The sequence below is a fragment of the Streptomyces sp. NPDC050806 genome, from assembly GCF_055586425.1.
Map to the genome: position 1 here is coordinate 1 of NZ_JBVJIF010000019.1, position 57,323 is coordinate 57,323.

The 57,323-nt window shown below is 72.3% G+C and carries 45 protein-coding genes (1 of these 45 running past the window's edge); 18 read left to right on the forward strand and 27 right to left on the reverse strand.

Features of this window, described 5'->3' with window-relative positions:
• Window positions 1-507: 507 nt before the first annotated feature.
• Window positions 508-1,515 (reverse strand): stage II sporulation protein M, encoded by a 1,008-nt coding sequence (locus ACZ6WH_RS37945; RefSeq protein ID WP_469734609.1) that lies wholly within the window; start codon window positions 1,513-1,515, stop codon window positions 508-510.
• 138 nt (window positions 1,516-1,653) lie between these two features.
• On the opposite strand from ACZ6WH_RS37945, the gene ACZ6WH_RS37950 reads away from it, so the two are divergent.
• The gene (locus ACZ6WH_RS37950; protein WP_469734611.1) at window positions 1,654-2,679 is read left to right on the forward strand and encodes an RDD family protein; all 1,026 of its coding nucleotides are present in this window, start codon (window positions 1,654-1,656) and stop codon (window positions 2,677-2,679) included.
• A gap of 81 nt (window positions 2,680-2,760) precedes the next feature.
• Here the strand turns inward: ACZ6WH_RS37950 and ACZ6WH_RS37955 are convergent, their stop codons facing one another.
• Both ACZ6WH_RS37955 and ahcY read right to left on the reverse strand, forming a co-directional pair.
• The gene (locus tag ACZ6WH_RS37955) at window positions 2,761-3,405 is read right to left on the reverse strand and encodes a hypothetical protein (RefSeq protein ID WP_469734613.1); all 645 of its coding nucleotides are present in this window, start codon (window positions 3,403-3,405) and stop codon (window positions 2,761-2,763) included.
• 172 nt (window positions 3,406-3,577) lie between these two features.
• The gene (ahcY, locus tag ACZ6WH_RS37960; protein ID WP_469734615.1) at window positions 3,578-5,035 is read right to left on the reverse strand and encodes an adenosylhomocysteinase; all 1,458 of its coding nucleotides are present in this window, start codon (window positions 5,033-5,035) and stop codon (window positions 3,578-3,580) included.
• A gap of 733 nt (window positions 5,036-5,768) precedes the next feature.
• On the opposite strand from ahcY, the gene ACZ6WH_RS37965 reads away from it, so the two are divergent.
• Window positions 5,769-7,877, forward strand: a complete 2,109-nt coding sequence (locus ACZ6WH_RS37965) for a fructose-specific PTS transporter subunit EIIC (RefSeq protein WP_469734676.1) — start codon at window positions 5,769-5,771, stop codon at window positions 7,875-7,877.
• 123 nt (window positions 7,878-8,000) lie between these two features.
• Here the strand turns inward: ACZ6WH_RS37965 and ACZ6WH_RS37970 are convergent, their stop codons facing one another.
• The 7 genes from ACZ6WH_RS37970 to ACZ6WH_RS38000 all read right to left on the reverse strand — a co-directional run bounded on the left by ACZ6WH_RS37970 (window position 8,001) and on the right by ACZ6WH_RS38000 (window position 15,821).
• Entirely contained in the window at window positions 8,001-8,948 is a 948-nt protein-coding gene (locus ACZ6WH_RS37970) for a cation diffusion facilitator family transporter (RefSeq protein WP_469734617.1), read from the reverse strand.
• Between the two features lie 90 nt (window positions 8,949-9,038).
• Complete coding sequence (gene manA / locus ACZ6WH_RS37975) at window positions 9,039-10,253, reverse strand: mannose-6-phosphate isomerase, class I (protein ID WP_432855169.1); 1,215 nt, start codon at window positions 10,251-10,253, stop codon at window positions 9,039-9,041.
• A 97-nt stretch (window positions 10,254-10,350) separates the two neighbouring features.
• Window positions 10,351-11,496, reverse strand: a complete 1,146-nt coding sequence (locus ACZ6WH_RS37980) for an SIS domain-containing protein (RefSeq protein ID WP_432855172.1) — start codon at window positions 11,494-11,496, stop codon at window positions 10,351-10,353.
• A 58-nt stretch (window positions 11,497-11,554) separates the two neighbouring features.
• Complete coding sequence (locus ACZ6WH_RS37985; RefSeq protein ID WP_432855175.1) at window positions 11,555-11,737, reverse strand: Trm112 family protein; 183 nt, start codon at window positions 11,735-11,737, stop codon at window positions 11,555-11,557.
• Window positions 11,738-11,919: 182 nt separating this feature from the next.
• Window positions 11,920-13,278: a phosphomannomutase/phosphoglucomutase gene (locus ACZ6WH_RS37990; RefSeq protein WP_469734620.1), complete on the reverse strand. Its 1,359-nt coding sequence runs from the start codon at window positions 13,276-13,278 to the stop codon at window positions 11,920-11,922.
• A gap of 160 nt (window positions 13,279-13,438) precedes the next feature.
• Window positions 13,439-15,055, reverse strand: coding sequence for an L-lactate permease (locus tag ACZ6WH_RS37995; protein ID WP_469734678.1), 1,617 nt, complete (start codon window positions 15,053-15,055; stop codon window positions 13,439-13,441).
• 337 nt (window positions 15,056-15,392) lie between these two features.
• On the reverse strand, window positions 15,393-15,821 hold the full coding sequence (locus ACZ6WH_RS38000) for a DUF3499 domain-containing protein (protein ID WP_052869226.1): 429 nt from the start codon (window positions 15,819-15,821) through the stop codon (window positions 15,393-15,395).
• Window positions 15,822-16,103: 282 nt separating this feature from the next.
• Here ACZ6WH_RS38000 and ACZ6WH_RS38005 point away from each other — a divergent pair, with 282 nt between their 5' ends.
• Entirely contained in the window at window positions 16,104-16,586 is a 483-nt protein-coding gene (locus ACZ6WH_RS38005; protein WP_432855182.1) for a metallopeptidase family protein, read from the forward strand.
• Window positions 16,587-16,864: 278 nt separating this feature from the next.
• Here ACZ6WH_RS38005 and ACZ6WH_RS38010 read toward each other — a convergent pair whose 3' ends face one another.
• The 3 genes from ACZ6WH_RS38010 to ACZ6WH_RS38020 all read right to left on the reverse strand — a co-directional run bounded on the left by ACZ6WH_RS38010 (window position 16,865) and on the right by ACZ6WH_RS38020 (window position 22,819).
• Window positions 16,865-18,391 carry a DUF5719 family protein gene (locus ACZ6WH_RS38010; RefSeq protein ID WP_469734622.1) on the reverse strand — a complete coding sequence of 509 codons (1,527 nt, stop codon included), beginning with the start codon at window positions 18,389-18,391 and terminating at the stop codon, window positions 16,865-16,867.
• The gene (locus ACZ6WH_RS38015) at window positions 18,388-22,203 is read right to left on the reverse strand and encodes a glycosyltransferase family 2 protein (RefSeq protein ID WP_469734624.1); all 3,816 of its coding nucleotides are present in this window, start codon (window positions 22,201-22,203) and stop codon (window positions 18,388-18,390) included. Before ACZ6WH_RS38015 ends, ACZ6WH_RS38010 begins: the two co-directional genes overlap by 4 nt.
• 352 nt (window positions 22,204-22,555) lie before the next feature.
• Window positions 22,556-22,819, reverse strand: a complete 264-nt coding sequence (locus ACZ6WH_RS38020; RefSeq protein ID WP_030266018.1) for a WhiB family transcriptional regulator — start codon at window positions 22,817-22,819, stop codon at window positions 22,556-22,558.
• Window positions 22,820-23,501: 682 nt separating this feature from the next.
• Here ACZ6WH_RS38020 and ACZ6WH_RS38025 point away from each other — a divergent pair.
• The 3 genes from ACZ6WH_RS38025 to ACZ6WH_RS38035 are packed head-to-tail and all read left to right on the forward strand — an operon-like array spanning window position 23,502 to window position 26,432.
• Complete coding sequence (locus ACZ6WH_RS38025; RefSeq protein WP_469734627.1) at window positions 23,502-24,008, forward strand: cysteine dioxygenase; 507 nt, start codon at window positions 23,502-23,504, stop codon at window positions 24,006-24,008.
• Between the two features lie 55 nt (window positions 24,009-24,063).
• Window positions 24,064-25,023: a 2-phospho-L-lactate transferase gene (gene cofD, locus ACZ6WH_RS38030; RefSeq protein ID WP_469734629.1), complete on the forward strand. Its 960-nt coding sequence runs from the start codon at window positions 24,064-24,066 to the stop codon at window positions 25,021-25,023.
• The gene (locus ACZ6WH_RS38035) at window positions 25,020-26,432 is read left to right on the forward strand and encodes a coenzyme F420-0:L-glutamate ligase (protein ID WP_469734631.1); all 1,413 of its coding nucleotides are present in this window, start codon (window positions 25,020-25,022) and stop codon (window positions 26,430-26,432) included. Before cofD ends, ACZ6WH_RS38035 begins: the two co-directional genes overlap by 4 nt.
• 97 nt (window positions 26,433-26,529) lie before the next feature.
• On the opposite strand, the gene ACZ6WH_RS38040 is transcribed toward ACZ6WH_RS38035, so the two are convergent.
• The 3 genes from ACZ6WH_RS38040 to ACZ6WH_RS38050 all read right to left on the reverse strand — a co-directional run bounded on the left by ACZ6WH_RS38040 (window position 26,530) and on the right by ACZ6WH_RS38050 (window position 30,150).
• A complete protein-coding gene (locus ACZ6WH_RS38040; RefSeq protein ID WP_469734633.1) occupies window positions 26,530-27,438 on the reverse strand; it encodes a DNA-3-methyladenine glycosylase family protein in 909 nt (302 codons plus the stop codon).
• Window positions 27,439-27,556: 118 nt separating this feature from the next.
• Window positions 27,557-28,639, reverse strand: coding sequence for a mannose-1-phosphate guanylyltransferase (manB, locus tag ACZ6WH_RS38045; protein ID WP_469734635.1), 1,083 nt, complete (start codon window positions 28,637-28,639; stop codon window positions 27,557-27,559).
• Between the two features lie 161 nt (window positions 28,640-28,800).
• Complete coding sequence (locus tag ACZ6WH_RS38050) at window positions 28,801-30,150, reverse strand: peptidoglycan recognition protein family protein (protein ID WP_469734637.1); 1,350 nt, start codon at window positions 30,148-30,150, stop codon at window positions 28,801-28,803.
• A gap of 129 nt (window positions 30,151-30,279) precedes the next feature.
• Here ACZ6WH_RS38050 and ACZ6WH_RS38055 point away from each other — a divergent pair, with 129 nt between their 5' ends.
• The 4 genes from ACZ6WH_RS38055 to ACZ6WH_RS38070 all read left to right on the forward strand — a co-directional run bounded on the left by ACZ6WH_RS38055 (window position 30,280) and on the right by ACZ6WH_RS38070 (window position 36,243).
• Window positions 30,280-31,032 carry a TIGR03089 family protein gene (locus ACZ6WH_RS38055; RefSeq protein WP_432855207.1) on the forward strand — a complete coding sequence of 251 codons (753 nt, stop codon included), beginning with the start codon at window positions 30,280-30,282 and terminating at the stop codon, window positions 31,030-31,032.
• Window positions 31,033-31,254: 222 nt separating this feature from the next.
• A complete protein-coding gene (locus ACZ6WH_RS38060; protein ID WP_432855210.1) occupies window positions 31,255-32,517 on the forward strand; it encodes an LCP family protein in 1,263 nt (420 codons plus the stop codon).
• A gap of 218 nt (window positions 32,518-32,735) precedes the next feature.
• Window positions 32,736-34,493, forward strand: coding sequence for an LCP family protein (locus ACZ6WH_RS38065; protein ID WP_432855213.1), 1,758 nt, complete (start codon window positions 32,736-32,738; stop codon window positions 34,491-34,493).
• Window positions 34,494-34,590: 97 nt separating this feature from the next.
• Window positions 34,591-36,243, forward strand: coding sequence for an LCP family protein (locus ACZ6WH_RS38070; protein WP_469734640.1), 1,653 nt, complete (start codon window positions 34,591-34,593; stop codon window positions 36,241-36,243).
• 73 nt (window positions 36,244-36,316) lie between these two features.
• Here ACZ6WH_RS38070 and ACZ6WH_RS38075 read toward each other — a convergent pair whose 3' ends face one another.
• On the reverse strand, window positions 36,317-37,363 hold the full coding sequence (locus tag ACZ6WH_RS38075; RefSeq protein WP_469734642.1) for a glycosyltransferase family 2 protein: 1,047 nt from the start codon (window positions 37,361-37,363) through the stop codon (window positions 36,317-36,319).
• Between the two features lie 146 nt (window positions 37,364-37,509).
• Between ACZ6WH_RS38075 and ACZ6WH_RS38080 the strand changes: the two genes are divergently transcribed.
• Entirely contained in the window at window positions 37,510-38,952 is a 1,443-nt protein-coding gene (locus ACZ6WH_RS38080) for an LCP family protein (protein ID WP_469734644.1), read from the forward strand.
• A 36-nt stretch (window positions 38,953-38,988) separates the two neighbouring features.
• Here the strand turns inward: ACZ6WH_RS38080 and ACZ6WH_RS38085 are convergent, their stop codons facing one another.
• Window positions 38,989-39,543 carry an acyl-CoA thioesterase gene (locus ACZ6WH_RS38085; protein ID WP_432855225.1) on the reverse strand — a complete coding sequence of 185 codons (555 nt, stop codon included), beginning with the start codon at window positions 39,541-39,543 and terminating at the stop codon, window positions 38,989-38,991.
• Window positions 39,544-39,820: 277 nt separating this feature from the next.
• Between ACZ6WH_RS38085 and ACZ6WH_RS38090 the strand changes: the two genes are divergently transcribed.
• Entirely contained in the window at window positions 39,821-41,110 is a 1,290-nt protein-coding gene (locus tag ACZ6WH_RS38090) for an LCP family protein (protein ID WP_469734647.1), read from the forward strand.
• A 74-nt stretch (window positions 41,111-41,184) separates the two neighbouring features.
• Here ACZ6WH_RS38090 and ACZ6WH_RS38095 read toward each other — a convergent pair whose 3' ends face one another.
• Complete coding sequence (locus ACZ6WH_RS38095; RefSeq protein ID WP_432855231.1) at window positions 41,185-42,357, reverse strand: acyl-CoA dehydrogenase family protein; 1,173 nt, start codon at window positions 42,355-42,357, stop codon at window positions 41,185-41,187.
• A gap of 179 nt (window positions 42,358-42,536) precedes the next feature.
• Between ACZ6WH_RS38095 and ACZ6WH_RS38100 the strand changes: the two genes are divergently transcribed.
• A complete protein-coding gene (locus ACZ6WH_RS38100; RefSeq protein WP_432855234.1) occupies window positions 42,537-43,877 on the forward strand; it encodes a UDP-glucose dehydrogenase family protein in 1,341 nt (446 codons plus the stop codon).
• A 28-nt stretch (window positions 43,878-43,905) separates the two neighbouring features.
• On the opposite strand, the gene ACZ6WH_RS38105 is transcribed toward ACZ6WH_RS38100, so the two are convergent.
• A complete protein-coding gene (locus ACZ6WH_RS38105) occupies window positions 43,906-44,460 on the reverse strand; it encodes a CGNR zinc finger domain-containing protein (protein WP_469734650.1) in 555 nt (184 codons plus the stop codon).
• 74 nt (window positions 44,461-44,534) lie between these two features.
• Between ACZ6WH_RS38105 and ACZ6WH_RS38110 the strand changes: the two genes are divergently transcribed.
• Window positions 44,535-44,909, forward strand: a complete 375-nt coding sequence (locus ACZ6WH_RS38110; RefSeq protein ID WP_432855239.1) for a VOC family protein — start codon at window positions 44,535-44,537, stop codon at window positions 44,907-44,909.
• 46 nt (window positions 44,910-44,955) lie between these two features.
• On the opposite strand, the gene ACZ6WH_RS38115 is transcribed toward ACZ6WH_RS38110, so the two are convergent.
• From ACZ6WH_RS38115 to ACZ6WH_RS38130, 4 genes are all read right to left on the reverse strand, one after another.
• Window positions 44,956-46,209 carry a dipeptidase gene (locus tag ACZ6WH_RS38115; protein WP_432855242.1) on the reverse strand — a complete coding sequence of 418 codons (1,254 nt, stop codon included), beginning with the start codon at window positions 46,207-46,209 and terminating at the stop codon, window positions 44,956-44,958.
• Window positions 46,210-46,400: 191 nt separating this feature from the next.
• Window positions 46,401-47,579, reverse strand: a complete 1,179-nt coding sequence (locus ACZ6WH_RS38120) for a dipeptidase (RefSeq protein WP_469734653.1) — start codon at window positions 47,577-47,579, stop codon at window positions 46,401-46,403.
• Window positions 47,576-48,121: a 5-(carboxyamino)imidazole ribonucleotide mutase gene (purE, locus tag ACZ6WH_RS38125; protein WP_469734655.1), complete on the reverse strand. Its 546-nt coding sequence runs from the start codon at window positions 48,119-48,121 to the stop codon at window positions 47,576-47,578. Before purE ends, ACZ6WH_RS38120 begins: the two co-directional genes overlap by 4 nt.
• Window positions 48,118-49,257, reverse strand: coding sequence for a 5-(carboxyamino)imidazole ribonucleotide synthase (locus ACZ6WH_RS38130; protein ID WP_469734657.1), 1,140 nt, complete (start codon window positions 49,255-49,257; stop codon window positions 48,118-48,120). The genes purE and ACZ6WH_RS38130 overlap by 4 nt, the downstream gene beginning before the upstream one ends.
• A gap of 137 nt (window positions 49,258-49,394) precedes the next feature.
• Between ACZ6WH_RS38130 and ACZ6WH_RS38135 the strand changes: the two genes are divergently transcribed.
• Both ACZ6WH_RS38135 and ACZ6WH_RS38140 read left to right on the forward strand, forming a co-directional pair.
• A complete protein-coding gene (locus ACZ6WH_RS38135; protein WP_469734659.1) occupies window positions 49,395-49,838 on the forward strand; it encodes a protease inhibitor I42 family protein in 444 nt (147 codons plus the stop codon).
• Window positions 49,839-50,006: 168 nt separating this feature from the next.
• Entirely contained in the window at window positions 50,007-50,534 is a 528-nt protein-coding gene (locus ACZ6WH_RS38140; RefSeq protein WP_469734661.1) for a GtrA family protein, read from the forward strand.
• A 61-nt stretch (window positions 50,535-50,595) separates the two neighbouring features.
• Here the strand turns inward: ACZ6WH_RS38140 and ACZ6WH_RS38145 are convergent, their stop codons facing one another.
• Together ACZ6WH_RS38145 and ACZ6WH_RS38150 are read right to left on the reverse strand one after the other, a co-directional pair.
• Window positions 50,596-51,882, reverse strand: a complete 1,287-nt coding sequence (locus tag ACZ6WH_RS38145) for an ATP-binding protein (RefSeq protein ID WP_432855260.1) — start codon at window positions 51,880-51,882, stop codon at window positions 50,596-50,598.
• A gap of 37 nt (window positions 51,883-51,919) precedes the next feature.
• Entirely contained in the window at window positions 51,920-52,600 is a 681-nt protein-coding gene (locus ACZ6WH_RS38150) for a response regulator transcription factor (protein ID WP_361568312.1), read from the reverse strand.
• A 439-nt stretch (window positions 52,601-53,039) separates the two neighbouring features.
• Between ACZ6WH_RS38150 and ACZ6WH_RS38155 the strand changes: the two genes are divergently transcribed.
• Together ACZ6WH_RS38155 and ACZ6WH_RS38160 are read left to right on the forward strand one after the other, a co-directional pair.
• Window positions 53,040-54,563: a peptide MFS transporter gene (locus tag ACZ6WH_RS38155; RefSeq protein ID WP_469734663.1), complete on the forward strand. Its 1,524-nt coding sequence runs from the start codon at window positions 53,040-53,042 to the stop codon at window positions 54,561-54,563.
• 132 nt (window positions 54,564-54,695) lie between these two features.
• On the forward strand, window positions 54,696-55,697 hold the full coding sequence (locus tag ACZ6WH_RS38160) for an alpha/beta fold hydrolase (RefSeq protein ID WP_469734665.1): 1,002 nt from the start codon (window positions 54,696-54,698) through the stop codon (window positions 55,695-55,697).
• A gap of 214 nt (window positions 55,698-55,911) precedes the next feature.
• Here ACZ6WH_RS38160 and ACZ6WH_RS38165 read toward each other — a convergent pair whose 3' ends face one another.
• A protein-coding gene (locus ACZ6WH_RS38165) for a hypothetical protein (RefSeq protein ID WP_469734667.1) crosses the window boundary here: on the reverse strand, window positions 55,912-57,323 show its 3' portion. The gene runs 25 nt beyond the window's last position; only the last 1,412 of its 1,437 coding nucleotides appear in the window; its start codon lies off the right edge, out of view; the stop codon is at window positions 55,912-55,914.

Genomic DNA, 57,323 nt, shown 5'->3' on the forward strand with positions numbered 1-57,323 from the left:
TTTGTACTCACCCTCTCGGGCTTTCCTCCGGGCGCTTCCCTTCGGTGTTTCCAACCTTACCAGATCCTTTTCGGTGATCCGGCCCCCTGCTGGAGTGGGGTCGCTTTCCGGTCCGGCCCTTGCGGGCTTTCCCTTTCGGCGGTTCCGACTTTACCAGATCCTCGTTCGTTCCCTGCTTCTCGAAAGTCGCAGCCGGTCCGAATTTGTTTCCAGTGGCCTTTGGATTGGCCTTCGTCTTTCGACTTTCCCGACTTTATCAGAAGCGTTTTCGCCGATTGAATCGACTGGCGTTCCCGATAAGGATTCGGAAGGGCCCTGCGGAATTGAATTCCGGCCGGGGCGCTGTAGATGTTAACTGTCGCGGAGGAGCTTGTCCAACTCCTGGCAACCGTTCGAATCTACCTCCCCCACTCGCCCGTGTCAACGGGTTTCCTGGGGTGAACAGGAGATTAGCAGCTCACGGGTGTCGGATGCACATCCGGTGCGCTGCGGTGTCTCGATCGCAGGTCAGGCGGCGGTCGGCACCGCGGCGTCGCGGTCGGAGCTGTCGATGTCGCCGGACTCTCCCGCCCGGACGGCTCGGCGACCGGGCCCGTAGACGTACGCCAGGAAGGCCAGTTCGGCGAGGACGCCGATGGCGATGCGGAGCCACGTGGGCAGACCGGACGGCGTGACGAAGCCTTCGATGGCCCCGGAGACGAGAAGTACGGCGGCCAGGCCCACGGCCACGCCGAGCGCGGCGCGTCCTTCCTGGGCCAGGGCGTCCCGGCGGGTGCGCGGCCCCGGGTCGATGACCGTCCAGCCCAGCTTGATGCCCACTCCTCCGGCGACGAAGACGGCCGTCAGCTCCAGGAGGCCGTGCGGCAGGATCAGGCCGAGGAACGTGTCGAGCCGGCCGGCCGAGGCCATCAGGCCGATGCCGACGCCCACGTTGAGCATGTTCTGGAAGAGGACCCAGAGGGCCGGTACGCACAGGAAGGCGCCGAGGACCAGGCACAGGGCGGCGGCCTGCGCGTTGTTCGTCCACACCTGGGCCGCGAAGGACGCGGCGGGGTGGCTGGAGTAGTAGGTCTCGTACTGGCCGCCGGGCTTCGTCATCTCCCGCAGGGCGTCGGGGGCGCCGATCGAGGACTGGACCTCGGGGTGAGCGGCGATCCACCAGCCTATGAGGGCCGCGACGACCGTGGAGAGGATCGCGGTGGGTATCCACCAGTGGCGGAGCCGGTAGAGCGCGGCGGGGAACGAGGTCGTGAAGAAGCGGGCGGCGTCCCGCCAGGACGCCTTGCGCGCTCCGGTCACGGCGCTGCGCGCGCGGGCGACGAGGGAGGTCAGCCGGCCGGTCACGGCAGGGTCCGGTGCGGTGGACTGGAGCAGCGAGAGGTGGGTGGTGGCGCGCTGGTACAGGGTGATCAGTTCGTCGGCCTCGGTACCCGAGAGGCGGCGCTTGCGGCGTACCAGGGTGTCGAGGCGGTCCCACTCGGCGCGGTGCGCGGTGACGAAGACATCGAGGTCCATGCAGTAGCGCTCCTCGCCCCACAGTGACGGTCTTGGTGCTCATGATGAACGTACTGGGCCCATTGTCGTATCGGCTTGGCAGACTGGCGGATGCCGGCAGCGGGGCGGGCGAGGCACAGGCGAGGGAGGACGGCGGGGATGAACGAGCTGGTGACGGGCGAGGCGGTCGTACTCGGGCTGCGGCCGGCCAGGCTGCCGAGCCGGGCGCTGGCGGTCTTCCTCGATCTCGCCGTGACGTGGACCGCGTACATCGCCCTCTCCATGGCGCTGTTCGCCGCTACCGCCTCACTGGATCCGGCGGCGGTGGCGGCGATCTCGGTGGCGACCTTCGTGCTCGTGCTCATCGGGATCCCGATCGTCGTCGAGACGCTGAGCCACGGGCGCTCGCTGGGGAAGCTCGCGTGCGGGCTTCGGGTGGTGCGGGAGGACGGCGGTCCGATCCGTTTCCGGCACGCGCTGGTGCGCGGGGCGATGGGGGCCGTCGAGATCGTGCTGACCATGGGGGTGGTGGCGTGCGTCGCCTCGTTGGTGTCGGCACGCGGGCGGCGGCTCGGGGACGTGTTCGCCGGCACGGTCGTCGTACGGGAGCGGATACCGGTTCAGCGGGGCGGATCCGCGCTGCCGCCTCCGCCGCCGTGGCTCCAGGGGCAGCTCGGTGCGCTGGATCTGTCGCGGGTGCCGGACAGCTGGTGGCTGACCGTACGGCAGTTCCTGACGCGCAGCGGGCAGCTGGATCCGCAGGTCGGGTGGCGGATGGCGGGGCAGCTGGCCGAGGACTTCGTGGGGTGGACCGGGGCGGGGGTGCCGCAGGGTCTGCATCCGGCCGCCTATCTGTCGGCGGTGCTCTTCGAGCGGCAGTGGCGGGAAGCGCGGCGTACGTTCGGCGCGGCAGCGGCGGGCGCGGCGACCCCCGCGCCGCCGGACGGACCGACGGCGGCGCCCCACGTGGACGCTCTCGGTTCCACGGCGCCCCACATGGAACCTTTCGGTTCGACGGCGCCGCGCACGGGCCCCGTCGGTTCGACGGCGCCGCGCACGGACCCGGTCGTGCCGGGAGCCCCCGGCACGGAGCCGAAGGGACCGGAGGCGCCGGGCGGCGCATCGGGCCACGGGCCGGCCGAGGCCGGCGCGCGGCGTACGACGGGGTTCGCGCCGCCCGCGTGAGCCGCCTGCGCGGACCAGCGCGCGTGCGGCCCGGCGGTCACCCGGCGGATCGGCCGGTCGGCCGGCCCGTCGGCCGGCCCGTCAGTCGGCGAATCCGTCGGACCCCTCGGGCTCGGTGAATACCGACGGCGGTGTTTCGAGGTCTTCGAGTTCGATGCCGGGGGCCGAGAGGACGACGTCGCCGGCGAGGTGGATCGCGTGCTGTTCGCCGGTCTCCAGGTCGTTGACCTGGTACTCGTCCACCGTCAGCGGTCCGTTGTCAGTGCTGTGTGCTGTCCTGTTCACCAGGGCCCAGGACTGGTCGAGGGTGCGGGGTGCGAGGACGGGGGGTGCGAAGGCCACCAGGCGGGTGCGGACGGCTCCGGCGCCGAGGGCGGGGCGCAGCAGCCGGGCGGTGGCGATGAGGAACGCGGGGGACGCGCCGGTGAAGGCGTGGGCGCGGACGTTGCCCTCGGTGGCGTGCGTGCCGGAGGGATCGGTACGGACCCAGGTGACGCCGTCGAGTGCGGCGCCGCGTACCTGCCACGAGGAGGCGTTGAGTTCGAGCCGGATGGGGCGGCCGAGGTCGTCGAGGGTGAGGTCGACGGAGCCCGCGTGATCGCCGGAGGGGGTGGTGATCTGCGAGACGTAACGCCAGCCGGAGGGGCCGGTGGCGCAGTGGAAGTGCTCTTCGCCGAGGGGGGTGTGATCGTGCGGGTCGTGCAGCGAATAGCGGCCGCGGGGCATGGGGGTCCTTCGGTGGTTCCGTCAGTCGTTCCCGCGTGCGGGGGCTGCCGTCGAGGCTACGCAAGGCCGAGCGCGGGCCAGGCCCCCGCCCTGGTGGACGGGGGCCTGGCTGTCCGGCTGAGGGTGCGGCGCGTCGGTCACCGAGGCACCGTGCGCGCCTTCCTGCCGCGGCTCAGTAGCGGTAGTGGTCGGGCTTGTACGGGCCCTCGACCTCCACGCCGATGTACGCGGCCTGCTCCGGGCGGAGCGTGGTGAGCTTGACGCCCAGGGAGTCCAGGTGGAGACGGGCGACCTTCTCGTCCAGGTGCTTGGGCAGCACGTAGACATCGGTCGGGTACTCACTCGGCTTGGTGAACAGCTCGATCTGCGCCAGCGTCTGGTCCGCGAAGGAGTTGGACATCACGAACGAGGGATGACCGGTGGCGTTGCCCAGGTTCAGCAGCCGGCCCTCGGACAGCACGATCAGGACCTTGCCGTCGGGGAAGGTCCAGGTGTGCACCTGCGGCTTGACCTCGTCCTTGACGATGCCCTCGATCTGCGCCAGGCCGGCCATGTCGATCTCGTTGTCGAAGTGACCGATGTTCCCGACGATCGCCTGGTGCTTCATCCGGGCCATGTCCGAGGCCATGATGATGTCCTTGTTGCCGGTGGTGGTGACGAAGATGTCCGCCGTCTCCACCACCTCCTCCAGCGTGGTGACCTGGTAGCCGTCCATCGCCGCCTGCAGCGCGCAGATCGGGTCCACCTCGGTGACGATGACGCGGGCGCCCTGGCCGCGCAGCGACTCCGCGCAGCCCTTGCCCACATCGCCATAGCCGCAGATGACGGCGGTCTTGCCGCCGATCAGGACATCGGTGGCGCGGTTGATGCCGTCCACCAGCGAGTGCCGGCAGCCGTACTTGTTGTCGAACTTCGACTTCGTCACGGCGTCGTTCACGTTGATCGCCGGGAAGAGGAGAGTGCCGTCCCGGTGCATCTCGTACAGCCGGTGCACACCGGTGGTGGTCTCCTCGGTCACGCCGCGGATCTCCGAAGCGAGCTCGGTCCACTTCTTCGGCGTCTCGGCGAGGGTGCGGTTGAGGAGCTCCAGGATGGCGCGGTGCTCGTCGCTCTCGGCGGTGTCGACCGAGGGGGCCTTGCCGGCCTTCTCGTACTCCACGCCCTTGTGGACCAGGAGGGTGGCGTCGCCACCGTCGTCCAGGATCATGTTCGGACCGCCGGTGGGCGAGTTCGGCCAGGTCAGGGCCTGCTCGGTGCACCACCAGTACTCCTCCAGCGTCTCGCCCTTCCAGGCGAACACCGGAACGCCCTGGGGGGCGTCGGGGGTGCCGTTCGGGCCGACGGCGATGGCCGCGGCGGCGTGGTCCTGGGTGGAGAAGATGTTGCAGGAGGCCCAGCGGACCTCGGCGCCCAGCGCGACCAGGGTCTCGATCAGCACGGCCGTCTGCACGGTCATGTGCAAGGACCCCGTGATCCGGGCGCCGGCCAGCGGCTGCGCCGCGGCGTACTCCCTTCGGATCGCCATCAGGCCGGGCATCTCGTGCTCGGCGAGGGTGATCTCCTTGCGGCCGAAGGCGGCCAGGGAAAGGTCGGCGACCTTGAAGTCCTGACCGGTGGCTGCTGTCGTCATGTCGGGCTGCTCCCCGGTGGTCGGAGGGTGGTTGCGGTCGGCAGTCTGCGGCGCGGGCAGGCGGAGTGCGGTGAGCGGGTGGTCGGCCACGCGTGTCGCACGTGGACTCGTACGCGTACTCGGACGCGATACGGACACCCCCGGACCGGACATGGCTGGTCCGGCCGGATCACCTGGACACGGCTGTCACCCGGGGCGCGTTCCTCGCCGGGCATGCTCGCACCGGCAGGGCACTCGCCCTGGGACACACCTGTCCCCTGGCCGCAGCACGCAGTCCGTCGGAGGCCCTCTCTCCCTCGGGGTCCCGCGCTGCGGGCCGCCCGACCGCCATCAGCAGCGACGTCTGGCACTGGTCACGAATCTACACCGATCGGCCCAGTGAACCCCAGCCCCTGCGGGAGGGTGCGGCGAGTCACACCCGCGCGGCAGGCACCGCGGGTGGCGCCTGTCGCGGGGCGCCGGGAGGGAGGCGGTGGGCGCAGCGCGGGGACGGAGCACGGGTGACTGTTACGGGTGGGGTGTGTGGTGGCGGGTTGGAGGGGTGCGGTTCGTGATGCAGGATGCGGAGTGCGCGGGAACACTTGCACGATCTTGCGCGGGAACTTGTGAGGAGACTGACGTGACCAGCAGTTCAGCGGAGCCCCCGGAGGACGCGGGGGCCGCCGGGCAGGACGGGCGAGGGCTGCGGCTGCTCGCGGTGACCGCCTGCCCGACGGGCATCGCCCACACGTACATGGCCGCCGAGAAGCTGACGCAGGCCGCCGAGGCGCTCGGGCACGAGATGAAGGTGGAGACGCAAGGGTCGATCGGCGCGGAGAACGTTCTGTCTGACAACGATGTCAGAGACGCCGACGGGATCATCATCGCGGCGGACAAGGACGTCGACCGGAGCAGGTTCGCCGGCAAGCGGCTGGTCGTGGTCGGGGTGGCCGAGGGCATCCACCACCCCGAGGAGCTGATCGAGCGCGTACGTACCGCACCGGTGCACGGCGCGGAGGGCGGCGCGGCAGGGGCCGGTGGCGGCGCGGCCGGTACGGGCTCCGCGGGCGGAGGCGGCGGCAAGGAGCGCAGCCTCGCGTACAAGGCGCTGATGAACGGCGTCAGCTACATGATCCCGTTCGTGGTGGTGGGCGGTCTCCTCATCGCCGTCTCGCTGGCGCTGGGCGGCCACCCGCAGGCCGACGGCGGCCTCGTGATCCCCGACGGCTCGTTCTGGAAGCACGTCAACGACATCGGGACGATCGGCTTCACGCTGATGGTGCCGATCCTGTCCGGGTACATCGCGTACGCGATCGGGGACCGGCCGGCGCTGGTACCGGGCATGATCGGCGGGTGGATCGCCAACACGGGCGCGCTGTACGACTCCAAGTCGGGCGCGGGCTTCATCGGGGCGATCGTCACCGGCTTCCTGGCCGGGTATCTGGTCCTGTGGATCAAGAAGGTCCGGGTACCGAAGTTCGTCCAGCCGATCATGCCGATCATCGTGATCCCGATCGTGGCGACGTCGGCGCTGGGCCTGTTCTTCATCTACGTCATCGGACGGCCGATCTCCTGGGTGTTCGAGCACCTGACGACCTGGCTGGGCGGCCTGACGGGGTCCAGCGCGGCGCTGCTCGGCGTGATCCTCGGGCTGATGATCGCGTTCGACATGGGCGGGCCGGTCAACAAGACGGCGTTCCTCTTCGGCGCGGGTCTGGTGTCCAAGAACCCCGAGATCATGGGCATGTGCGCGGCCGCGATCCCGGTGCCGCCGCTCGGGCAGGGCGTGGCGACGCTGATCCGCCGGCGGCTCTACAACGACCAGGAGCGGGAGACGGGGCTCGCGGCGCTGTTCATGGGGTGCTTCGGCATCACGGAGGGCGCGATCCCGTTCGCGGCGGGGCGGCCCGCCCGGGTCATCCCGTCCAACATGCTCGGCGGCGCGGTGGCCGGTGCGCTGGCCGGCCTGGCCGGGGTGACGGACAACGTGCCGCACGGCGGGCCGATCGTCGCGGTGCTCGGCGCGGTGGGCGGCGTCGCGATGTTCTTCGTGGCCATCGCGGCCGGCACGGTCGTCACCGCGCTGTGCACGGTGACGCTGATGTCGATGGCGGAGCGGCGCGGGGGTGCCGGGGGCACCGGGGAGGCCGCGGTCGCCGCAGCCGGGGCCGGAGCCGGAGCCGGAGCCGGAGCCGTTGGAGCGTCCGCTCCGGAGCCCGCGCCGGCGGGCGCGACGGCAGGCACGGCAGCCCCGCCCTCGCAGGGCGCGAGCGCGAAAGAAACCCGTACGGAAACCGCCACGGCAGCCGGTACGGAGACCCGTACAGCGGCCGACGCGGAACGCCGTACGGAAACCGCCACGGCAGCCGACGCGGAAGCCGGTACGGAATCCGGGCCCGGCGAGGACACCGTACTTTCCGGTTATCTCACCCCCGCCACCGTGAAGGTGCGGCTGGACGCTTCGGAGAAGGAGGCGGCGATCCGGGAGATGGCGGAGCTGGCGGCCGGGACCGGGAAGGTCGCGGACGTGGACGAACTGGTGCGGGTGGCGCTCGCGCGGGAGGCACAGGGCACCACCGGGCTCGGCGAGGAGATCGCGATCCCGCACGCCAAGACGGACGCGGTGACGGCGCCGGTGGTCGGGTTCGCGCGGTCCCCCGAGGGCATCGACTGGGGTTCGCTGGACGGCACGCTCGCGAAGCTGGTCTTCATGATCTCCGTACCGGAGGCCGCAGCGGGCGACGAACACCTGCGGATCCTCGCGCTGCTGTCGCGGAAGCTGATGGACACGGACTTCCGGGCGCGGCTCCAGGCGGCGCCGGACAGCGACGCGATCATGGCCGTACTCGCCGAGATCCAGTAGCCGGGAGCCGGGCCACCGGCGCACCGTTCCGCGAAGGACCTCGCAAGGCGAAGGGCCCCGTACGGCGAAGGGCCCCGCCGCTCACCCTCGGGTGAGCGGCGGGGCCCTTCTGTGGTCCTGCGGTCAGGCGCCCGGCATCGGGGTGCCCGAGGCCGCGGCCTCCGCGCTGTAGATGTCCGGCTCCAGGTAGATGACCCGGGCGATCGGTACGGCGGCGCGGATGCGGTCCTCGGCGGCGTTGATCGCGTCGGCGACCTCCGTGGCCGTGTCGTCGTGCTGGACCGCGACCTTGGCGGCGACGAGCAGCTCGTCGGGGCCGAGGTGGAGGGTGCGCATGTGAATGACGCGGGTGACGGTGTCGCCGTCGACGATGGCCTCGCGGATCTTGACGACCTGGTCGGCGCCCGCTGCCTCGCCCAGCAGCAGCGACTTGGTCTCGGCAGCCAGTACCAGGGCGATCAGGACGAGCAGGACGCCGATGCACATCGTGCCGATGCCGTCCCAGATGGCGTCACCGGTGATGAGGGTGAGGCAGACGCCGAGCAGCGCGAGGATCAGGCCGACGAGCGCGCCGAGGTCCTCCAGGAGGACGACGGGCAGCTCGGGGGCCTTGGCGCGGCGGACGAACTGGGGCCAGGTCTGCTGACCGCGCAGCGAGTTCGACTCCTTGATGGCCGTGGAGAAGGAGAAGCCCTCGGCGACGATCGCGAAGACGAGGACGCCCACCGGCCAGTACCAGTGCTCCAGCTCGTGCGGGTGCTGGATCTTCTCCCAGCCCTCGTACAGCGCGAAGACGCCGCCGATGGTGAAGAGCACGATGGAGACGAGGAAGCCGTAGATGTACCGCTCGCGGCCGTAGCCGAAGGGGTGCTCCTCGGTGGCGGCGCGCTTGGCCTTCTTGCCGCCGAGCAGCAGCAGTCCCTGATTGCCGGAGTCGGCGATGGAGTGCACGCCCTCGGCGAGCATGGAGGACGAACCGCTGAAGGCGAACGCCACGAACTTCGCTACGGCGATGGCCAGATTGGCGCCCAGCGCCGCGACGATGGCCTTGGTGCCGCCTGATGCACTCATGAGTGCTGCATGTCCCTTCCGTCGACCGGGCTTTACCGCCCCTTTAACCACATGGGGAGGTCATTGTTGCACCCGTGACTGGGGCCTGCATCAGACGACCACGGTGGCGCGGAAGAGCGTACCCTCGCCGCTCGCCGCAATGTCCTCACCTGCCGGGACAAAGGCGGACTCACCGGGCGCGAGCGCCAGTTGCCGGCCCGGATCCGCCGCGTCCCCGGTGCCCCGCAGGACGACCGAGCCCGCCGTGCAGAGCAGGACCTGCGGCGTACGGTTCGCCAGCGGCACCGGGGCGGCGCCGGGGGCCAGGACGTACCGCGAGAGCCGGAACTCGTCGATGGGCGTCTCGTAGACCTCCTCCCCCGACGGGCCGGCCTCCGGGCGCAGCACGCCCGCGTCGCCCGCCTCGAAGCGGACGATACGCAGCAGTTCGGGGACGTCCACGTGCTTCGGGGTGAGGCCGCAGCGGAGCACGTTGTCGGAGTTGGCCATCAGCTCGACGCCGAGGCCGTTCAGGTAGGCGTGCGGGATGCCGGCACCCAGGAAGAGGGCCTCGCCGGGCTGGAGCGTCACGTGGTTGAGCAGCATCGCGGCGATCACGCCGGGGTCGCCCGGGTAGTGATGGGCGATCCCGGCGTACGCGGCGTAGGCCTCGGCGTGCGGGCCGCCGGCCTTGCCGAGGCGCTCGGCGGCCGCGGTGGCCTCGCCGACCGTCTCGGCCATGGCGTGCCGGTCGGCGGTGAGGACCGCGGTGAGGACCTCGCGCAGCGCGTCCTCCTCGGGGCCCGCGTGCAGGATGTCGACGTACGGCTTGAGGCTGTCGACGCCCAGGCCCGCGAGCAGGTCGGCGGCCTCGGCCGGCTGCCGGAAGCCGCACAGGCCGTCGAAGGGGGTGAGCGCGCAGATCAGCTCGGGCTTGTGGTTGGCGTCCTTGTAGTTGCGGTGCGGCGCGTCGATCGGGACGCCGCGCCGCTCCTCGTCGGCGAAGCCCTCCTTGGCCTGCGCGAGGTCGGGGTGGACCTGGAGGGAGAGCGGGGAGCCGGCCGCGAGCAGCTTCAGCAGGAAGGGCAGGCGGGGGCCGAAGGCGCGGACGGCGTCGGGGCCCAGCTCGTCCTCGGGGTCCTCGTCGATGACCTCGGCCAGGGACTGCGGACCGATGCCCCGGTCGACGCGGGACGGCGCGCCGGGATGGGCGCCCATCCACATCTCCGCCTGCGGCTCACCGGTCGGCTCGACGCCGAGGAGGTAAGGGATCGCGGTGGTGGAACCCCAGGCGTAGGGGCGCACGGTGTTGGTGAGGCGGTCCATTGCGGGCGGGCTCCTGCAGTGGTCGGTAAGGGGCGGGGTGAGAGTCGGGAGAGCGGAACGGCGGCGGTCGGCAGGGCCACCCGCGCACCGCCCCGCCTCATGATCCCTCGGCTCCGGCGAGCGCCAGGTAAACGGCGGCGAAATCCGTGGTGGCCAGGAGTTGTGCGGCGTTCTCCAGGGGGCTGCCCTCGCTCTCCGCCTCGAGCTCGCTGACCGGGGTGTCCCGTTCCAGGGCGAGGTCGCGGGCCGCGGGCGCTGCGGACAGCGGGCCCGGCGGGCCCTCGCGGAGCAGCAGGGCGCGGGCGTGCAGCGCTCCGGGCTGCTCGACCCGGTCGCGGAAGAAGTCGTCCGGGTCGGCGCCGGCCGCGAGCGCTCCGGCCAGCAGCGTGCCGTGCGCGGTGAGCGCCTCGGGCAGCTCGGCGGCGAGCGCGGGGCGGCCCGCGAGACCGGTCAGCACGGTCGCGAAGTGCCGGCCGACGGCGCCCGCGACGGCGCCCTCGGTCCAGATCAGCGGGAGGCTGTCGGCGAGCTCGGCGGCGAGGGTCTTGGCGGGATTGCCGTACGTGGCGGCGGCCGGGCCGCACTGGGTGGCGACCTGATCGAGCTTGTCGGCGAGCCGGGACAGCTCGTCGGCCGGCGCGGCGAGCAGGCCGATGCGGTCGGCGAGCGCGAGCAGCGGGGTGAGCAGCGACCAGAGGGTGCCGGGCGCCGCGGGCGGCGCGCCCTCCACGTCGAACTCGCCGTCGTACGGGGTGGTGGCGAGCGGTACGGCCAGCCCGCGGGCCTGGGTGATGGCGTCGGCGAGCGGGCTGCCGGCCGGGGTGACGCCCACGATGGAGCAGCCCCGCCGGTAGGCGTTCTCGACCAGCTCGGCCAGGCCGGTGTCGGCGCCGTCGGGTCCGGCCACGAGCAGCAGGTCCAGCGGGCCCGTCCAGCCGGGCAGGGACCAGCGCAGGGCGCCGGGCAGGGGGGCGACGCCGGTGGGCCGGATCGGCGTCACGGGGCAGCTGCCGCCGCCGAGGGCACCGAAGAGGTCGGCGACGCAGGGGGCCGCGGGGCCGGGGCCCGCCACGAGGACGGTGCGCGGCCGGCCGTCGGGCGCGAGATCCGGTATGCCGGCCTCGGCGGCGTTCCGCGCCGCGGTGCGGACGCGGGCGCCGGACTCGGCCACGGCCCGCAGCAGGCCGTACCGGTCCGCCTCGGCCAGGGCTTCGGGAGCGTCGAGGAGTGACTCGTCGAGCATGTGATGCTGCCTTCCGGTCGCCGGGCGGCTGGGCGGAGCGGCCGCTGCCTCAGGATTCTCAGGCCGGCTTGCGTGCCTCGTCCACGAGGAGGACGGGAATGCCGTCGCGCACGGGGTAGGCGAGACCGCAGCCGGTACCGGTGCACACGAGTTCGGCGGGGTCGTCGGAGGACTTGTCCGCCAGGGGGGCGTGGCACGCCGGGCAGGCGAGGATCTCGAGGAGGCTGGCTTCGACCGGCATGGTGGCGACCCCTTCAGGGTGATGATGTGTTTCGCCTCGTCAGCGTACCGCCGGGTGACGGTGGGGAGCGCCTTTCGGCCGGTGGGCGGCGGTACGCGGGCCGTCGGAACCACCGTACGGCGGGGCCGGCCCGAGTGCTTCCGCACCCGTTGCCGGCCCCGTCCCGGTTCGCGCGCCGCGGGTCAGCCGCGGACGATGGCCAGGACCTCGTCGCGGACGCGGTCCACGGTGGCCTCGTCGCGCGCCTCGGCGTTCAGGCGCAGCAGCGGCTCGGTGTTGGAGGGGCGCAGGTTGAACCACCAGTCGGCGGCGGTGACGGTCAGGCCGTCCAGCTCGTCCAGCTCCACGCCCTCGCGGCCCTCGTAGGCCGCCTTGATCGCGGCGAGCCGGCCCGCCTGGTCCGCCACGGTGCTGTTGATCTCGCCGGAGGCCGCGTACCGGTCGTACTGCGCGACCAGGCCCGACAGCGGGCCGTCCTGGCCGCCCAGGGCCGCCAGGACGTGCATCGCGGCGAGCATGCCGGTGTCGGCGTTCCAGAAGTCGCGGAAGTAGTAGTGCGCGGAGTGCTCGCCGCCGAAGATCGCGCCGGTCCTGGCCATCTCGGCCTTGATGAAGGAGTGGCCGACGCGGGTGCGGACGGGCCTGCCGCCGCTCTCCTTGACCACCTCCGGGACCGACCAGGAGGTGATGCAGTTGTGGATCACCGTGGCGCCGGGCTCCTTGGCCAGCTCGCGCGAGGCGACCAGCGCGGTGATGGCCGAGGGCGAGACCGGCTCGCCCCTCTCGTCGACGACGAAGCAGCGGTCGGCGTCACCGTCGAAGGCCAGGCCGATGTCGGCGCCGGTCTCCCGCACACGGGCCTGGAGATCGACGATGTTCTTCGGGTCCAGCGGGTTGGCCTCGTGGTGGGGGAAGGTGCCGTCCAGCTCGAAGTACATCGGGTCCAGGTCCACCGGCAGGCCCTGGAAGACCGTGGGGACGGTGTGGCCGCCCATGCCGTTGCCCGCGTCCACCACGGCCTTCAGCGGGCGGATGTGCACCAGGTCCACGAGGGAGCGCAGGTGGGCCGCGTAGTCGCCCAGTACGTCGCGCTGGGTGATGGAGCCGGTCTCCGCGACCGGCTCGGGGGCGCCGTTCTCGATCCACTCCTCGGTCAGGGCGCGGATCTCGGCGAGGCCGGTGTCCTGGCCTACCGGCGCCGCGCCGGCCCGGCACATCTTGATGCCGTTGTACTGGGCGGGGTTGTGCGACGCGGTGAACATCGCGCCCGGCAGGCCGAGCGCGCCGCTGGCGTAGTACAGCTCGTCGGTCGAGCACAGCCCGATCTCGGTGACGTCGGCCCCGCGCCCGGCGGCACCGCGGGCGAACGCGCGGGCCAGGCCCGGCGAGGACGGCCGCATGTCGTGCCCGATGACGATCCCGTCCGCCTCGGTGACCTGGACGAAGGCCGCTCCGAACAGCTCGGCCAGTGTCTCGTCCCACTGCTCGGGGACCACACCGCGCACGTCGTACGCCTTCACGATCTGCGACAGATCAGCCACAGCCACCCTCCTGAGGTCTCTTCGGGACCCCCAAGCTACCGGGAAGATCTGTGGACCAGCCGTGAACCATCGGTGAACGATGTTCCCGTACGACTGCTTCCGGCCCGAAATCGACCGTACGGGGCGGCTTCGCGGCCCGGCCGGACCGCTCCGCCGGTGTTCAGGACAGCATCCAGCCCAGTACCGCCGTGCTCTGCCCCAGCACGATCAGGCACATCACGAGCAGCAGCGCGAGGCTCCAGGGCAGGACCTTGCGGAGCAGGTCGCCCTCGCGTCCGGCCAGGCCGACGGCGGCGCAGGCGATGGTCAAGTTCTGCGGGGAGATCATCTTGCCGAGGACGCCGCCGGAACTGTTGGCCGCGGCGAGGAGTTCGGGGGCGAGCCCGGACTGCTGCGCCGCGGTGACCTGCAGGGCGCCGAAGAGGGCGTTGGCGGAGGTGTCGGAGCCGGTGACGGCGACGCCGAACCACCCCAGTACGGGCGAGAGGAAGGCGAGGCCCGCGCCGGCCGCCGCGACGAAATGGCCGATGGTGGCGGCCTGCCCCGAGAGGTTCATGACGTAGGCCAGGGCGAGCACGGAGGTCACGGTCAGGATGGCGAAGCGCAGCTCGTGGACGGTGGCCAGCCACTCCTTGACGGCACCGCGGGCCCGTACGCCGAGGACGGCGGCGGTGACCAGGCCGGCGAGGAGGACGAGGGTGCCGCCGGTGGCGACCAGCGGGAGCGTGAGGACGTTGCCGCCGACCGGCTTGCCGTCGGGGCTCGCGACGTCCAGCAGCGGCCAGTCGAAGGACTGCGTGGCGGCCGCCGCCCAGTCCTTGAAGGGCGGTATCTGCGCGAGCGAGAAGACCACGATGATCAGGCCGTACGGGGCGTAGGCGCGGACCGTCTCGCGGCGGCTGTCCCGTACGTCCAGGTCCTCGCTGCGGGCGCCGGTGAGGACGGCGGCGCGTACGTCGGCGGAGGCGGGGCGGCGGGCGGCCGGCACCGCGACCAGCGCCGCGGCACCGACCAGCGCGGCACCGATGTCGGCGAGCTGCGCGGAGACGAAGTTGGCGGCGGCGAACTGGGCGACGGCGAAGGCCGCGCCGCACGCGAGGGCGGGCAGCCAGGTCTCGCGCAGGCCGCGGCGGCCGTCCACGAGGACGACGAGGAGCAGCGGGACGACGAGGGCGAGCAGCGGCGTCTGCCGGCCCACCACGGAGGCGACCGAGTCCAGCGGGAGCCCGGTGACCTGGGCGAGGGTGACGACGGGGGTGCCCATGGCGCCGAACGCGACCGGGGCGGTGTTGGCCACGAGGGCGACGACCGCCGCCTTGACGGGGTCGAAGCCGAGCGCGACCAGCATCACGGCGCTGATGGCGACCGGGGCGCCGAACCCCGCCAGCGCCTCCAGGAGGGCGCCGAAGCAGAAGGCGATGACCAGGGCCTGGATGCGGGGGTCGTCGGAGAGCCGCGAGAAGGAGCGGCGGAGGACGTCGAAGTGCTGCGTACGGACCGTCATCCGGTAGACCCACAGGGCGTTGACGACGATCCACATGATGGGGAAGAGGCCGAAGACGGCGCCCTGCACCGCGCTGGAGAGAGCCTGCGTGACGGGCATGCCCGAGCCGAGCCAGGCGGTGACGAGGGCGACGGCGAGGCCGATGAGGCCCGCGTGGTGGGCGCGCATCCGTACGGCGCCGAGCAGGACCAGGACGGTGATCAGGGGCAGCGCCGCGACCAGTGCGGACAGGGCGAGGGAATCGGCGATCGGCTGAAGCTGCTGGACGAACACTCCGGACATGCGGCTGCCTCCCCGGCGGCGTGGCGGCTCCCCGCTCATTCCGGCATGCGGAAGGCGATCTCGCAGGAGTGGAGGAATGGTCGTGTCCGCGCCAAGCCGGAGTCAATGGCCCGTCACGAAATGACGGTTGATCAGAAGTGATCCGGCATCAGGCGCGGACGCACCGGGGAATCGACCGGAAACCGACGTTCCCGGGAGGAAGGGGTGCCGGGCCGCGGGGCACGGACTCCAGGAGGCGCGGGCCTCGGGAGACGCGGACTTCGGTGCGGACTTCGGGAGGCGTGAGCCTCAAGAGGTGCGGGCTTCGGGAGGCGCGGGACGCCGGCCCTCAGGAGTCCGGCGAGCGCAGCACACGGAGGTGACCGCGCCGGGCCACCTCCATCGGGTCGGCCTCGCGGGGGCCGGCCGCCTCGGGACCGCCGGCCGCACGTTCCTGCGGACGCGCCGCTTCCCGCACCGCGTTGGCGAGCGCTTCGAGGTCGTCACCGCTCGGCTGGACCGCGCCGGGGTCGGCGGCCAGCCGGACGACCTCCCACCCGCGTGGCGCGGTCAGGCGCTCGGAGTGCTCGGCACACAGGTCGTAGCAGTGGGGTTCCGCGTAGGTGGCGAGCGGGCCGAGCACAGCGGTCGAATCCGCATAGACGTACGTCAGCGTTGCGACGGCGGGACGGCCGCACGCAGTGCGCGAACAGCGACGTACAGGGCTCACGACGTTGGACGGTACCGCACTCTTGAGCGGGCCGCGACGACTCTCCACGACCTCACCCGGCCGTGTCGTCCCGGTTCGCCCGACCTGTCTGACCTGCGCACGCTCGGCCTGACCTGCGCCGAGAACCCCTTGCCACCCGAGTGGAGCCGATGATTCCCCCTCCCACTCCAGTCAATTCGTGTCATTTCGCGGGCGCATCGCGAGCGTTAGGTGGTCACATCGCCCGGGACGAACGAACGGAACAGAACCTGTACCGATCAGTGAGCGACATGGGGCGTACGGTGCAAGAGTTCGGCCGCGCACGGCCCGCGGCGGCTACGCTCGTGACTGATGGACAGCCCCGTACCTCCCCCGGCCGGTGCCGAGGAGAACCCCAGCCCGACGGAGCCGCGTCCGCGCCGCCGCGACCGCCACGGCCGCGGGATGCGCGGTCCGATCGCCCCGCCGCAGGTGCCGCTCTCCGTGAGCCGTGCCGACTCCTTCGTGGACCTCGTGCACGATTCGGTGGAGCGCCTGGAGCGGCGCTGGCCGCAGCTGTCGGAGGTGGAGTTCTCCGTGCGTGAGGTGCCGCGGGTGGCACCCGACGGCGACGAGGGGTTCGCGGCGGACGAGGACATGGTGCCGCTGGGCAGCCTGCTGCCCTCCGAGAACGGCGGCCGGGAGCGCATCGTGATCTACCGCCGCCCCGTGGAGATCCGTACGAAGAACCGCGAGGAACGCGCGCTCCTCGTGCACGAGGTCGTCGTCGAACAGGTGGCGGAACTGCTGGGCCTGGCCCCGGAGTCGGTCGACCCTCGCTACGGGCAGGACTGAGCCGGTCAGCAAAGCGAATGGGGCCGGTCCCGCCACGCACGGAAATGACCGGTACTGGCGCTCATGAGGACGCAGCCCCCGCCGCGTACGGAGGTACCGCTTCCGTCGCGTACAGAGATACCGCTTCCGTTGCCTACGGAGGCGCCGACCCGGCCGCGTACGGAGAAGCCCGTCGCGCCGCGTGAGCACCGGACGCACCGCCGCGTGCGGACCGGGAGCCCTATGGGAACGGGCCCCTCGGGAGGTGTCTCCCGAAGGGCCCGTGAGGGGGCGTCACATCAGTCGTTCAGGACCGACATGTTCCAGCTCGCCGTCGGGACCTGGACCAGGCCGCGGTCGTCCGGCAGCGTCTGGACGGTGAAGCCCTGTACGCCGCCGTGCGGCAGTGCGAGCGTGCGCGCCGCGTAGACCGGCCCGCTGCCCTCCGCCGGCTCCACCGTGAGCGCGTAGGAGCCCTTGAGGCCGTCCGGGCGGGGGGGCTCGACCGCGAGGGTGCTGCCGCCCTTGACCGTGTAGGTCTTGGAAGCGGGGCTGCCGCCCCCGCTGCCCGCCGACGCGGTGACCTTCACCCGCGCGTCCTTGCCCTTCTGCGGGGCGACGAGCGAGAGCGTGCTGCCCTTGGCGCGGTTGTCGGCCGCCGTGGCGCGGGTGCCGACCGGCTTCGTCGCCGGGATGAACGCCATCTCCTGGTCCGAGCCCTTGCCGCGGACGACCCGCAGCGCGGCGGCGACCGGCGCGTCGGAGCCCTCGGCCGGGGTGAGGACCAGCGAGCCCGCCTCGCCCTTGGTGAGGTCCTTGAGGTCGACCGCGGTGGTCGACCCGCTCTTCAGGTGCAGCGTCTCCAGCCCGGCCGGCACGATCGAGCCGGTGGGCGTGGCCAGCTGCACCTTCAGGTCGGCGTCGGCGGAGCCGGGCGCCATGGCCACCAGCCGCACCGAGGAGGCGTCGGCCGGGATGCCCGGGAGCACCAGACCGGAGGCGGCGGAAGCGGGGTCGGCCGAGGCCGGCAGCCAGTCGCCGCCGAGCTTGTCGTCGCCGGCCTGGACGGCCGCGCCGACCCGCCCCTCCCGCGCGGTGACGTGCAGCGTCACGTTGGCGGCCCGGGTGTCGGAGAGCGTGGAGAGCAGTACGGGGACGCTGGAGTGCGGCGGCACCTGGATGTCCTCGCCGGACGTCCCCTTCAGAGCGCCGTCCTTGCCGTACAGCTTCAGGTCGACGACCGCCGCGGTGTCGTCGGGGTTGGTGAGGTGGACGTAGTCCTGGCGGTCGGCGGAGGTGCTGGCGCCGGGGAACCAGAAGTCGGTGTCCGGCGCGGTGCAGGCGGTGCCGAGCACGCCACGGCCGGTGCCCGCGCTGACCTCGGAGGTCTGCTGGACGCTCCAGCCCGGTGCGAGGCCGCCGTCGGCGGTGCCGATCAGGGCCGGCGCGTCGGAGCTGTCGGTGGTCTCCGTGACCGGCGTACCGGGCGCCTTCAGGGGAGCGACGGGCTTGGTCCCGCCCTTCGGGCTCTTCGCGTCCTCGCCCTTCTTGCCCGTGTCGTCCGCGCGGCCGTCGGCGGCGGCCCGCAGATCGGCGGTGCCCTTGCCGGCCTTCGCGCCCTTGGGGGTGAAGGCGGTGTACGTGGTCTCGCCGACCTCGGAGGAGGTCGGGGCCGGGCACATCAGCGAGGAGCGCTGCACGGGCAGCGTGGCGGCCTTCGAGGCGGTGGTGCCCGCGTCCTCCCCGGGGGCCGCGACGGCGGCGACCCCGGTGGCGGCGGCGAGCGCGACGACCGCGCCGATCAGGGACATGGTGGTGCGGTTCACTGCTGGTCGCTCCCGTCGCGGCGGGGCTCGCGGTACGAGCCGTCGTGCGTGGTGCCGGCCCCGTCGTGGGGCGCCCCGTCGTGCGGCGGGCCGTCGTAGCCGGTGCCGTCCCCGTAGGGCTGCTGCTGTCCGTATCCGTACGGGTCGTAGGCACCGGCCCCGTAGGCCTGCTGTGCGTACGGGTCGCCCTGGTAGGCGGGCGGGTACTGCTGCCCGTACTGCGCGGCCTGGTACGGGTCGGCTGCCTGGCCGCCCTGCCAGTCCTGGTACGGCGGCTGCTGCGGCATCTCGGGCACGCCCTGCTGCGGGACGCCGTGGGCGGCCGCGTAGGGGTCGGCGGCGTACGGATCGGCGGGGTAGCCGGCGCCCTGCGCGTACGGGTCCGCCTGCGGCACGGCGTACGGGTCGGCCTGCCGGTCCGCCGCGTACGGATCGGCCATCGGGTCCGCGCCGTCCCGGGCGCCGGGCACGGCCGCCTCCGGAGCGGGCGCGTCCTGCGGGGCCTGTGCCTCCTGTGCGGCGCGCAGCCTCCGGGCGCGGCGTCCCTCGCCCTCCACGGGCTGTGCGGGCACCGGCGCCAGGCCCTCCTCGGGCAGGTCGTCGTCGACGTCCCGGCGGCGGCCCGGCAGGGCCATCACGACCAGGACCACGGCGAGCAGTCCCTGTGCCGTCATCCAGAGGGTGTGCGTGAGCGGGCTCTCGTGGGTGACGTCCAGGCGGCCCCCCGTGGCGGGCAGTTCGAAGCCCTGGGCCCAGCCGTCGACCGTGACCGGCTTCAGCGGCTTGCCGTCGAGGGTGGCCTGCCAGCCCGCGTCGGCGGCGTCGGCGAGGCGCAGCACCCGCCCGTCGGGTCCGGCGGGCACCTTGGTGTGCGCGTCGACCGGGTCGGCGGCGACCGCGACCGGCTCGGCCGCCGTACCGCCCCCGGAGCCCGAGCCGCTGACGATGGAGACGCGGGAGACCCTGCGGTCCACCCGCCACAGGGCGCTGCCGTCCTCCTGGCTCATCCGGGTCAGGCCCGGGGTGGCGTCCAGGACCCGGCCCATCTCGCGCGGGGCACCGTCCTTGACCAGGACGTAGCGCACGGCGTAGCCGCCGAGCCGGTCGGTCTGGTCGGCGCCGGAGCCCGCCACGAGGTGGGCGACGACGTCGTTCAGGCGGCCGTCCTCGCCGGCCTCGGCCGCGATGTCGGCGTCGCCCAGGCGCGCGCCGGAGCCGCGGACCAGGGAGTACGCGACGTGCCCCGCGTCCCCGTCCAGGACGAGGGTGCGGGCGCGGTCGGCGGTGCCGGACTCCTCGGCGACGAACGCCGGGACCTGCTCGGGGTTCTGCCGCTCCACCGGCCCGGCGGCGCCGCTGATCATCCAGCTGACCGCCGCCCACAGCGGGGCGAGCGCGGCGGCCAGCGCGATCAGCACGGCCACCGGCTGCTTCCAGCCGAAGCCGAGGGCCATCATGCGGGTGCGGATGCCCTCGGCGCCGATCGCGGCGGCGCAGAGCAGCGCAATGCCGTAGATCAGTGCGGGCGGTCCGGCCCAGCCGGAGCCGTTGGCCAGGCCCGCGAAGAGCAGCCCGGCCAGGCCGACGGCCCACGCGGTGCGGACCGCGCGCTGCCGCTCGCCGCGCAGCAGCGCGCCGAGGGCCGCGAGCACGACGCCGAGGAACAGCACGCTGCCGTACGCCTTGGGGCCGCCGGGGCTGAACCCGAGCAGGCCCAGCCAGTCGGCCTGGCCGGGCTTCGAGGCGAGCCCGGCCTCCAGGAAGAAGCGGGACGGCTCGGTCAGCAGCGACAGCGACCAGGGGGCGAGCACGACCAGCGGGGAGACGGCGACGGCGAGGAAGCGCAGCGCGTACGCCACGATCTTGTCGCGGTTGCCGTCGAGGAAGCGCAGCGCCAGCAGTCCGAGGCCGAGGAGGACCGCGATCGGCCAGACGACCGGGGTGAAGGCCGTGGTGAAGGTCAGCAGCAGCGCGTAGGCCCAGGCGGCGCGGAAGCTGGGCCGCACGCCGGGCGCGAGCCGCAGTCCGCTCGCGGCGATCGCGGCGCGGGCCATCAGCGGCAGCAGGATGGCGAGGACGGCGGTGCCGATGCGGCCGCCGGCCAGCGCGCCGGTGGCGGCGGGCAGGAACGCGTACGCGACGCCGGCCCAGGCGCGCAGCAGGCGCGAGGTGACGAGCGGCCGGGAGGCGAAGTACGCGGTCAGGCCGGCCAGCGGGACGGAGGCGACCAGCAGCAGGGTGACGGCGAAGCCGGTGCTGCCGAAGCAGACGGTCGCCACCAGGGCGAGGACCGCGAGGTAGGGCGGCGCGGCGGCGGTGGAGCCGATGCCCACGTCGTGCCAGCTGTGGAAGTAGCGCGCCCACAGGTCGGAGACCTCGCCGGGCGCGGGCAGCAGGGCGCCGCCGGTCAGCGCGCCGCCGCCGAGCAGGCCGCGGCAGGCGAGCAGGGAGACGAGGAGCAGGACGGCGAAGAGGACGGGCGCGGGCCGGCGGGCCATCCGCTTCAGCCGGGCGAACTGCTCGACCTCCAGGAAGTCCGCGTCGTCGCCGCCGGGCCCGGACTCCACGGCGCCGTGCCGGCCGCCCGAGGAGGCGTCGGGCGCCGCCCGTCCCGCGAAGTTGCTGGCGACCTGTTCGACGGTGGCCCGTACGGTCGCGCCGGGCGGCGGGAAGAGCGGGCGCAGCTCGCTCGCCTCGACCGCCGGCCTGCCGCGTCTGCGCCGGGCCGCCATGATCTTGCCGGGCCGCAGCAGGACGCCGAAGAGCCCGGCGAGTTCGTCGAGGGCCTGGCCCGGGACCTTGCCCACGAGGTAGGCGAGGACGCGCAGGAAGGTGCCGAGGACGAGGCGGAGCAGGACGTACGGCAGGACCGCGCCGCGGGTGTTGGCCAGCAGGGTGTAGACGGCGCCGGCCTTGTCGACACGGTGCGGGCCCGCGACCGAGCGGCCCACACAGTCGATGGGCCGCCGCTCGCGGGAGGCCGCCTCGGCGTGCCGCAGGACCGCGTCCGGCGCGATGAGCACCTGGTGGCCGGCGGCCTGGGCGCGCCAGCACAGGTCCACGTCGTCGCGCATCAGCGGCAGCCGGCGGTCGAAGCCGGCGAGCTGCTCGTAGACGTCGCGGCGGATGAGCATGCCGGCGGTGGAGACGGAGAGGACGGCGCGTACCTGGTCGTGCTGGCCCTGGTCCTGCTCGCGGCGGTCCAGGCCGGTCCAACGGCGGCCGGAGCGGGCGATGCTGACGCCGGCTTCGAGGAGCTGCCTGCGGTCGTACCAGCTGCGCAGCTTGGGGCCGACGATGGCGGTGGAGGGGCTGGCGTCGACGACGCGCAGCAGTTCGGTGAGCGCGTCGGGCGCGGGCGCGCAGTCGTCGTGCAGCAGCCAGAGCCACTGCACGGGCTCGCCGTGCGGCAGGTCGGGCATGTCGTACGCCTCGTCGTGCCAGGTCCGGGTGACCGGGTCCCAGCCGCTGGGGCGCTTGAGGTACGGCAGGTCGTCGGGGGTGAGCACCGGAGCGGTGCGGGCGGCCTCGTCGACGGCGGTGCCGAAGCCGGAGCGGCGGGCGAGGTGCAGCACCCGCTCGTCGCCGAGGGCTTCGGTCAGCAGCCGGGCTGAGTCGTCGGCGCTGCCGGTGTCGGCGCCGATGACGTTCTGCACCGGGCGCTCCTGGCCGAGCAGGCCGGAGAGCGCATCGGGCAGCCAGCGCGCGCCGTCGTGCGAGACGATCACGGCGGTGACGACATGCCGCGGGAACTGGGGTGCGGCGGCTTCGTATGAGGCGGCCTGGGCCGCCGACTGGCTGTGCACGGACATCGAGGTACGGGCCCTCCGGACCCGGGGCTGCCGTCTCCCGCGGCGGGCGGGCCGCTGCGGGTGTGGCCCCCGGAAGACACTGCGATGGACTGCGATGGACGCGCGCTCACCATGCGGGTGTTGGTGCGTCTCGGACGGAGCCCCACACTAATGGTTCACGCGGGCGCGGCGGCCGGGTCCGTACGCGGTGCCCCGCCCGGCCCGCACACAGCACTCCGCCCCCGGCTGTGTGCCGGGGGCGGAGTGGGTGCCCGTGATGTTCCTCGATGGCGGGGCCGGTCCTGGGGCCGGTGCCCGTGTGCTGTGCCGGCCGGTGCCGGGCGACAGTCGCCCGGGCCGCCGTCGTCGGGCTTCAGACCGCGGCCTTCTTCAGACGGCGCCGCTCGCGCTCGGACAGCCCGCCCCAGATACCGAAGCGTTCGTCGTTGGCAAGAGCGTATTCAAGACATTCGGAGCGGACCTCACAGGCGAGGCAGACCTTCTTCGCCTCGCGGGTGGAGCCGCCCTTTTCCGGGAAGAAGGACTCGGGATCGGTCTGGGCGCACAGTGCGCGCTCCTGCCAGCCGAGCTCCTCGTCCGCCTCCTCGACCAGCAATTCTTCGAACAGCTCGGTCATGTGCGCCCCTCGTCTGTCATTGCGTCCCCGTGATGTTGCCGTTACCGATGACGGCTGAACGACACGAGTGAAATTACAAGTGCGTGGATCCGGGCCAGTCAAGCCGAGATCTGCTATTGGGCCCCTTATTCACTCTGCGGAACCAAGGGTGCGCGGTAAGTGTTCATATCGGCTAAAACCAGGACAAACATTCGCCACATCCATCCCGCAATCCCCTTCTGCCTCTGAAGGACTCAACGGACGGCGATCACGTTGCACTCCATCAACAGAAGCGGGCTTGATCACATTCAGATCACGGAACCACAACGGCGTTTGATGGCGTGACTGCTGGGCCACCTCTCCTGACCGTCGGGTGCACAAACCTTTCGCCGGGCACGGTAACCGGATGAGGTGAAACATTTAGCCCAAACCCGGCATCCGGTTGACACGCGCGCCAGGTACCCGCTCTCCTTGACTCCATGCCAGTGATGCCCGCGCCCCGCCTGACCCGTGCCTACGGGTCCCGCTGCGCTGCCCAGGCTCGCTGTCGCTGTTCGAGCTGTTGAAGCCACTGAGCTCCGGCTTTTCTCTCCCGCACCACCCCTGAGCGCCGCCGGGGGCCCGCCCGGCATCCCGGCCGCGCACCGCAGCGCTCCGCTCGCTCTCTTCTCCGCGCTTTTCTCCTCCGAGGAACCAGAAGTCCATGAACAGCGACAGTGACCTCCAGATCGCAGGCGACATCTTCGAGGTCATCCACCTCCTCCAGCCCCCGCGCGAGCACCCCGCCACCGTGGCCGAATTCGCCGGGCTGGCCCGTTCGATCGCCGCCGACCGCGACCGGTGGGCGCCGCTCGTCGAGTACGACGCCACCACCCGCTGGTACCACCGGCTCCGCACCGGGCCGGGTTACGAGGTCTGGCTGCTGAGCTGGCTGCCCGGCCAGGGCAGCGGCCGCCACGACCACGGCCGGTCCTCCGGCGTACTGACCCTCCTGGACGGCGAGTTGACCGAACACAGCGCGAGCGGCAGCCGCCGCCTGGTGCCCGGCGCGCAGCGTGTCTTCGCGCCCGGGTACGTCCACGAGGTCACCAACGACGCGCTCACCCCCGCCGTCAGCCTGCACGTCTACTTCCCGGGCCTGACCGACATGCCCATGCACCCGTCCGCGGCCCGGTGCGCCCGGCCCGCGCCGCAGCCGGCCACGCCCTGACCGCCCCGGCCCGGCCCCCGATGGACACGGTGCCGGGCTGCGAGAGACTGGGCCCATGCGCATTGTGGTTCTCGCCGGCGGCATCGGCGGCGCCCGCTTTCTGCGGGGACTGAAGGCAGCGGCTCCGGACGCGGACATCACGGTCATCGGCAACACCGGTGACGACATCCATCTGTTCGGGCTGAAGGTCTGCCCGGACCTGGACACTGTGATGTACACGCTCGGCGGCGGCATCAACGAGGAGCAGGGCTGGGGGCGTTCGGACGAGTCCTTCCGCGTCAAGGAGGAGCTGGCGGCCTACGGCGTCGGCCCCGAGTGGTTCGGGCTGGGCGACCGGGACTTCGCCACCCACATCGTCCGTACGCAGATGATGAGCGCGGGCTACCCGCTCAGCGCGGTCACCGAGGCGCTGTGCGACCGCTGGCAGCCCGGCGTGCGGCTGCTGCCGATGACCGACGACCGGGTCGAGACCCACGTCGCCGTCGAGGACGAGAACGGCGAGAAGAAGGCCGTGCACTTCCAGGAGTACTGGGTCCGGCTGCGCGCCTCCGTGCCCGCCGAGGCCGTCGTCCCGGTCGGCGCCGAGCAGTCCAAGCCGGCGCCCGGCGTGCTGGAGGCCATCGCGGCCGCCGACGTCATCCTCTTCCCGCCGTCCAACCCGGTCGTCAGCGTCGGCACGATCCTCGCCGTCCCCGGCATCCGCGAGGCCATCGCCGAGGCCGGCGCGCCGGTCGTCGGCCTCTCCCCCATCGTCGGTGACGCGCCGGTGCGCGGCATGGCCGACAAGGTGCTGGCCGCCGTGGGCGTGGAGTCCACGGCCTCGGCCGTGGCCGCCCACTACGGCATGGGGCTGCTGGACGGCTGGCTGGTGGACACGGTCGACGAGGGCAAGGTCGCGGAGGTCGAGTCGGCGGGTATCCGCTGCCGCGCCGTGCCGCTGATGATGACCGACGTCGACGCGACCGCCACGATGGCCCGGGAGGCGCTGACGCTGGCCGAAGAGGTACGGGCGTGACCGCCGGAGCGCAGGACGGTCCCGCGGCTCCGGGCGCCCCGTACGGCGAGGCCGCCGAGGTCCCCTCGTACCGCGTCTGGGCGCTGCCCGGCATCCCCGAGGTGCGCCCCGGCGACGACCTCGCCAAGCTGATCGCCGCCGCGGCCACCGCGCCCGGCGTGCCGGGCCTGGCCGACGGCGACGTGCTGCTGGTCACCTCGAAGATCGTCAGCAAGGCCGAGGACCGGATCGTGGCGGCGGACGACCGCGAGGCCGCCATAGACCAGGAGACGGTACGGGTCGTGGCGCGCCGCGGCCCGCTGCGCATCGTCGAGAACCGCAACGGCCTGGTCATGGCCGCCGCCGGCGTCGACGCCTCGAACACCCCGCGGGGCACCGTCCTGCTGCTGCCCGCCGACCCCGACGCCTCGGCCCGGGCGATCCGGGCCGGGCTGCGCGCCGTGCTCGGCGTGGACGTCGGCGTGGTCGTCACCGACACCTTCGGGCGGCCCTGGCGCAACGGGCTGACCGATGTCGCCATCGGCGCGGCCGGCGTACGGGCCCTGGAGGACCTGCGCGGCGGCACCGACGGCCACGGCAACCCGCTCAGCGCCACGGTCGTGGCCACCGCCGACGAGCTGGCGAGCGCGGGCGACCTGGTCAAGGGCAAGGCCGGCGGGCTGCCGGTCGCGGTGGTGCGCGGCCTGCCGCACACCCTGACGGGCCCTCAGGACAGTACGGAGGGCGAGCCCGACACCGGCGCCCGGGCGCTGGTCCGCTCCCCCGCCGACGACATGTTCCGGCTCGGCACCTCCGAGGCCGTACGGGAGGCCCTGACGCTGCGCCGTACGGTCCGCGAGTTCGCCGACGAACCGGTGGACGGCGGCGCCGTGCGGCGGGCCGTCGCGGCGGCCGTGACCGCGCCGGCGCCGCACCACACCACCCCGTGGCGCTTCGTGCTGCTGGAGTCCGAGGAGTCCAGGACCCGGCTGCTGGACGCCATGCGGGACGCCTGGCTCGCGGACCTGCGGCGCGACGGCAAGTCCGAGGAATCCGTGGCCAAGCGGGTGCGCCGCGGTGACGTGCTGCGCAAGGCCCCGTACCTGGCGGTGCCGTGCCTGGTCATGGACGGCTCGCACACGTACGAGGGGCCGGACGCGGCGGCCGACGCGCGGCGGAACGCCGCCGAGCGGGAGATGTTCGTGGTCGCAGCGGGCGCCGGGGTGCAGAACTTCCTCGTCGCGCTGGCCGGTGAGCGGCTGGGGTCGGCGTGGGTGTCCTCGACGATGTTCTGCCGGGACGTCGTACGGGACGTCCTGGGCCTGCCCGCCGACTGGGATCCGATGGGGGCCGTGGCCATCGGGCGGCCGGCGGGCCCGCCGAAGCCGCGTCCGAACCGGGATCCGGAGCAGTTCGTCGTGGTGCGGTAGGGGCGCCTCCGGCGGGGTCCGGCTGCCCGCCGTGGGGGGTGCCGCTGTGCCCGCCCGTGCCGCCCCGGCGGCACGATTGCCCACAGCTGGGTGGGAGTCAGAGGCGGGCGATGTCGCGGACCGAGTAGCGGGGGGCGCGGCGGGGCGGGACGCGGCCCGAGAGCAGGAGGAAGCGGGCCGCGCGGTGCCGCTGGCCCTCGTACGGCGCGAGCAGCTCCAGCATCTCCTCGTCGGTGCCGCCCATCCGCCCGGTGAGCGCGTAGACCGCGATGCGCGGCAGGTGCAGGTCGCCGAGGGTCAGCGCGTCGGGCGCGCCGTTGGAGCGCTGCAGGACCTCTGCCGCGGTCCACGGGCCGATGCCCGGCACGAGCTGGAGGCGGTGCAGTGCGGCCGGCAGATCCATGTCCGCCGCCTCCTCCAGGCGGCGGGCGACCCGGGCGGCACGGACGACCGTGTCGGAGCGCTTGGCGTCGACGCCCGCGCGGTGCCACTCCCAGGACGGGATCATGGCCCAGCCGCGCGGCTCCGGCATCACCCGCAGCCGCTCGTGGGGGCCGGGCGCCGGCTCCCCGAAGCGCTGGAGGAGCAGCCGCCAGGCCCGGTACGCCTCGTCGCTGGTGACCTTCTGCTCCAGGATCGAGGGGATCAGCGATTCGAGGACGAGGCCGGTACGGGCCAGCCGCAGCCCGGGGTTGCGCCGGTGCGCCTCGTGGACGATCCGGTGGCGGGCCGTGAAGGCCGACGGCTCGTCCGACTCCCCCAGGAGGGACGGGAGTCGGTCCAGCATCCAGTCCGCGCCCGGCCCCCACGCCTCGGCCTCGACGCGGCCCTCGGCGGGCCGCATGCCGATCCGGACCGTCACCGGCCCGTCGGGCGTACGGGAGGCCCGCCAGACCGTGCCGGACTCCACCCGGTACGCGGGGTCGCCCGGTCCGCGGCCCAGCACACCGAGGGTGCGCAGGAGGTCGTACGGGCCGGGCGGGGCCCAGGTGCGGGTGCGGGGCATCCGTTCAGCGTACGGGAGCCGGGCGGCGCGCCGGCCGTCCGGCAGCGGCCGTCACGGGTGGCGGGCGTCACGGGGGGGCGGCCCGGTCGTCACCGATCCCGGCCCGCCGGCCCGGTCGTCACTGGTCCGAGGAGAACCGGACCGCGGCGGCCGGCAGGTCGGCGCCGCACCACACGCGGATGCCCTCGCGCAGCTCGTTGTCGGGGCCGACGGTGGCGCCGTCGCCGATGACCGCGCCGGACAGGACCGTACGGGCGCCGACGCGGGCGCCGGCACCGATGAGCGAGTCGTGGATCTGGGCGCCGGGCTCGACCACCGCGTCCGCCAGCACGGCGCTGCCCGCGATGCGCGCGCCCGCGCCGATCCGGGCGCCGCTGCCGACGACCGTGCCGCCGCTGAGCTTGGCGTCCGTGGCGACGTCGGCGCCTTTGAGGACGAGGTGTTCGCCGTGGCGGCCGGGGACGGCCGGGGAGGGCGCGTGGCCGAGGACGAGGTCGGCCGAGCCGCGGACGAAGGCCTGCGGGGTGCCGAGGTCGAGCCAGTAGGTGGAGTCGACCATGCCCTGGAGGTGGGCGCCGGACTCCAGCAGGCCGGGGAAGGTCTCGCGTTCGACGGAGACCGGGCGGCCCTGCGGTATGGAGTCGATCACGGAGCGGTTGAAGACGTAGGCGCCCGCGTTGATCTGGTCGGTGACGATCTCCTCGGGGGTCTGCGGCTTCTCCAGGAAGGCGGTGACCCGGCCGGTGTCGTCGGTGGGGACGAGGCCGTAGGCGCGCGGGTCCTCGACCCGGGTGAGGTGCAGCGAGACATCCGCGGACGTCTCCTGGTGGGTCCGCACCAGCGCCGCGATGTCCAGCCCGGTGAGGATGTCGCCGTTGAAGATCAGTACCGGGTCGTCGGGACCCGAGTGCAGCCGGTGGGCGACGTTGCGGATGGCACCGCCGGTGCCGAGCGGTTCCTCTTCGGTGACATATTCGAGGTGAAGCCCCCATTCCGCCCCATCACCGAAATACGGCTCGAAAACCTCGGCGAGGTAGGAAGTGGCCAGCACGATGTGCTCCACGCCCGCGGCGCGGGCCCTGGCGAGCTGGTGCGTCAGGAACGGCACACCCGCGGCCGGGACCATGGGCTTGGGCGTGTGCACCGTCAGCGGACGCAGCCTGGTGCCCTTGCCGCCGACCAGAAGGATCGCTTCAGTCACCTTTGAGTTCTCTGCTTCCTGCTGGGGTCGGCCGGACGGCGGACCAGTGTAGGCAGACGGTTTGCCCGCTTTGCCAGCGGGCTTACCCACCGGTAGGCGGGCTCTCCGGCGCCGCCCGGCCCCGGAGCCCGTACGCGTCACGGGCTCCGGCCCCCGGGCCCTCAGCGCCCCTGGAAGCGGGCGGAGGCGGTACGCGCCGAGCCGAGTGTGCCGTAGAGCGCGGCCCCCGGGCAGCTGGTCACAAAGCCGTCCCTGTGTCCGGAGATGACATTCAGCCGGACTTTGGTTCCCTTCTTGAAACGGTTGCCGCCTCCTGAGACCAGCGTGGTCTTGCCGTTCGGATTGCGTCCGTACAGCCCCAGCTTCCACGCGGTGAGCTTGCCGAGGGCGTCGACGGCGGGCCCCGGCGGCTTCGCCTTGTCGAAGGTGCCGATGACGGCGATGCCGGTGGTGTCGTTGTTGAACCCGAGGGTGTGGGCGCCCATGACCGCCTTGGCGACGCCGCCGGCCCGGCCCTCGAAGATCGTGCCGCACTTGTCGATCACGAAGTTGTAGCCGAGGTCCCGCCAGTTGTTGCTCTTGACGTGGTAGCGGTAGATGCCCCGGATGATCGCCGACGATTGGTTGCAGGAGTAGGTGTTGCCGGTGGCGCTGTGGTGCACGAAGGCCGCCTTCACGGTCTTGGTGTACCCGAACTTCGGCTCCCGCAGCTTCTCGTCGGCGCCCCAGCCGGCCCGGGTGATGATCTTCGGCCGGGGCCCGTTGCGCGGCTCGGCCCCGGCCGCCTGGCCGCGGTCCTGCTGGCCGGCCGCGGCCAGGTCCGCCTGCAGCGCGTTCGCGGGCGCCGCCGGGATCTCGGTGGCACCGGGCGGGGCGAGCCCGGCGTTGGCGGCCGAGCTGTCGTTGGCCTGCTGGCCGGCGGCGGCCGGCGCGGGGTCGCGCTTGACCGGGGAGCCGGGGTCGACCAGCTCCAGGCGCAGCCCGGCGGGCAGCTCGGTGACGGCCTGCCGGCCGGTCTCCGGGGCGATCCGCATCTGCACGGCGTCGGAGTCGCCCACCCACAGCGGGGCGGTGCCGCCGCGCGGTTTGGCGCCCCGTTCCGGGGAGTCCAGGTCGGGCGCGTCGTCGTAGTGCGTCTGCACGTCCTGCCAGGCGCCCCACTTGTGGCTGCCGGTGGCGCGGGTGCGGACCTGGGGCTGGCCGTGCAGTTCGGACTTGGCGTCGGTCCAGACGACACCGACGAGCGAGAAGGGCCGTACGTCCTTGACGGGCATGCCCACGGGCGCGGCCGTGGCGGCGCGGCCCGAGCCGCGGCCGGGGAGGACGCGGTCGCGGTCGCCGAGCGGGACGAGCGGCAGGGACTGGGTGCTTCCGGGGACGTCCGCGGGGGCGGCCTCGGGAGCGGCGGCTGCGGGGGCCTGGACGGAGTCCGCCCCGGCCGGCAGCGCGAGCGGTACGACGAGGGCCGCGAAGGTCGCGGCGCCGAGCGAAGTGGCAACGAAGGCACGCATGGAAGCGATCGTGTACGGAGTACGACAAATCCGCCATTGGGGAACTGACGCCCCATCGGCGCGCCGCTGCCCCACAAGAGGCGCCGGGTACGCCGTACGGCGGCGGTCGGCGCGCGTAGGCTGACGCCGATGAACGCCACCGACCGAACCCCCGCCGACCTGCTGCGATCCGCTCTGGCCACCGATCCGGCGCGGCCGCTCGTGACCTTCTACGACGACGCCACCGGCGAACGCGTCGAACTCTCCGTCGCCACCTTCGCCAATTGGGTGGCCAAGACCGCCAACTACCTCCAGGACGAGCTGTCGGCCGAGCCCGGCGACCGGCTCGCCCTGCTGCTGCCCACGCACTGGCAGACCGCCGTCTGGCTGGTGGCCTGCTCGTCCGTCGGAGTGATCGCGGACGTGGGCGGCGACCCGGCGGCCGCGGACGTCGTCGTCAGCGGCCCGGACACCCTGGAGGCGGCACGCGCCTGCTCCGGGGAGCGGGTGGCGCTCGCGCTGCGCCCGCTGGGCGGCCGCTTCCCCGAGCCGCCGGCCGGCTTCGCCGACTACGCCGCCGAGGTGCCCGCCCAGGGCGACCGCTTCGCACCGTACGCGCCGGTCGACCCGCACGCGCCCGCGCTCGCCGTGGACGGCCGCGAGTTCACCGGCGCGGAGGCCGTCGCGGCGGCCGTGGAGCTGGCGCGGCTGCCCGAGCGGCAGCGGGTGCTGTCCACGCTGCCGTACGGCACGTGGGACGGTCTGGCGTACGGGCTGTACGCACCGCTGGCGACCGGCGGCTCCGTCGTCCTGTGCCGCCACGCGGACCGGCTGGACGACGGCGGACTGGCCCGGCGCAAGGAGGCCGAGCAGGTCACCGTCACCGCGCCCGAAGCGGCCTGAGCCCCCGGCCAGGCATCCCGCCCCGTTCGCCCGACCGGCCCAGCCGGCGCGCTCAGCGGGCGCCGATCCGTCCCGCGCGGTCCATGATCAGGGAGACGTACAACCCTGCGCGGGACCCGGCCGTCTCCATGGGTACCGGGGTCCGGGCGCGCCGCCCGGGCCGTGGTGCCGAGTGAAGCGGCCGTCCACCGCGCGGCCGACGCACGAGGGGTGGACGCAGCCGTGGACGACAGGCCGGAGATCCCCGAAGAACTGAGGCGCTGCAACGAGCGGCCGGCGGCCGGCGAGGGCCGGCCCCGGCGCCGGTGGCTGCGCTGGACCGCCGTGGGCACCGGCGTCGCCGTGGTCGGCGCGGGCGCGGTCGGCTGGCTGGCGTACGACAAGCTCAACGGGAACATCACGGCCGACTCCGACACGGCCGCCAGGCTGCGCGCCTACGAGGCCGAGCGGCCGCCCGCCTCGGCGAAGAACGTGCAGAACATCCTGCTGATCGGCTCGGACAACCGCGGCGGCGGCAACCGCAAGTACGGCACCGACGACGGCACCCAGCGCTCGGACACCACGATCCTGCTGCACCTGGCGGCGGACCGGAAGAGCGCGACGGCGGTGAGCATCCCGCGCGACCTGATGGCGCAGGTGCCCGAGTGCACGAAGCCGGACGGCGGCCGTACCGCGCCCCGCTTCACCCAGTTCAACTACGCGTTCGAGGCGGGCGGCCCGGCCTGCACGATCCGCACCGTCGAGCAGATGACCGACATCCGCGTCGACCACCACATGATCCTGGACTTCACCGGCTTCAAGCACATGGTGGACGCGGTGGACGGGGTGGAGGTCTGCCTGCCGCAGGCCGTCGCGGACCAGGACTCGCACCTGAACCTGGCGGCCGGGCGCCATGTGCTCCGCGGCGAGCAGGCGCTGGGGTACGTACGGGCCCGCAAGTCGCTGGGCAACGGCAGCGACACCCAGCGGATGGAGCGCCAGCAGCAGTTCCTGGCGGCGCTGGTGAAGAAGGTGCAGGGCAATGGCGTACTGCTCAACCCCACACGCCTGTACCCGCTGCTGGACGCCGCGACGAGCTCCCTCACCACCGACGAGGGGCTGGCGTCGCTGAAGGACCTCTTCAATCTGGTGCGCAGCGTCCGCGACATCCCCACGGAAAAGATCCATTTCCTGACGGTTCCCCGCCAGGCATACGCGTACAACGTGAACCGCGACGAACTGGTGCAGCCGGACGCCGGCCGGCTCTTCGCGCGGCTGCGTGCGGACCGTCCCGTTCCGGTGCGGCCCGCACCGACAGAACAGACGGACACCACCGAATACGACGACCCGGCCAAGGACCCGCAGACCGGACAGACGGATGCCCGGGGTGCGGGCGGTTCGAACGCCGGGGACGAAACTGACAAGCCCGCCCATCCTGAATCGGCCACGCCGACCCCCGGAACCACCTTCCGGGGAACCACCGCAGATCGGGGCATCTGCCGATAAAACCTCCGCAAACGGTGCATCAAGGACGCGAAAGTATTGGGTGGATTGCCCAGTTGTAGGGACGTGGAATTTGTCACGGGCGTCGCTGGACGCTGAACTGGGCGGATAGTGTGAGCGATCCGGTCCGCAAGACTGGCTGACCGCGCACTGCAATCCGACCGACCGAGCGCCTTGAGGGGGCAGGCGCCGCGTGGCACCGACGGAGGACTCAAGGCACCGTGGACGCGCAAGGCCGTGGGCAGGCGGGCGACATCGATCCCGCCGATCAGTGGGTGTTCGACCCGAACACCGGCAACTACGAGCTGCGACTGGATACTGGCGCAAAGTCAGCCTCCGGGCCGGCCGGCCGGAGAACCGCAGCCCCCTCCGCACCCCCCGCACAAGGTGGCCGGAAGGAACGGCGCGCGCAGGAGCGCGGCCGGTCGTCCGGAAACGACCGTGACAATCCGACCCGGGAGCTGCCCGCGCAGCGCAACCGCCGGGCCGGCGGGCGCGCGGGACACCGGGCGGCCGCGGCGGCGCCCGCCGCGAGCACCGGCCGGCGCAAGCCCAAGCCGAAGGCGTCGGGGAAGAAGAAGGCGCTGTACTGGGGCGCGGGCACGATGGGCTTCGTGCTGGTCGCCGGCTGCACCGGTGCGTACTTCGTCTACCAGCACCTGGACGGCAACATCTCCAAGGTCGACGTCGGCATCAACAACGAGGCGGTCACCGACGGCCCGGTGAACATCCTGATCATGGGCACCGACTCCCGCGAGGGGAAGGGCAACGACGGCTACGGAGACATGGGCAGTGTCGGCCACGCCGACACCACGATCCTGATGCACGTCTCCAAGGACCGGACGAACGCCACCGCGCTGAGCATCCCGCGCGACATGATCACCGACATCCCGGCCTGCCCCACGAAGCAGGAGAACGGCTCGACGAAGACCGTTCCCGGCGAGACGGGCGTGCGCTTCAACACCAGCCTCGGCCAGGAGGGCCGGGACCCGGGCTGCACCTGGCGGACCGTCGAGAAGATGACCGGCCTGAAGATCAACCACTTCATGATGGCGGACTTCAACGCCGTCAAGGAGCTGTCCACCGCGGTGGGCGGCGTCGAGGTCTGCGCCGGCAAGGACATCGACGACCCCAAGTCGCACCTGAAGCTCAAGGCCGGCAAGCACATCGTCCAGGGCGAGCAGGCACTGGCGTTCGTACGGACCCGGCACACCGTCGGCACCGGCAGTGACCTGAGCCGCATCGAGCTGCAGCAGCAGTTCCTCAGCTCGATGATCCGCAAGATGAAGTCGGACGACACCCTCAGCGACCCGGGCAAGCTGTGGAAGCTGAGCAACGCCGCCACCAAGGCGCTCACCGTCGACACCGGCATCGGTACGGCCAGCAAGCTGATGGACCTGGCCAAGGACCTCAGCCGGGTGAACGTCAAGAACGTCACTTTCGCGACCGTGCCGGTTCTGGACAACCCTGACGACCCCGCGACCGTCATATTGGACAAGGCCAAGGCCGATCCGCTGTTCAAGATGGTCCAGGCCGACCACTCGCTCACCAAGACGAAGAAGGACAAGGCCAAGAAGAAGACCAAGCCGGCCACCAAGGCTCCCGCGTCCGAGGTGCGGGTCGACGTCTCCAACGGCGGCGGCCCCCTGGGTGCCGCCCAGGAGACCGTCGACTGGCTGCAGAACACCAAGGGCGCGCCGCTGTCCACCAACGCCGGCAACGCCTCGACCACGCTGGACGCGACGCGCCTGGAGTACGCGCCCAACCAGGCCGGCCAGGCCGCCACCCTGGCCGAGTGGATGGGCCTGCCCCAGTCCGCGCTGAAGGAGACCAGCGGCGACGCCGGACCCAAGGTGCCGATGAAGCTCATCCTCGGCAAGGACTTCACCGGGGCGGGGGAGCCGGTCGGGCCGCCGGACAAGACCCCGGACGGGGTCCAGAACGTCAACGCGGACAACAAGAACGTCTGTGCCAAGTAAGCGCACCAGCACCAGCAACACCAAGTGAAAACCGACCGGCCGCCCTGCCAGGCCGCCGAGCGCACCACCGGATGGAAGAAACGGGGAGGGGCAGCCGATGCGGCAGAGCAGTGTGCGTGGTGATCGATCACGCCGACACCAGCCCGACGCCCAGGAGTTGGGCTGGGACGACAGCCTCTACGAAGGCCGCAGCGACGGGCAGGGCGGGGACGGGGACGGCGGTGCGGCCGGGACCGCCGAGCCCCCCGGCCGCGGCAGGCGCAAACGCCGAAGAGGCCGCCGGGTCCTGCGCTGGACCGCCGGCATCGCCGCGCTCCTCGTCCTCGGTACGGCGGGCGCCGGCTACCTCTACTACGAGCACCTCAACGGAAACCTGCGCAAGGGCGCGCTCGACCTCGGCGAGGGAGGGCTGAAGAAGCCCGAGCCCAACGCCTTCGGCCAGACCCCGATGAACATCCTGCTGCTCGGCTCGGACAGCCGGAACAGCAAGGCGAACCTCGAGCTCGGCGGCGCCAAGGCCGATGTGGGCCGCAAGCCGCTGGCGGACGTGCAGATGCTGCTGCACGTCTCCGCCGACCGCTCCAGCATGTCGGTGCTCTCGATACCCCGCGACACCCGGGTGACCATCCCCCAGTGCACCGACCCCAAGAGCGGCGAGACGTACCCGCAGACCACCGCGCCCATCAACCAGTCGCTGCAGCACGGCGGCCCGGGCTGCACGGTCGCCACCTGGAAAGAGCTGACAGGCATCTACATCGATCACTTCATGATGATCGACTTCGCCGGCGTGGTGGACATGGCCGACGCGGTGGGCGGGGTCCCGGTCTGCGTCGACAACAACATCTACTCGCACGACAGCAAGGGCCACGGCAGCGGGCTGAAGCTGACGAAGGGCGACCACAACATCAAGGGCGTGCAGGCGCTCCAGTGGCTGCGCACCCGCTACGGCTTCGAGGACAACACCGACATCGGCCGGGCCAAGGCCCAGCACATGTACATGAATTCGATGATCCGTCAGCTCAAGGCGGGCACCAAGCTCACCGACCCGGGCAAGCTCCAGGCGCTGGCGGAGGCCGCCACCAAGGCGCTGACCGTGGACGACGGGCTCGGCAGCGTCAAGAAGCTCTACGACCTCGGCGGCGACCTCAACCGGGTGCCGGTCAAGCGGATCACCATGGCGACCATGCCCTGGTCCTACGGCCCGGGTGAGTCCTACGTCATCCCCAAGCCGGGCGACGCCGAGCAGGTGTTCGCGATGCTGCGCAACGACACCGCGCTGGACGGCAAGGACGAGAAGAAGAAGCCCGCCACCGACCCGAAGCCCACGACGGCCAAGGACCAGCTGCAGATCACCGTGCAGAACGGCACCAACGGCGCCATCCAGGGCCCGGTGGTGGGCCGCGCGAGCGCGGTGCAGGGGCAACTGGCGACGCTCGGCTACACGGCCGCGGGCACGGACGCCACGCTCATCGCCCAGGCCGACACCACGATCACGTACGGCGGCAAGGACGCGGAGGGCGACGCGCTGGCCGTCGCCAAGGCGCTGGGGCTGCCCAAGAGCGCGGTGAAGGAGTCCAGTTCGGCCCAGGGCATCCGGCTGATCGTCGGCAACGACTGGCGTACCGGCACCACGTACCCGAAGGCGGCCGGCGGCAAGCAGCAGGCGGACAAGGCCCCGGAGAGCGCGGACGCCCTCAACGGCGAGGACAAGAAGGCGTGCATGAAGGTGAACCCGAGCTACACCTGGTGAAGCACGGCGCGTGAAACGACGGCGGCGGCCGGACCCCGGGGGGCCGGCCGCCGCCGTCGTACGTGTCCGCCGCCTACGCGGTCTTCTCGGCCGGGGCGGTCACCGCCGGCCGGCGGCTGGCGATGACCTTCCTGGCCAGCGAGCGGGGGCTGGTGAGGAAGCCCCAGCCCCACGACATGTGCATGGTCGCCAGCGCGACGGGGATCTGGGCGCGGGCCTTGAGCGACAGGCCCTTGCCGGCCGGGACGGAGCCCGCCGCGATGGCCGCGAGGTAGGCGCCGGGGACGACGAAGCCCCAGGGCGTCACGGCCGCGCCGACCACGAGGCCCGCGGCGAACGCGCACAGCGCGGTCGGCGGGGCCAGGTAGCGGGCGTTGATCGAACCGGAGTGGTAGCGGGCGACGACGTGCCGCCACTTGCCGTAGTCCTTGTACTGCTTGGCCAGCGCCTTCACGCTCGGCCGCGGGCGGTACTGCACCTTCAGCTCGGGCGAGAACCAGACCAGCCCGCCCGCCTCACGGATGCGGAAGTTCAGCTCCCAGTCCTGGGCGCGGATGAACTCCACGTTGTACCCGCCCTGCTGCTCCAGCGCCTCGCGCCGGAAGACACCCAGGAAGACGGTCTCGGCGGGGCCGGCCTGGCCACCGGTGTGGAAGGCCGCGTTGCCCACCCCGATCCTCGAGGTCATGGCGGCCGCGACGGCCTCCTCCCAGGAGTTCTCGCCCTCGGCGTTCATGATCCCGCCGACGTTCTGGGCGCCGGTCTCCTCCAGGAGGCGCACGGCGGTCGCGATGTAGTTGCGCGACAGCATGCCGTGGCCGTCCACCCGCACCACGACGGGGTGCCGGGACGCCTCGATCGCGGCGTTCAGCGCGGCGGGCGTACGGCCGGTGGGATTGGGCACGGTGTGGACCCGCGGGTCCTCGCGTACCAGCTCGGCGGCGATCTCGTCGGTGCGGTCCGTGGACGGCCCGAGCGCGATCACCACCTCCATCTCACCGTCGTACTCCTGCTCCAGGATGTGGCGCACGGAGCTGCGCAGATGACGTTCCTCATTGAGCACCGGCATGATCACGGAGACTGCGGGGTGCCGGCTCGGCGTGGCGTGGGTGTCGTTCATCGGAGTTCACGTTACCGCGAACGGGCGTACGGGCCTGACGGCAGCCGAGTGGCGCTGCGGACAAGAGCGGCGTGTGATGACAGTCAGCCGATCATATCGACGTACTGTCACATATCCCCCTGCTCCCTATGAGGAGGTGCCCCGCAATGCCCCCACCGCCCCGCACCCTCGTGCTCCCCGCACCCGGCAGGCGGCGCCGGCGCGCCCGGTGGCTCGTGCGGGTGACCGCCGTCACGTCCGTCGCCCTGCTGGCCGCGAGCGGCATCGGACACGCGATGGTCACCGGGGTCGACGAGGGCATCACCCGGGTGGATGCCTTCAAAGGGATGGACCACCGGCCCCGCCCCGTCACCGGCACCGGGATGAACTTCCTGGTCGCGGGCACCGACGGCCGGGACCGGCTGTCGAAGGCGGAGAAGGACCGGTACCACCTGGGCGGTGCGCCCTGTCACTGCACCGACACGATCATGCTCGTCCATCTGTCGGCGGCCAGGGACCGGGCCAGCGTGATCAGCCTGCCCCGCGACTCCTACGCCGAGGTGCCGGAGCACCGGAACGAGCGGACCGGCCGGACGGTGCCGGCGCACCACGCCCGGCTGAACGCGGCGTACGCGGAGGGCGGCCCCAACCTCACCGTCCGCACCGTCGAGCACATGACCGGCGTGCACGTCGACCACTACCTGGAGGTCGACTTCACCAGCTTCATGAAGACCGTGGACGCGGTCGGCGGCGTGCAGGTGTGCACCACCTCACCGCTGAGGGACCGCTACACCGGACTCGACCTGCCCAAGGGCACCAGCGAGCTGAACGGCGGCGAGGCGCTGCAGTACGTCCGGGCCCGGCACCTCGACGGCGGCTCGGACCTGGGCCGCATGCAGCGGCAGCAGCGCTTCCTGGTGGCCCTCATGCACCGCATCACCGGTTCGGAGACGCTGACGAATCCGGTGGCGTTCAAGCGGATCACCTCGACCGTGCTGGGCTCGCTGCGGGCCGACGCCGGCTTCGGCCCGCGCGAGATGGTCGCGCTCGGCCAGGCGCTGCGCGGCTTCAAGCCCTCCTCCTCGGAGTTCACCTCGGTCCCGGTCAGCGACATCAGCTACACCGTGCCGAACCTCGGCTCGACGGTGAAGTGGGACGAGGAGCGCGCGGAGAAGCTCTTCGAGGCCATCCGCGCGGACCGCCCGCTGGCCGTGCACAAGAAGCGCAAGCACCGCGCGACCATGGTCGACGTGGCGCCGAACGAGGTCCGCGTCCAGGTGGAGAACGGCACCCCCACCCGCGGCCTGGCCGCCAGGACCGACAAGGCGCTGCGGGCGGAGGGCTTCGCGACCACCGGCGCGCCCCGCAACGCCCAGGCCCGGGCGGAGCGCACCGAGATCGCGTACGACCCGCGCTGGGACCGCTCGGTACGGACGCTGGCGGCGGCGCTGCCCGGCGCGAAGCTGCGCGAGGTGCCGGGCCAGGGCCCGGTGCTGCGCGTCACGCTCGGCCCCGGCGACCAGGACGTGCACAAGGTGCGCGCCGAGGTCCCGGCGCCCGGCTCGGGCGACGTCCCGGCCGTCACGGGCGACGAGGAGGAGTGCAAATGACGGCGCCGGGCGGCCGGTGGCCGTCCGGGCGGCGGGTCAGCCCTCGTCGACGCCGTCGGCGGTGCGCTGCTCGCGCAGCTCCTTGATGGCGCGGCGGCGGGCGAGCCGGTGCGTACGCCGGATCTGCGCCTCCTGGTAGCGGCGCTTGTCGCGCTCGGTCTCGGGGATCACCGGCGGGACCGAGCGCGGCTTGCCGTTCTCGTCGACGGCGGCGAAGACCAGATAGGCGGAGCCGACCTGCTGGGCGGGGGTGGACTCGTTCCAGCGCTCGGCGAGCACCCGCACGCCGACCTCCATCGAGGACCGGCCGGTCCAGTTGACCTGGGCCTTCACATGCACCAGGTCGCCGACCCTGACCGGCTCCAGGAACGCCATCTCGTCCATGGAGGCGGTGACGGCGGGGCCGCCCGAGTGCCGGCCGGCCACCGCGCCCGCCGCGTCGTCCACCAGCTTCATGATCACACCGCCGTGTACGGTGCCGAGGAGATTGGTGTGGCTCGCATCCATGATGTGGCTGAGCGTGGTGCGCGAGACGGAGGTGGGCTTGCCCGGAAGGCTGCCCTCCGGACCGTCGGTGACGGGATCGGTCATACGTCCACCTTATGCACCCCGGCGGACGCCTTCCGCCCGAGTCGGTCACGGACGCCCCCGACCGGTCCAGTTTGCTTGCCTTTCAGACGATTACGGTCGCAATTGCTCGCAAACGTTCGCCCCAACCGTCCCTAATCTCCGCTTCCCGGCCCACGCGGCCCAATGGTCACTCCCTCCCCTATATGCCGCACCGGATTGCATCAGCTCTGCAACAGCCACGGTCCGATCCCGTCCCCGGCCTGTATGGCGGGGCGTACCGGCAGGCACACTTTGCTTCATGAACGAGTGGCGCGACGGGCTCCCCCGTGACGACGACAGGAACCGGTACGGACGCGGCAGCGGCAGCGCCCAGCCGGAGGGCGCCCGTGCCATGCGACAGGTGCGCCGGCAGCCCGCCTCCGCCCACGGCGAGCCCCCGCTGCCGCCCGGCATGTCGCCGCGCCGGCAGGCCGTACCGCCGCAGCCCGGTTACGACGGCGGCCACGGCGGCGGCCGGTACGACGACGGGTACAACACCGGTCAGGTCTACGGCGGCGGCCACGGCGGTGGCGGCGGCCACGGTGACGACGGTTACCGTCCCCGCCCCAACTGGGGCCGCCGCATCAAGGTGACCGTGCTCACGCTGGTCGTCGTGCTGCTCGTCGCGTCGGTCGGCACGTACTTCTGGGCCGACTCCAAGATGCGCAAGGAGGTCGACCTCAGCAAGGTGATCGACCGCCCCGAGACGGGCGACGGCACCAACTACCTGATCGTCGGCTCCGACAGCCGCGAGGGGATGTCGGCGCAGCAGAAGAAGGACCTGCACACGGGCTCCGCCGACGGCAAGCGCACCGACTCGATGATGATCCTGCACACCGGGTCCAACGGCCCGACGCTGATCTCGCTGCCGCGTGACTCCAACGTCACGATCCCGCAGTTCCGCGGCTCCGAGTCCGGCAACATGCAGGCCGCCATGGGCGCCAACAAGCTCAACGCCGCGTACTCCATCGACGGCCCGCAGCTGCTGGTCCGCACCGTGGAGTACAACACCGGCCTGCACATCGACCACTACGCCGAGATCGGCTTCGCCGGCTTCGCGAACATCGTGGACGCCATCGGCGGCGTGGACATGAAGCTGGAGAAGGGGTTCAAGGACAAGTGGTCCGGCGCCGACTTCAAGGCCGGCGAGCAGACCCTGAACGGCCAGCAGGCCCTGGCGTACGTCCGTACCCGGCACGCCTTCTCCGGCAGCGACCTGGACCGCACCAAGAACCAGCAGAAGTTCCTCTCGACGCTGGCCCACCAGGTGGCGTCGCCCGGCACGCTGCTGAACCCCTTCGAGCTGTACCCCGCCATGGGCGCGGGCCTGGACACCCTGGTCGTCGACAAGGACATGGGCCCGTACTCGCTGGCCAAGATGTTCTTCGGGCTGAAGGACGTCACCAGCAAGGGCGGCGACGGGAAGTCGATGAACATGCCGGTCTCCGGCAGCGTCGGCGGCAACCTCGCGTGGGACATGCCCAAGGTCAAGCAGCTCGTGAGCGAGCTGAAGAACGACGACCCGGTCACGGTCACCGCCGACCAGTGACCCGCTCGGGCGCATGAGGAAGGCCCCGGCTCCCTTCGAGGAGCCGGGGCCTTCTCGTCCGCCCCGAACCGCCGTTACGGCAGGTTGCGGGCCATGACGATGCGCTGGACCTGGTTGGTGCCCTCGTAGATCTGCGTGATCTTCGCGTCGCGCATCATGCGCTCCAGCGGGTAGTCACGGGTGTAGCCGTAGCCGCCGAGGAGCTGGACCGCGTCGGTGGTGATCTCCATGGCCGCGTCGGAGGCGTAGCACTTGGCGGCGGCGCCGAAGAAGGTGAGGTCCTCGTCCTTGCCGCCGGCGGAGATCCGCTCGGACTTGGCGGCGGCCGCGTAGGTGAGCTGACGGGCCGCCTCCAGCTTCATGGCCATGTCGGCGAGCATGAACTGCACGCCCTGGAAGTCGCCGATCGGCTTGCCGAACTGCTTGCGCTCCTGGACGTAGCCCTTGGCGTAGTCCAGCGCGCCCTGGGCGATGCCCAGCGCCTGGGCCGCAATCGTGATGCGGGTGTGGTCCAGGGTCTTCATCGCGGTGGCGAAGCCGGTGCCCTCCGCGCCGATCATGCGGTCGGCGGGGATGCGGACGTTGTCGAGGTAGACCTCGCGGGTCGGCGAGCCCTTGATGCCGAGCTTCTTCTCCGGGGCGCCGAAGGAGACGCCCTCGTCGCCCTTCTCCACCACGAAGGCGGAGATGCCCTTGGAGCGCTTCTCCGGGTCGGTGACGGCCATCACCGTGTAGTACTCCGAGACGCCGGCGTTGGTGATCCAGCGCTTCACGCCGTTGAGGACCCAGAAGTCGCCGTCGCGCACGGCCTTGGTCTTCATGCCCGCCGCGTCCGAACCGGCGTCCGGCTCGCTCAGGCAGTACGAGAACATCGCGTCGCCCTTGGCCAGCGGGCCCAGGTACTTCTTCTTCAGCTCCTCGGAGCCGGAGAGGATCACCGGCAGCGAACCGAGCTTGTTCACGGCGGGGATCAGCGAGGAGGAGGCGCAGGCGCGGGCCACCTCCTCGATGACGATGACGGTGGCCAAGGCGTCCGCACCGGCGCCGCCGTAGGCCTCGGGGACGTGCACGGCGTGCAGGTCGTTGGCGACCAGGGCGTCCAGCGCCTCCTGCGGGAAGCGGGCCTCCTCGTCCACCTCGGTGGCGACCGGAGCGATCTTCGCCTCGGCGAGCGCGCGCACCGACTCACGGAGCATGTCGTGCTCCTCGGCCGGCCGGTACAGATCGAAATCGGCGTTTCCCGCCAAGGTCTCTCATCTCCCCTGAGTGCTAACTACCGTTAAGTAACCTGTCGCGTTTCCCCGAATTCTAGAGCCGGGGCACCCCGTGGGGTACGTGAGGTTGCCGACAGCGACCGGATCGCCGCACCCTGCCGCCCGGTTATGCTCTGCCCCGCAGTACCCACTCGTTCGCATCTGGAGTGCCCATGCCCCTCAAGATCACCGTGATCGGCACCGGCTACCTCGGCGCCACGCACGCCGCCGCCATGGCCGAGCTCGGCTTCGAGGTGCTGGGGCTCGACATCGTGCCCGAGAAGATCGAGATGCTCGGCCGCGGCGAGGTACCCCTGTACGAACCGGGCCTGGAGGAGCTGCTGCGCAAGCACGTCGCGGGCCTCCCGGGGTCCAGCGGGCGGCTGCGCTTCACCACCTCGTGGGAAGAGGCCGGCGCCTTCGGTGACGTGCACTTCGTGTGCGTGAACACCCCGCAGAAGCACGGCGAGTACGCCTGTGACATGTCCTACGTCGACAGCGCCTTCGAGTCGCTGGCGCCGCACCTGACGCGCCCCACGCTGGTCGTCGGCAAGTCCACCGTGCCGGTGGGCAGCGCGGCGCGGCTGGCGAAGCGGCTGGCCGAGCTGGCGCCGGCCGGCGCGGACGCGGAGCTGGCCTGGAACCCGGAGTTCCTGCGCGAGGGCTTCGCGGTCAAGGACACCCTGCACCCCGACCGCCTCGTGGTGGGCGTCGCGAGCGAGCGCGCCGAGTCGCTGCTGCGCGAGGTGTACGCCACGCCGCTGGCCGAGGGCTCGCCGTGGGTCGTGATGGACTACCCGACCGCCGAGCTGGTCAAGACGGCCGCCAACTCCTTCCTGGCCACCAAGATCTCCTTCATCAACGCCATGGCCGAGATCTGCGAGGCGGCCGACGGCGACGTGGTGAAGCTGGCCGAGGCGATCGGCCACGACGAGCGGATCGGCAAGAAGTTCCTGCGCGCCGGGGTCGGCTTCGGCGGCGGCTGCCTGCCGAAGGACCTGCGCGCGTTCATGGCGCGCGCCGGTGAGCTGGGCGCCGACCAGGCGCTGACCTTCCTGCGCGAGATCGACTCCATCAACATGCGCCGCCGCGGCCACATGGTGGAGCTGGCGCGCGAGGCGGTCGGCGGCGGCTTCCTCGGCAAGCGGGTCGCCGTCCTGGGCGCGACCTTCAAGCCGGACTCCGACGACGTACGCGACTCCCCCGCGCTGAACGTCGCGGGCCAGATCCACCTCCAGGGCGGCCAGGTCACGGTCTACGACCCCAAGGGCATGGAGAACGCCCGCCGGGTCTTCCCCACCCTCGGCTACGCGCCGACCGCGCTCGACGCGGTGCGCGGCGCCGACGTGGTGCTGCACCTGACCGAGTGGCGGGAGTTCCGCGAGCTGGACCCGGCGACGCTGGGCGAGGTCGTGGCGCACCGCCGCATCCTCGACGGCCGCAACGCGCTCGACCCCGAGCTGTGGCGCAAGGCCGGCTGGACCTACCGCGCGCTGGGCCGCCCGCGCGCCTGACCGGCGCTGCTCACCCGACCAGCACACCTCATTCGGGCTCCGCCGCGCGGCGGGCCCGGTACGAGCGCATCTTCGCCCGGCTGCCGCAGACCGCCATGGAGCACCAGCGGCTGCGGCCGGCCGGGCTGCGGTCGTAGTACACCCACAGGCAGTCGTGGGCCTCGCACGCCTTCAGGCGGCGCCAGTTGCCGTCGGCCGCCGCGGTGGCGATGCCCGCGGCGACCCGGGCGGTCAGCGCGGCGACGCCGGTGAGCCCGGGGGCCGGGCGGAGCGCGGCCTCGCCCCGGGCGTCGACGGTGAGGACGAGCGGCGCGGCGGCCAGCAGGGTGTCCAGCTCGCGCCCGGTCTCCGGCGGCACGTCCTGGCCGGTGTGCGCGAGGCAGGCGGCGCGCAGGGCCTCACGGAGCCGCTGGACAGCGGCCGTTTCGCGTTTCCCGGCGGGGGCCGACGGCAACTCGTGGGCGCGCAGGAACGCCGCGAGTCCGCCGGGGGCTGCCAAGGAGTCGCGCCCGGCTTCGACGTCCAGGGTGTTCGCCAGGTCCTGGACAAGGGCCAGGGAAGGCGGCGCGCTGCGGTCGGCCACCCTTGCCACGTTACCCGCTGAGGGCCATCATGCAGTAACGCAGTTACCGCTAGACAGTCTCAGGAGGTAACACCATGGCCATCGCCCAGTTCGGCGTCGTCGTGCTCGACGCCCCGGACCCCGAGGCGCTCGCCGAGTTCTACGCCGGCCTGCTCGGCTGGAAGGTCGGGGAGCTGGAGGAGGGCGGCGACTGGATCGAGGTGGCCGGGCCCCAGGGGCGGCTGCTCGCCTTCCAGAAGGCGCCCGACATGGTGCCGCCGGAGTGGCCCAGCGGCGAGCGGTCCCAGCAGTTCCACCTGGACTTCCGGGTGCCGCGCGACCGGATCGAGGAGGCCGAGCGCGAGGCGCTGGAGCTCGGCGCGCGGCTGGTCCAGCACGACGAGGGCGAGCGCGACTGGCGGGTCTACCTCGACCCGGCGGGGCACCCCTTCTGTCTCTGCCTGCACTGAGGGACGGCCGGTACGGGGCGGCGGGTCCCGCCCCGTACCGCGGCCGTCAGGTCCAGGCCCAGTGCAGCCGGGTCATCCGGTCCCGCCGGTCGGCCCGGTCCAGCCGGTCGATGGTCGCCGTGGACGGCCCGCGCCGGTGTCGTGCCTCGCGCGCTGCGAACTCCGCGCCACGCATCGCACGCAGCGCGTTCCCCCAGGTCAGCCCGGCCAGGTCGGAGAAGGACCAGTTGCGGGAGATCAGCTCGGCGATCAGCAGCGGATAGCCGGAGACATCCTCCAGCCCCTGCGGCCGCCCGTCGGCCGGGTCGGTGTCGAAGCCGCCGCCGAGCCCGACGTGCTGCGCGCCCGCCACGTTCCGTACGTGGTCGAGGTGGTCGGCGACGTCCTCGATGGTCGCGTGGCCCACCGGCCCCGCCACCCGCTGCGGGGCGAAGGTGACCATGCAGATGCCACCGTTGCGGGGCAGCTGGGCGAGGACGTCGTCGGGCACGTTGTGCCGGTGGTTCGTCAGGTTCCTGGCCGCGCAGCGGTTGAGGAAGACCGGCGCCTTGGTGATGGCCATCGTGTGCCGCATCGTGTCGGCCGAGGCGTACGACAGGTCGATGAGCATCCCGAGGCGGTTCATCTCGCGGACCACTTCCTCGCCGAAGGCGGTGAGGCCGCCCGCGCACGGAGTGTCGGCCGCCGCGTCCGCCCAGGGCGTGTTGCGGTCCGGCGTGAGCAGCATGGACCGCACGCCGAGGGTGTGCAGGGCACGCAGCGCGCCGAGCGAGCTGTCGATGATCTGGCCGCCGGCCGAGCCGAGCAGGCAGGCGATCCGGCCGCGGTTGCGGCACTCGGTGACGTCGTCGGCCGTCATCGCCAGGCGCAGCGCCTCGGGGTAGGCCCGCACCAGCTGGTGCACGAAGTCGATCTGTTCGAGCGTGGCGCTGATGGCGTGGTCGCCACTGAGCGCGGTCGGCACCTGCACCGACCAGAACTGCGCGCCGACCCGGCCCTGCTGGAGCCGCGGGATGTCGGTGCTGACGGCGGGCTCGCCGTATTCGAGGTCGTAGTAGTGACCCGGTGTCAGGTCGTCGCCGTGGTGCAGCCGCAGCGCCCAGGGCAGGGCGTTGTGGCCGTCGAAGACGGGGTGTGCGGCGAGCAGCGCGTGTGCCCGGGTGAGCGGGTCGCGGCGCAGCGGCGGGTCGGCGGGACGCCCGAGTGTTCCGTACGGGGAGTGGGCGTCCTCGGCGGCGCCGAGATCCCCGGCGGCACCGGTGAGGTCTGCGGCTTCCAGATCGGGGGCGAGGTCGGCCATTTCGGAACTCCTGTATCGGTGGCAGTAGGGCCACCGTGACACGGGAGATCCACTTGTTCGCGGTGAGTGATGCGTACGGGGCATCGGGCGCGCGGACCCGCGCCCGGGGGTGTGGCCCGTTCGGCCGACACCCCCGGCGGGACGGGCCGGGTGGTGCGTCTGCCGTGCTCCGCCGCCGAGCTGACCGGCCCTCAGCCGTCCAGCTGCTCGATCGTCGCGTTCGACGGGCCGCGCCGCTCCTGGATGCCGCGTGCCGCGTCCTCCGCGTCGCGCAGCGTACGGACCGCGTTCTGCCAGGTGAGCTTGGCGAGATCGGCCTCGGACCACTTGCGGTCCAGCAGCTCCGCGACCAGGTTCGGATAGCCGGCCACATCGGTGAGGCCGTCCGGGGTGAAGGCGGTGCCGTCGTAGTCGCCGCCGACGCCGATGTGGTCGACACCGGCGACCTCGCGCATGTGGTCGAGGTGGTCGGCGACGGTGGCGGCGGTGGCCGTCGGGCGGGGGTGCGCCGCCTCGAAGGCGCGCTGCACCTTCATGCCGGCCTCGGTGGTGTCGAGGTGGTGCAGGCCGTGCGCGCGCATGTTCTCGTCGGCGCGGTGCGTCCACTCCCCGGCCTCGGGCAGCACGAACTTGGGCACGAAGGTGGCCATCGCGGTACCGCCGTTGGCTGCCAACCGCTCCAGCACGTCGTCGGGGATGTTGCGCGGATGGTCGCAGACCGCGCGCGCCGAGGAGTGCGAGAAGATCACCGGCGCCTCGCTGACCCGCAGCGCGTCCCGCATGGTGTCGGCCGAGACGTGGCTGAGGTCGACGAGCATGCCGAGCCGGTTCATCTCCCGGACGACCTCCTCGCCGAAGGCGCTGAGGCCGTCGTGGCGCGGCTCGTCGGTCGCCGAGTCCGCCCAGGCGATGGTGTCGTTGTGGGTCAGCGTCATATAGCGCACGCCGAGCGCGTACAGGGCACGCAGGGTGGCCAGCGAGCAGTGGATGGAGTGGCCGCCCTCGGCGCCCATGAGGGACGCGATCCGCCCCTCGGCGCGGGCCGCCTCCATGTCGTCGGCGGTGTACGCGCGCCGCAGGTCGCCCGGGTAACGGTCGATCAGCTGCGCCACGCAGTCGACCTGCTCCAGGGTGGCGCTCACCGCCCGGTCGCCGTCGTAGTCGGAGCGTACGTACACCGACCAGAACTGCGCGCCGACGCCGCCCGCGCGCAGCCGGGGGATGTCGGTGTGCAGGTGCGCGGACTGGTCGGTGGCGATGTCGCGTCGGTCCAGGTCGTACCGGACCTGCTCGCGCAGCGCCCAGGGCAGGTCGTTGTGGCCGTCGACGACGGGCCAGCGGGCGAGGAGGTCGCGGGCCGCCTCGCTCACTTGCCGCCCCCGAAGCCGAACCCTTCGTTGCCCGCGACCTTGTTGCGCAGCCGCTTGCCCTTCTCGGTGGCCTGGTCGTTCAGCTCCTGCTGGAACTCGCGCATCCGCGCCTGGAGCTCCTCGTCGTGCGCGGCGAGCATCCGGGCTGCGAGCAGCCCGGCGTTGCGGGCGCCGCCGACGGAGACCGTGGCGACGGGCACGCCGGCCGGCATCTGCACGATGGAGAGCAGCGAGTCCATGCCGTCGAGGTACTTCAGCGGGACGGGGACGCCGATGACGGGCAGCGGGGTGACCGAGGCCAGCATGCCCGGCAGGTGAGCGGCTCCCCCGGCACCCGCGATGATCGCCTTCAGGCCGCGGCCCGCGGCCTCCTCGCCGTACGCGACCATCTCGCGCGGCATGCGGTGCGCGGAGACGACGTCGACCTCGTAGGGGATCTCGAACTCGTCGAGGGCCTGCGCCGCGGCCTCCATGACGGGCCAGTCGGAGTCGGAGCCCATGACGATGCCGACAACAGGTGCCCGGTAGCTGCTCTGGCTCATTCGGTGATCGTTCCTCGCAGGTAGCCGGCGGCGTGCGCGGCGCGCTCACGCACGTCGGCCAGGTCGTCGCCGTAGGTGTTGACGTGCCCGACCTTACGGCCCGGCTTCACGTCCTTGCCGTACATGTGGATCTTCAGCTGCGGGTCCCGGGCCATGCAGTGCAGGTACGCGCTGTACATGTCCGGGTAGTCGCCGCCGAGCACATTGGCCATCACGGTCCACTTGGCGCGCGGGCGCGGGTCGCCCAGCGGCAGGTCCAGGACCGCGCGGACGTGGTTGGCGAACTGCGAGGTGATCGCGCCGTCCTGGCTCCAGTGCCCGGAGTTGTGCGGGCGCATCGCCAGCTCGTTGACGAGGACGCGGCCGTCGGCGGTCTCGAACAGCTCGACCGCGAGGTGGCCGACCACGTCCAGCTCCCTGGCGATCCGCAGCGCCAGCTCCTGGGCCTGCGCGGACAGCTCCTCGGAGAGGTCGGGGGCGGGCGCGATCACCGTGTCGCAGACGCCGTCGACCTGGATGGACTCCACGACCGGGTACGCGACGGCCTGGCCGTGCGGGGAGCGGACGATGTTGGCGGCCAGCTCCCGGGTGAAGTCGACCTTCTCCTCGGCGAGCACGGGCACCCCGGCGCGGAACGGCTCCTCGGCGTCCTTGGCGGATCGCACGAACCAGACACCCTTGCCGTCGTAGCCCCCGCGGACGGTCTTCAGGATGACCGGAAACCCGTCGCCCTCGGCCGCGAACCGCTCCACGTCCGCCGGGTCCGAGACGATGCGGTGCCGCGGGCACGGGGCACCGATCTCGGTCAGCTTCGCGCGCATCACCCCCTTGTCCTGCGCGTGCACGAGCGCCTCGGGACCGGGGCGGACGGGGATGCCGTCCGCCTCCAGGGCCCGCAGATGCTCGGTGGGCACGTGCTCGTGATCAAAAGTGATCACGTCACAGCCGCGCGCGAACTCGCGCAGGGTGTCCAGATCGCGATAGTCGCCGACGACGACATCGCCGACGACCTGCGCAGCTGAGTCCTGCGGAGTGTCACTGAGGAGCTTGAACCTGATGCCGAGGGGGATGCCTGCCTCGTGGGTCATACGAGCCAGCTGTCCGCCGCCGACCATGCCGACTACCGGAAACGTCACGCCTTCAGGGTATCCGCTCCGACCGACCGTTCCCGGCCACCCCTTGGAGGATCCTCCGAATTCGGGCGATCCACGCCTCTGTACGAGCCGCCACCGGGCGATAGGCTCACCCGGACGCGCGGACAGGGGGAGGACGCATGGACGGCACCGACGGCATATCCACGCCGTCCCGCAAGATCGGCATCACGATCGCGGTGGCGGCACTGCTGGTGACCGTGTACTCCCTGATATCCCTGCTCACCGCCGGTCCGGAGGTCTACGGACCGCAGGACACCGTCATCTCCGTCTCCCCCGGCGAGCGCTTCTCGATAGAGCTGGACGACAACCCGAGCACCGGCTACCGCTGGAGCGTCGAGCCGCCGGCCCCCGACCCGCACGTGCTCAAGCCGGCCGGCAGCCACTACGACGCCGACGAACCGGTGGTGGCCGGCTCCGGCGGCACCCGCTTCCTGGAGTTCCAGGCCGTCCGCGCCGGCCGTACCGAGCTGAGGCTGCGGTACTGCTTCCAGTGCGGCACGGACCGGGCCGACCCCGACCGCGGCGGCGAGCTGCTCGCCTTCCGTGTCACGGTGACGGACTAGCCCGCGGTGACGCGGCGGCAGTCCACGGTGACGGGGCGTCCACCGCCGTCCGAAGTGACGCACGGGCCCCGGGCGGCCCGTCGGCGCGCTGGTTAGCATGAGTGGGCGGCGGACCGCCGACCACGGCCCGCCCGACATGACGCCGTCACGGGGAGCTGAGCCACCACCATGTCTGGACGGAGCGCGCTGCGCTCGCGGCTTCGGCTGCTGACCCGCGAGATCGTGAAGTTCGGCGCGGTGGGCGGGGCCGGCGTGCTGGTCAACCTCGTGGTCTTCAACCTCGTACGGCACACCACCGAGCTGCCCGTGGTGCGGGCCGGGATCGTCGCGACGGTCGTCGCGATCCTCTTCAACTACATCGGCTTCCGCTACTTCACCTACCGGGACCGGGACAAGAGCGGCCGCACCAAGGAACTGGTGCTCTTCGTCTTCTTCAGCGCGGTCGGCCTGGTGATCGAGAACGGCATCCTCTACGCCGCGACGTACTGGTGCGGCTGGAACACCCCGCTCCAGAACAACGTGTTCAAGTTCCTCGGCATCGGCATCGCCACGCTCTTCCGCTTCTGGTCCTACCGCTCCTGGGTCTTCCGGGCGCTGCCCGCCAAGGAGGCCGTGGAGACCGCGGAATCCTTCCTCTCCGCCTCCGGGACGGAGAACTCCCCCTCCGGGGCCCCGGCGCGCGGCCGGCGACCGTGAGCACGGTCCGGCGCTGCCGGCGCCCGTGTGCCCGTGAGCCCGATCCGGCGCCGCCGGGCGCTCAGCGCGGACTGGCGGCGTGCCCCGGCTCGTCCTCGTCCCCGGGCCGGTACTGCTCGGACTCCCGGCTGAGGAAGAGCGCGAAGATCGGCGGCTCCTGCTGGAGCAGCTCCAGCCGGCCGCCGTCCGCCTCCGCCAGGTCCCGGGCCACCGCGAGCCCCAGGCCGGTGGAGTTGCGGCCGCTCACCGTCCGCTCGAAGACCCGGGAGCCCAGGTCGGGCGGTACGCCGGGGCCCGCGTCGGTGACCTCCACGACGGCCTGGTTGCCGGTGACCCGGGTGCGCAGCGCCACCGTGCCGTCACCGTGCATCAGCGAGTTCTCGATCAGGGTCGCGAGGACCTGGGCGACCGCGCCCGGCGTGCCCACGGCCCGCAGGTTCTTCTTGCCCGACCGGACGATGGCCCGGCCCGCGCTGCGGTAGGCGGGCCGCCACTCCTCGATCTGCTGCTTGACGACCTCGTCCAGGTCGAAGGCGACGGCGGAGCCGGAACGGGGGTCGCGGGAGTTGGTCAGCAGCCGCTGGACGACGTCGCTGAGCCGGTCGACCTGGCCCAGGGCGATCGTCGCCTCCTCCTTCACCGTCTCCGGGTCGTCGGTGAGGGTGATCTCCTCCAGCCGCATGGACAGCGCGGTCAGCGGCGTACGGAGCTGGTGGGAGGCGTCGGCGGCGAGCCGGCGCTCGGCGGTGAGCATCCGCGCGATCCGCTCGGCGGAGGCGTCCAGCACGTCCGCGACCCGGTCCAGCTCGTGCACGCCGTAGCGGCGGTGGCGCGGCCGGGGGTCGCCGGAGCCGAGCCGTTCGGCGGTCTCGGCGAGGTCGGTGAGCGGGGCGGTCAGCCGCCGGGCCTGGCGTACGGCGAGGAAGACGGCGGCGAGGACGGCGAGCGCGGCGACCGCCAGGATGATCAGCAGGGTCCGGCCGATCTCGGCGCTGACAGCGGAGCGGGGCTCCTGGACGGTGACCGTCTCGCCCCGCTCACCGTGCACGGTCGCGTCGATGACGTCGCCCGAGGGCCGCTCCCCGATCTCCACCGGGGCGTGGCCCGGCACCTTGATCCGGGCGTACCGGTCGGTGGTGATCTGCTCGGACAGCACCTCGGCGGTGATCTTCTCGCCGCCGCTGAGCCGGCTCTCCACCATGCCCACCAGCCGTACGGCCTCGGCGCCCACGCTCTCCTGGGCCCCCGCCTGGATGGTGCGGGTCTCCACGATGACGAGCGAGACGCCGAACACGGCGATCACGACGAGCACCACGGCGAGGGTGGAGTTGATCAGTCGGCGGCGCACGGTGCCCTCCGGGCGGGGTGGGTGGTTCCTCGGGGCTTCAGCTCTTCTCGAAGCGGAAGCCCACGCCGCGCACGGTCGCGATGTAACGGGGGTTGGCGGCGTCATCGCCCAGCTTCTTGCGCAGCCAGGAGATGTGCATGTCGAGCGTCTTCGTCGAGGACCACCAGGTGGTGTCCCAGACCTCGCGCATCAGCTGATCGCGGGTCACCACCCGGCCGGCGTCCCGCACCAGCACCCGCAGCAGGTCGAACTCCTTGGCCGTCAGCTGGAGTTCCTCCTCGCCCATCCAGGCGCGGTGGGACTCCACGTCGATCCGGACGCCATGGGTGGCCGGCGGCTGCTGGGGCTCGGCGGTCGTGCCGCGGCGGAGCAGGGCCCGCACCCGCGCGAGCAGCTCCGCGAGCCGGAAGGGCTTGGTGACGTAGTCGTCGGCGCCGGCGTCCAGGCCGACCACGGTGTCCACCTCGTCCGCACGGGCGGTGAGGACCAGGATCGGGAAGGAGTGGCCTTCGTTGCGCAGCCGGCGGGCGACCTCCAGGCCGTCGATGCCGGGCAGTCCCAGGTCGAGCACGAGCAGGTCGATGTTGCCCTGCAGACCGGCGTCGAGCGCCGTGGGGCCGTCCTCACGCACCTCGACTTCGTAACCCTCACGGCGGAGTGCGCGAGCGAGCGGCTCCGAGATGGACGCGTCATCCTCGGCGAGCAGTACACGGGTCATGGCCCGATGGTAGTCCGACAGGTCACAGCCACGATGCCCCTCCGGGGGGTCCCCCGGGTGACCGCGGGTGTGCACCCCTCGGTTCCCGGGTCGCCATGTGACCGTTGTCTCACTGGCACCAACCTCAGCTACGCGCGTCGTACAGTGGCAGAACGTCCGTCGTACAACCCGGGACCATGACGCTCATGCGACGTCAGGGTCCCTGTTGTGTGCGGGCCCGGCACGACCGGACCCGCGGGCAAATGACCTCTTAGACCGGGTCCATCGCACGCAGAACGGGGGCGTGGATTCCGGTGTACGGCCGTCCTGTCGATTCCTCTCTCCACAGTGGTGTCGCACCCCCTACCGGGCGTGGGGGCGGACGGCACTGCGCCGGTGCCGGTCAGCCGACCCGGGCGCGCGGCCCCACCTGCGCGTCCCGATCACTCAAGGATCGACCATGGCGTCCAGCCTGACGAAGGATTCCCCTGGGCAGGGAACCCCTGCCGGCGGCAAGACCTTCTTCGGCCACCCCCGCGGACTGGCCACCCTCTTCATGACCGAGATGTGGGAGCGCTTCAGCTTCTACGGCATGCGGGCCCTGCTCACGATCTACCTGCTGTCCGGTGGCCCGGACGGATCGGGCATCCGCGAAGGCGGCCTGGCGTTCAACGCCGCCACGGCCACGGCCATCTACTCCATCTACATGGCGATGGTCTACCTCCTGGCCATGCCCGGTGGCTGGCTCGCCGACCGCGTCTGGGGCCCGCGCAAGACCGTCGCCATCGCGGCCACGGTCATCATGCTCGGCCACCTCTCGCTGGCCGGCCCGGGGCAGGGCTTCTTCTTCGCCGGCCTGGCGCTGGTGGCGATCGGCTCCGGTCTGCTGAAGGCCAACATCTCCACGATGGTCGGCCACCTCTACGACGGGCCGAACGACCCGCGTCGTGACGGCGGCTTCACGATCTTCTACATCGGCATCAACGTCGGTGCGTTCCTGGCCCCGCTCATCATCGGCACCGTCGGCGAGAGCCACAACTGGCACCTGGGCTTCGGCCTCGCCGCCGTCGGCATGGGCCTCGGTCTGCTCCAGTTCCTGCTGGGCACCAAGCACCTGAGCCCGGAGAGCAACAAGGTCCCCACCCCGCTCAGCGCCGAGGAGCGCAACTCCTGGCTGCGCAAGGGCCTGACCTGGCTCATCATCGCCGCGGTCTTCTACGGCGTGGTGTCCTTCACCGGTCACTTCACCCTGAACTGGGCGATGATCCCGCTGGGCGTGCTCGGCATCCTCATCCCGGCCGCCGTCCTCTTCCGCATCAAGCGGGACAAGGAGCTCTCCAGCGACGACCAGAGCAAGGTCTCGGCCTACATCTGGTTCTTCGTCGCCGCCGCGGCCTTCTGGATGATCTACGACCAGGGCGGCTCCACCGTCCAGGCGTTCGGCACCACCAAGACCTCCGGCGAGCTGTTCGGCCTCTCCTTCCCGTCCACCTGGTTCCAGTCGCTGAACCCGATCTTCGTCATGGCGCTGGCCCCGGTCTTCGCCTGGCTGTGGCTGTGGCTGAACCGGAAGGGCAAGGAGCCCAGCACGATCCTGAAGTTCGCCGCCGGCCTGTTCCTCATCGGCGTCTCGTTCTTCTTCTTCCTGCTGCCGCTGGCCATCGCGACCGACGGCACGAAGGTCAGCCCGATGTGGGTGCTCGGCATCTACTTCATCCAGACCATCGGTGAGCTGTGCCTCTCCCCCGTCGGCCTGTCGCTGACCACGAAGATGGCGCCGCTGAAGTACGCCAGCCAGATGATGGGCATCTGGTTCCTCGCCAACACCGCGGGTGACTCGGTCACCAGCCTGCTGGCCATCGGCGGCGTCGACATGAGCGGCTCGCGCGCGGTCCTCGTCGAGGCGATCCTCGCGGCGCTCGCGGGCTTCGCGATCTACATGTACCGCAAGCAGGTCCGGGCCCGCATGGGCGAGATCCACTGACGGACCCGCTGACCCTGCGGACGAAGGGCCCCCGGCACCACGGTGCCGGGGGCCCTTCGCGTGCTGCGGCCGTTCGAGTGGGGCGCGCGGCCCTCCGGGAGAGCCGGACCGGGGCGCGGTAACGATCGGTGTATGCGCCGAGGGAGTGTGTGGGCCGGGGTGTGCGGGGTGCTGGCGGCGGTGTGTCTGGCGGTGGTGCCGGGGACCGGGCGGGCCGCGGCGGCACAGGACGGGCGGGCCGCCGGGGACGTGCCGGGCGGGCGCGATCCGTACCTGGGGACGTACGCGTACGGCCCCACGGAGCGGCAGACCATCGGGGCCTACCGCGCGCCGGGGCAGGATCTCCGGCCCGCCGTGATGATCCTGCACGGCGGGTACTGGGCGCAGGACTCCGACTGGAGCGGCTGGGCCCGGAAGCTGGCCGCCCGCGGCTTCGTCGTCTTCGACGTGGACTACCGGCTCAACACCGACGCGCCCTGGCCCGCCCAGCGCACCGACGCGCTCACCGCGCTGCGCTGGATCCGCGCCCAGGCCGCCCGCTTCCGGACCGACCCCCGCCGGATCGTGCTGCTCGGCTCGTCGGCGGGCGGCCAGATCGCGGCGAACACCGCGGAGTACGCCGCCGGCACCGCGTACCGGCCCGCCGGGGTGGTCGCGCTGTCGCCGGTGGCCGATCCCTACCTCGCCTGGCGGGACGGCGCCCGCTCCGGCGCCTCGGACCGGCAGCGCAGGCTGCGGCGCGAGGCGCGGAAGCTCGCGGGGTGCGACCCGACGGCGCGGAAGGCGACCGCGATGGCCGCCGCGAAGTGCCGCGCGACCTGGGACGACATGGCCGCGAAGAGCTGGGCGCCGGGCGGCCCGAAGCGGCCCGGCGGCCCCGGGATGCCGATGCTGCTGGCGCACTTCGCGCACGACTTCGTCCCGGTGGCGCACTCCCGGGGCCTGGCGAAGGCCGAGCCCGCGGCCACGGTGTCCGTCGTCCCCGGGACCGGGCACGGCATGACGGCCCTCACCCGCCCTGCGACCGAACGCCGGGTACTGGCCTGGCTGACGGCCCGTACCCAGCCACCGGCGGCCGCCGCGGCGCCCACGTCCCCCGCCGAACAGCCGCAGAGCCCGGCCGCGCAGCCCTAGGGCCGGGACGCGCGGCGGTGGTGCGAAGGGCGCCGCCTTGGTCGGTGGTGACGGTGCCGGGCCTCCGCGGGTGGGGTACCGGTCTGCTTCGCTTTACGTCCGGTACCCCACCCGCTGCGGCCCGTCCCCTCCCGTCGTATGCGGAGTGAACGTCCCCGGTGACGCCCGGCCGTACATCCGTGGGGCCGGGCGGCGGCCGGTCCGTCCGCTCCGGTCAGCGCCGCAGGTAGCGGCGTGGCATGAAGGTGAAGACGGCGCCGCCGAGGAGCAGGACGGTGCCGGCGATCAGCCCGAGGGCCTGCAGACCGCCGTGGTCCGCCGCGCCGGTGTCGGCGAGGCCGCCGGAGCCGCCCGCCGCTCCCGAGGTGCCGCCGCTGCCCGCCCCTCCGCCGGACGCCGCGCCGCCGGAGGAGCCGCCCGAGCCCGTGCCGCCGCTCGCGCCGCCCGGCTGGGCGCTGGTGTCGAGTTCGAGCGAGACGCCCGGGTCCTTCTCGGGCGTGCAGGTCGTCGTCGTGCCGAGCGCCTCGACCGTCAGGACACCGGGCGTGAGCGTCGCCTTCCCGTCGGCGCCGGGCTTGTACGTGCCCTTGAGGTCGGGGATCTCGATGGGATCGCCGGACTTGATCGGCTCCTTGTTGGTCGCGCCCTCGACGTGCACCGTTCCCTTGTCCGCGCCGCCCAGCTTCACCTCCATCGACGGTTTGACCGAGTCCGCCGGGATGTCCGCCGGGCTGTCCATCACCGACTTGGAGAACTTCACGGTCAGGTCGAAGGCGCCGCCCTTCTTGGTGCCGTTGATCTGCACCGGCGAGGTGGCCTTCTTGTCCCCGATCGGGGTCTTGCAGGCGTACGGGACCTCGACCTCCTTGCCCTTGTACGCGGTGCCGTCGGGGTCGCCGTTGCCGCCGCTGGAGCCGCCCGTGGCGCCTCCGCTGCCGCCGCCCGACGAGCCGTTGCCGCCGCCGGAGGCCGTCCCGCCGGAGTCCGAGCCGCCCGCGGAGGACCCGCCGGAGGAGGACGTACCGCCCGTGTCGGACCCGCCCGTGGACGAGCCGCCGGACGAGGAGCCGCCGCCGTCGGTGACCTTGATGGTGACCGCCGGCTTCACCTCCTCCTTCGGCGCGCACTTGGTGTCCGTGGAGATCGGCTTGTTGACGTTGATCGTGTAGTTGCCGGGCGTGAGCGTGACCTCGCCCGGCTTCTCCAGCTTCAGCTTGCCCTTCATGTCGGACAGCACCATCGCGCTGTTCTTCGGTATCGGCGGGTTCTGCCGCAGGCCCTTCATGGCGATGTCACCGGTCTGCGCGCCGCCCGCCTTCAGCACTCCGCTCGGCAGCACGGTGTCCTTGGCCAGGTCCAGGACGTCCGGGTTCTTGGAAGCGGCCGTGACCGTCTTCCACACCACCTCGACCTCGTCGCCCACCTTCGCGGTGGCCGGCGCGGTGATCTCGACCTCGGTGGTCCCCTGTACGGGGTCCAGGCCGGAGATCGGCGGCGGGATGCACTCGGTCGCGTACGACACACCGGTCGCGGCGTCCGACAGGCCCGGTACCGGGTCCGCCGCCGCGGCCGTACCGGACACCGCCAGCAGTCCCGCGCCGGCGAGCACCAGCGCGCTCCCGGCCG

Bases quoted from the DNA above. Each gene is read 5' to 3' on its own strand.
- ACZ6WH_RS38140 (WP_469734661.1), top strand. From the start codon at position 50,007: ATGTCTGGACGGAGCGCGCTGCGCTCGCGGCTTCGGCTGCTGACCCGC.
- ACZ6WH_RS37980 (WP_432855172.1), bottom strand. From the start codon at position 11,496: ATGCTCGACGAGTCACTCCTCGACGCTCCCGAAGCCCTGGCCGAGGCG.
- ACZ6WH_RS37965 (WP_469734676.1), top strand. From the start codon at position 5,769: ATGGCCGCCGAGAAGCTGACGCAGGCCGCCGAGGCGCTCGGGCACGAG.
- ACZ6WH_RS38075 (WP_469734642.1), bottom strand. From the start codon at position 37,363: ATGAACGACACCCACGCCACGCCGAGCCGGCACCCCGCAGTCTCCGTG.
- ACZ6WH_RS38100 (WP_432855234.1), top strand. From the start codon at position 42,537: ATGCCCCTCAAGATCACCGTGATCGGCACCGGCTACCTCGGCGCCACG.
- ACZ6WH_RS37945 (WP_469734609.1), bottom strand. From the start codon at position 1,515: ATGGACCTCGATGTCTTCGTCACCGCGCACCGCGCCGAGTGGGACCGC.
- ACZ6WH_RS38005 (WP_432855182.1), top strand. From the start codon at position 16,104: ATGGACAGCCCCGTACCTCCCCCGGCCGGTGCCGAGGAGAACCCCAGC.
- ACZ6WH_RS38115 (WP_432855242.1), bottom strand. From the start codon at position 46,209: ATGGCCGACCTCGCCCCCGATCTGGAAGCCGCAGACCTCACCGGTGCC.
- ACZ6WH_RS38110 (WP_432855239.1), top strand. From the start codon at position 44,535: ATGGCCATCGCCCAGTTCGGCGTCGTCGTGCTCGACGCCCCGGACCCC.
- ACZ6WH_RS38020 (WP_030266018.1), bottom strand. From the start codon at position 22,819: ATGACCGAGCTGTTCGAAGAATTGCTGGTCGAGGAGGCGGACGAGGAG.
- ACZ6WH_RS38050 (WP_469734637.1), bottom strand. From the start codon at position 30,150: ATGCGTGCCTTCGTTGCCACTTCGCTCGGCGCCGCGACCTTCGCGGCC.
- purE (WP_469734655.1), bottom strand. From the start codon at position 48,121: ATGAGCCAGAGCAGCTACCGGGCACCTGTTGTCGGCATCGTCATGGGC.
- ACZ6WH_RS38015 (WP_469734624.1), bottom strand. From the start codon at position 22,203: ATGTCCGTGCACAGCCAGTCGGCGGCCCAGGCCGCCTCATACGAAGCC.
- ACZ6WH_RS38155 (WP_469734663.1), top strand. From the start codon at position 53,040: ATGGCGTCCAGCCTGACGAAGGATTCCCCTGGGCAGGGAACCCCTGCC.
- ACZ6WH_RS38085 (WP_432855225.1), bottom strand. From the start codon at position 39,543: ATGACCGATCCCGTCACCGACGGTCCGGAGGGCAGCCTTCCGGGCAAG.
- ACZ6WH_RS38070 (WP_469734640.1), top strand. From the start codon at position 34,591: ATGCGGCAGAGCAGTGTGCGTGGTGATCGATCACGCCGACACCAGCCC.
- ACZ6WH_RS37950 (WP_469734611.1), top strand. From the start codon at position 1,654: ATGAACGAGCTGGTGACGGGCGAGGCGGTCGTACTCGGGCTGCGGCCG.
- manA (WP_432855169.1), bottom strand. From the start codon at position 10,253: ATGGACCGCCTCACCAACACCGTGCGCCCCTACGCCTGGGGTTCCACC.
- ACZ6WH_RS37955 (WP_469734613.1), bottom strand. From the start codon at position 3,405: ATGCCCCGCGGCCGCTATTCGCTGCACGACCCGCACGATCACACCCCC.
- ACZ6WH_RS38160 (WP_469734665.1), top strand. From the start codon at position 54,696: ATGCGCCGAGGGAGTGTGTGGGCCGGGGTGTGCGGGGTGCTGGCGGCG.
- ACZ6WH_RS38055 (WP_432855207.1), top strand. From the start codon at position 30,280: ATGAACGCCACCGACCGAACCCCCGCCGACCTGCTGCGATCCGCTCTG.
- ACZ6WH_RS38040 (WP_469734633.1), bottom strand. From the start codon at position 27,438: ATGCCCCGCACCCGCACCTGGGCCCCGCCCGGCCCGTACGACCTCCTG.
- ahcY (WP_469734615.1), bottom strand. From the start codon at position 5,035: ATGACGACAGCAGCCACCGGTCAGGACTTCAAGGTCGCCGACCTTTCC.
- ACZ6WH_RS37970 (WP_469734617.1), bottom strand. From the start codon at position 8,948: ATGAGTGCATCAGGCGGCACCAAGGCCATCGTCGCGGCGCTGGGCGCC.
- ACZ6WH_RS37985 (WP_432855175.1), bottom strand. From the start codon at position 11,737: ATGCCGGTCGAAGCCAGCCTCCTCGAGATCCTCGCCTGCCCGGCGTGC.
- ACZ6WH_RS38025 (WP_469734627.1), top strand. From the start codon at position 23,502: ATGAACAGCGACAGTGACCTCCAGATCGCAGGCGACATCTTCGAGGTC.
- ACZ6WH_RS38135 (WP_469734659.1), top strand. From the start codon at position 49,395: ATGGACGGCACCGACGGCATATCCACGCCGTCCCGCAAGATCGGCATC.
- ACZ6WH_RS38080 (WP_469734644.1), top strand. From the start codon at position 37,510: ATGCCCCCACCGCCCCGCACCCTCGTGCTCCCCGCACCCGGCAGGCGG.
- ACZ6WH_RS38090 (WP_469734647.1), top strand. From the start codon at position 39,821: ATGAACGAGTGGCGCGACGGGCTCCCCCGTGACGACGACAGGAACCGG.
- ACZ6WH_RS38150 (WP_361568312.1), bottom strand. From the start codon at position 52,600: ATGACCCGTGTACTGCTCGCCGAGGATGACGCGTCCATCTCGGAGCCG.
- cofD (WP_469734629.1), top strand. From the start codon at position 24,064: ATGCGCATTGTGGTTCTCGCCGGCGGCATCGGCGGCGCCCGCTTTCTG.